The sequence below is a fragment of the Cedecea sp. P7760 genome, from assembly GCF_013386425.1.
Taxonomy (GTDB): Bacteria; Pseudomonadota; Gammaproteobacteria; order Enterobacterales; family Enterobacteriaceae; genus Cedecea; species Cedecea selenatireducens.
Window position 1 is genome coordinate 1 of sequence record NZ_JACARU010000072.1, and the last position, 57,671, is coordinate 57,671.

52 protein-coding genes, 2 tRNA genes and 1 riboswitch (1 of these 55 running past the window's edge) are annotated in these 57,671 nt (G+C 55.2%); of the genes, 32 read left to right on the plus strand and 22 right to left on the minus strand.

Annotated features, from left to right (window positions below; translation table 11 throughout):
* Window positions 1-81: 81 nt before the first annotated feature.
* Entirely contained in the window at window positions 82-1,173 is a 1,092-nt protein-coding gene (gene ychF / locus HX778_RS21665) for a redox-regulated ATPase YchF (RefSeq protein WP_038482359.1), read from the minus strand.
* Between the two features lie 139 nt (window positions 1,174-1,312).
* Window positions 1,313-1,897, minus strand: coding sequence for an aminoacyl-tRNA hydrolase (gene pth / locus HX778_RS21670; protein WP_008454164.1), 585 nt, complete (start codon window positions 1,895-1,897; stop codon window positions 1,313-1,315).
* 274 nt (window positions 1,898-2,171) lie between these two features.
* On the opposite strand from pth, the gene ychH reads away from it, so the two are divergent.
* Together ychH and HX778_RS21680 are read left to right on the plus strand one after the other, a co-directional pair.
* Window positions 2,172-2,450, plus strand: a complete 279-nt coding sequence (ychH, locus tag HX778_RS21675) for a stress-induced protein YchH (RefSeq protein WP_038482363.1) — start codon at window positions 2,172-2,174, stop codon at window positions 2,448-2,450.
* Between the two features lie 123 nt (window positions 2,451-2,573).
* Window positions 2,574-3,626 carry a MerR family transcriptional regulator gene (locus HX778_RS21680; protein WP_176983042.1) on the plus strand — a complete coding sequence of 351 codons (1,053 nt, stop codon included), beginning with the start codon at window positions 2,574-2,576 and terminating at the stop codon, window positions 3,624-3,626.
* Here HX778_RS21680 and HX778_RS21685 read toward each other — a convergent pair.
* Entirely contained in the window at window positions 3,583-4,494 is a 912-nt protein-coding gene (locus tag HX778_RS21685; RefSeq protein WP_038482369.1) for a LysR family transcriptional regulator, read from the minus strand. The two genes, HX778_RS21680 and HX778_RS21685, sit on opposite strands and share 44 nt — an antisense overlap.
* A 121-nt stretch (window positions 4,495-4,615) precedes the next feature.
* Here HX778_RS21685 and HX778_RS21690 point away from each other — a divergent pair, with 121 nt between their 5' ends.
* The gene (locus HX778_RS21690) at window positions 4,616-5,356 is read left to right on the plus strand and encodes an SDR family NAD(P)-dependent oxidoreductase (protein ID WP_176983043.1); all 741 of its coding nucleotides are present in this window, start codon (window positions 4,616-4,618) and stop codon (window positions 5,354-5,356) included.
* Between the two features lie 13 nt (window positions 5,357-5,369).
* A complete protein-coding gene (locus HX778_RS21695; RefSeq protein WP_038482375.1) occupies window positions 5,370-5,579 on the plus strand; it encodes a 4-oxalocrotonate tautomerase family protein in 210 nt (69 codons plus the stop codon).
* A gap of 15 nt (window positions 5,580-5,594) precedes the next feature.
* On the opposite strand, the gene dauA is transcribed toward HX778_RS21695, so the two are convergent.
* From dauA to lolB, 4 genes are all read right to left on the minus strand, one after another.
* Window positions 5,595-7,277, minus strand: a complete 1,683-nt coding sequence (dauA, locus tag HX778_RS21700; protein ID WP_144244080.1) for a C4-dicarboxylic acid transporter DauA — start codon at window positions 7,275-7,277, stop codon at window positions 5,595-5,597.
* A 116-nt stretch (window positions 7,278-7,393) separates the two neighbouring features.
* The gene (gene prs, locus HX778_RS21705) at window positions 7,394-8,341 is read right to left on the minus strand and encodes a ribose-phosphate diphosphokinase (RefSeq protein ID WP_008454180.1); all 948 of its coding nucleotides are present in this window, start codon (window positions 8,339-8,341) and stop codon (window positions 7,394-7,396) included.
* A gap of 125 nt (window positions 8,342-8,466) precedes the next feature.
* Window positions 8,467-9,336, minus strand: a complete 870-nt coding sequence (gene ispE / locus HX778_RS21710) for a 4-(cytidine 5'-diphospho)-2-C-methyl-D-erythritol kinase (RefSeq protein WP_176983044.1) — start codon at window positions 9,334-9,336, stop codon at window positions 8,467-8,469.
* Complete coding sequence (lolB, locus tag HX778_RS21715; protein ID WP_038482387.1) at window positions 9,336-9,959, minus strand: lipoprotein insertase outer membrane protein LolB; 624 nt, start codon at window positions 9,957-9,959, stop codon at window positions 9,336-9,338. The genes ispE and lolB overlap by 1 nt, the downstream gene beginning before the upstream one ends.
* A gap of 202 nt (window positions 9,960-10,161) precedes the next feature.
* On the opposite strand from lolB, the gene hemA reads away from it, so the two are divergent.
* Genes hemA through kdsA form a run of 6 tightly spaced genes read left to right on the plus strand, consistent with a single transcriptional unit; the run spans window position 10,162 to window position 15,468 of the window.
* Entirely contained in the window at window positions 10,162-11,418 is a 1,257-nt protein-coding gene (gene hemA / locus HX778_RS21720; protein WP_038482389.1) for a glutamyl-tRNA reductase, read from the plus strand.
* 36 nt (window positions 11,419-11,454) lie between these two features.
* Complete coding sequence (prfA, locus tag HX778_RS21725; RefSeq protein WP_038482392.1) at window positions 11,455-12,537, plus strand: peptide chain release factor 1; 1,083 nt, start codon at window positions 11,455-11,457, stop codon at window positions 12,535-12,537.
* Window positions 12,537-13,367 carry a peptide chain release factor N(5)-glutamine methyltransferase gene (gene prmC, locus HX778_RS21730; RefSeq protein WP_038482394.1) on the plus strand — a complete coding sequence of 277 codons (831 nt, stop codon included), beginning with the start codon at window positions 12,537-12,539 and terminating at the stop codon, window positions 13,365-13,367. Before prfA ends, prmC begins: the two co-directional genes overlap by 1 nt.
* Window positions 13,368-13,387: 20 nt before the next feature.
* Window positions 13,388-13,777, plus strand: coding sequence for a SirB2 family protein (locus tag HX778_RS21735; protein WP_038482397.1), 390 nt, complete (start codon window positions 13,388-13,390; stop codon window positions 13,775-13,777).
* A gap of 2 nt (window positions 13,778-13,779) precedes the next feature.
* Window positions 13,780-14,589, plus strand: a complete 810-nt coding sequence (gene sirB1 / locus HX778_RS21740; RefSeq protein ID WP_176983045.1) for an invasion regulator SirB1 — start codon at window positions 13,780-13,782, stop codon at window positions 14,587-14,589.
* Window positions 14,590-14,613: 24 nt separating this feature from the next.
* Window positions 14,614-15,468, plus strand: coding sequence for a 3-deoxy-8-phosphooctulonate synthase (kdsA, locus tag HX778_RS21745; RefSeq protein ID WP_038482402.1), 855 nt, complete (start codon window positions 14,614-14,616; stop codon window positions 15,466-15,468).
* Window positions 15,469-15,640: 172 nt separating this feature from the next.
* On the opposite strand, the gene chaA is transcribed toward kdsA, so the two are convergent.
* Window positions 15,641-16,744 carry a sodium-potassium/proton antiporter ChaA gene (chaA, locus tag HX778_RS21750; RefSeq protein ID WP_038482405.1) on the minus strand — a complete coding sequence of 368 codons (1,104 nt, stop codon included), beginning with the start codon at window positions 16,742-16,744 and terminating at the stop codon, window positions 15,641-15,643.
* Between the two features lie 571 nt (window positions 16,745-17,315).
* Here chaA and HX778_RS21755 point away from each other — a divergent pair.
* Window positions 17,316-18,011 carry a gamma-glutamylcyclotransferase gene (locus HX778_RS21755; protein ID WP_038482410.1) on the plus strand — a complete coding sequence of 232 codons (696 nt, stop codon included), beginning with the start codon at window positions 17,316-17,318 and terminating at the stop codon, window positions 18,009-18,011.
* A 35-nt stretch (window positions 18,012-18,046) separates the two neighbouring features.
* Here the strand turns inward: HX778_RS21755 and HX778_RS21760 are convergent, their stop codons facing one another.
* From HX778_RS21760 to HX778_RS21770, 3 genes are all read right to left on the minus strand, one after another.
* Window positions 18,047-18,292: a DUF1883 domain-containing protein gene (locus HX778_RS21760; protein ID WP_038482413.1), complete on the minus strand. Its 246-nt coding sequence runs from the start codon at window positions 18,290-18,292 to the stop codon at window positions 18,047-18,049.
* Window positions 18,293-18,513: 221 nt separating this feature from the next.
* On the minus strand, window positions 18,514-20,301 hold the full coding sequence (locus HX778_RS21765) for a methyl-accepting chemotaxis protein (protein ID WP_176983063.1): 1,788 nt from the start codon (window positions 20,299-20,301) through the stop codon (window positions 18,514-18,516).
* A gap of 107 nt (window positions 20,302-20,408) precedes the next feature.
* On the minus strand, window positions 20,409-20,762 hold the full coding sequence (locus HX778_RS21770) for a DsrE/DsrF/TusD sulfur relay family protein (protein ID WP_176983046.1): 354 nt from the start codon (window positions 20,760-20,762) through the stop codon (window positions 20,409-20,411).
* Window positions 20,763-20,924: 162 nt separating this feature from the next.
* On the opposite strand from HX778_RS21770, the gene HX778_RS21775 reads away from it, so the two are divergent.
* Entirely contained in the window at window positions 20,925-22,325 is a 1,401-nt protein-coding gene (locus HX778_RS21775) for a YchO/YchP family invasin (RefSeq protein ID WP_176983047.1), read from the plus strand.
* A gap of 6 nt (window positions 22,326-22,331) precedes the next feature.
* On the opposite strand, the gene narL is transcribed toward HX778_RS21775, so the two are convergent.
* Both narL and narX read right to left on the minus strand, forming a co-directional pair.
* A complete protein-coding gene (narL, locus tag HX778_RS21780) occupies window positions 22,332-22,982 on the minus strand; it encodes a two-component system response regulator NarL (RefSeq protein ID WP_038482422.1) in 651 nt (216 codons plus the stop codon).
* Window positions 22,979-24,772 carry a nitrate/nitrite two-component system sensor histidine kinase NarX gene (gene narX / locus HX778_RS21785; RefSeq protein WP_176983048.1) on the minus strand — a complete coding sequence of 598 codons (1,794 nt, stop codon included), beginning with the start codon at window positions 24,770-24,772 and terminating at the stop codon, window positions 22,979-22,981. The genes narL and narX overlap by 4 nt, the downstream gene beginning before the upstream one ends.
* Before the next feature lie 309 nt (window positions 24,773-25,081).
* On the opposite strand from narX, the gene HX778_RS21790 reads away from it, so the two are divergent.
* From HX778_RS21790 to crcB, 9 genes are all read left to right on the plus strand, one after another.
* Entirely contained in the window at window positions 25,082-26,473 is a 1,392-nt protein-coding gene (locus HX778_RS21790) for a NarK family nitrate/nitrite MFS transporter (RefSeq protein ID WP_038482429.1), read from the plus strand.
* A 345-nt stretch (window positions 26,474-26,818) separates the two neighbouring features.
* Entirely contained in the window at window positions 26,819-30,565 is a 3,747-nt protein-coding gene (locus HX778_RS21795; RefSeq protein ID WP_176983049.1) for a nitrate reductase subunit alpha, read from the plus strand.
* Entirely contained in the window at window positions 30,562-32,100 is a 1,539-nt protein-coding gene (narH, locus tag HX778_RS21800; protein ID WP_176983050.1) for a nitrate reductase subunit beta, read from the plus strand. The genes HX778_RS21795 and narH overlap by 4 nt, the downstream gene beginning before the upstream one ends.
* Window positions 32,097-32,801: a nitrate reductase molybdenum cofactor assembly chaperone gene (gene narJ, locus HX778_RS21805; protein ID WP_038482438.1), complete on the plus strand. Its 705-nt coding sequence runs from the start codon at window positions 32,097-32,099 to the stop codon at window positions 32,799-32,801. The genes narH and narJ overlap by 4 nt, the downstream gene beginning before the upstream one ends.
* Window positions 32,801-33,478, plus strand: a complete 678-nt coding sequence (narI, locus tag HX778_RS21810; protein ID WP_038482441.1) for a respiratory nitrate reductase subunit gamma — start codon at window positions 32,801-32,803, stop codon at window positions 33,476-33,478. Before narJ ends, narI begins: the two co-directional genes overlap by 1 nt.
* Window positions 33,479-33,611: 133 nt before the next feature.
* Entirely contained in the window at window positions 33,612-33,953 is a 342-nt protein-coding gene (locus HX778_RS21815) for a metalloregulator ArsR/SmtB family transcription factor (protein WP_038482444.1), read from the plus strand.
* Window positions 33,954-34,022: 69 nt separating this feature from the next.
* Window positions 34,023-35,312 carry an arsenic transporter gene (locus HX778_RS21820; protein WP_176983064.1) on the plus strand — a complete coding sequence of 430 codons (1,290 nt, stop codon included), beginning with the start codon at window positions 34,023-34,025 and terminating at the stop codon, window positions 35,310-35,312.
* 10 nt (window positions 35,313-35,322) lie between these two features.
* A complete protein-coding gene (gene arsC / locus HX778_RS21825; RefSeq protein WP_176983051.1) occupies window positions 35,323-35,751 on the plus strand; it encodes a glutaredoxin-dependent arsenate reductase in 429 nt (142 codons plus the stop codon).
* A gap of 36 nt (window positions 35,752-35,787) precedes the next feature.
* A riboswitch (Fluoride riboswitch) is annotated at window positions 35,788-35,857 on the plus strand.
* A gap of 97 nt (window positions 35,858-35,954) precedes the next feature.
* Entirely contained in the window at window positions 35,955-36,332 is a 378-nt protein-coding gene (crcB, locus tag HX778_RS21830) for a fluoride efflux transporter CrcB (protein WP_038482453.1), read from the plus strand.
* A gap of 44 nt (window positions 36,333-36,376) precedes the next feature.
* Here the strand turns inward: crcB and arsA are convergent, their stop codons facing one another.
* From arsA to HX778_RS21865, 7 genes are all read right to left on the minus strand, one after another.
* Window positions 36,377-38,146, minus strand: a complete 1,770-nt coding sequence (arsA, locus tag HX778_RS21835) for an arsenical pump-driving ATPase (RefSeq protein ID WP_304515777.1) — start codon at window positions 38,144-38,146, stop codon at window positions 36,377-36,379.
* Window positions 38,147-38,165: 19 nt separating this feature from the next.
* Complete coding sequence (locus tag HX778_RS21840; protein ID WP_176983052.1) at window positions 38,166-38,528, minus strand: arsenic metallochaperone ArsD family protein; 363 nt, start codon at window positions 38,526-38,528, stop codon at window positions 38,166-38,168.
* A gap of 74 nt (window positions 38,529-38,602) precedes the next feature.
* The gene (locus tag HX778_RS21845) at window positions 38,603-39,148 is read right to left on the minus strand and encodes a sigma-70 family RNA polymerase sigma factor (protein WP_176983053.1); all 546 of its coding nucleotides are present in this window, start codon (window positions 39,146-39,148) and stop codon (window positions 38,603-38,605) included.
* Between the two features lie 381 nt (window positions 39,149-39,529).
* A tRNA-Tyr gene (locus tag HX778_RS21850) sits at window positions 39,530-39,614 on the minus strand.
* 129 nt (window positions 39,615-39,743) lie between these two features.
* A tRNA-Tyr gene (locus tag HX778_RS21855) sits at window positions 39,744-39,828 on the minus strand.
* A gap of 157 nt (window positions 39,829-39,985) precedes the next feature.
* Window positions 39,986-40,828, minus strand: coding sequence for a formyltetrahydrofolate deformylase (purU, locus tag HX778_RS21860; RefSeq protein WP_038482465.1), 843 nt, complete (start codon window positions 40,826-40,828; stop codon window positions 39,986-39,988).
* Between the two features lie 63 nt (window positions 40,829-40,891).
* Window positions 40,892-41,347, minus strand: a complete 456-nt coding sequence (locus tag HX778_RS21865; RefSeq protein ID WP_071843002.1) for a YchJ family protein — start codon at window positions 41,345-41,347, stop codon at window positions 40,892-40,894.
* 115 nt (window positions 41,348-41,462) lie between these two features.
* Here HX778_RS21865 and rssA point away from each other — a divergent pair, with 115 nt between their 5' ends.
* The 4 genes from rssA to HX778_RS21885 all read left to right on the plus strand — a co-directional run bounded on the left by rssA (window position 41,463) and on the right by HX778_RS21885 (window position 45,942).
* A complete protein-coding gene (gene rssA / locus HX778_RS21870; protein ID WP_038482471.1) occupies window positions 41,463-42,371 on the plus strand; it encodes a patatin-like phospholipase RssA in 909 nt (302 codons plus the stop codon).
* A gap of 81 nt (window positions 42,372-42,452) precedes the next feature.
* Window positions 42,453-43,466 carry a two-component system response regulator RssB gene (gene rssB, locus HX778_RS21875; protein WP_038482473.1) on the plus strand — a complete coding sequence of 338 codons (1,014 nt, stop codon included), beginning with the start codon at window positions 42,453-42,455 and terminating at the stop codon, window positions 43,464-43,466.
* Between the two features lie 202 nt (window positions 43,467-43,668).
* Window positions 43,669-44,577 carry a UTP--glucose-1-phosphate uridylyltransferase GalU gene (gene galU / locus HX778_RS21880; RefSeq protein ID WP_038482476.1) on the plus strand — a complete coding sequence of 303 codons (909 nt, stop codon included), beginning with the start codon at window positions 43,669-43,671 and terminating at the stop codon, window positions 44,575-44,577.
* Window positions 44,578-44,601: 24 nt separating this feature from the next.
* On the plus strand, window positions 44,602-45,942 hold the full coding sequence (locus HX778_RS21885; protein WP_176983054.1) for a UDP-glucose/GDP-mannose dehydrogenase family protein: 1,341 nt from the start codon (window positions 44,602-44,604) through the stop codon (window positions 45,940-45,942).
* A gap of 760 nt (window positions 45,943-46,702) precedes the next feature.
* Here the strand turns inward: HX778_RS21885 and hns are convergent.
* Window positions 46,703-47,110, minus strand: a complete 408-nt coding sequence (gene hns, locus HX778_RS21890; RefSeq protein ID WP_008454242.1) for a histone-like nucleoid-structuring protein H-NS — start codon at window positions 47,108-47,110, stop codon at window positions 46,703-46,705.
* A gap of 556 nt (window positions 47,111-47,666) precedes the next feature.
* On the opposite strand from hns, the gene tdk reads away from it, so the two are divergent.
* Entirely contained in the window at window positions 47,667-48,272 is a 606-nt protein-coding gene (gene tdk, locus HX778_RS21895; RefSeq protein WP_176983055.1) for a thymidine kinase, read from the plus strand.
* Window positions 48,273-48,393: 121 nt separating this feature from the next.
* On the opposite strand, the gene adhE is transcribed toward tdk, so the two are convergent.
* Complete coding sequence (gene adhE, locus HX778_RS21900) at window positions 48,394-51,066, minus strand: bifunctional acetaldehyde-CoA/alcohol dehydrogenase (protein WP_176983056.1); 2,673 nt, start codon at window positions 51,064-51,066, stop codon at window positions 48,394-48,396.
* A gap of 475 nt (window positions 51,067-51,541) precedes the next feature.
* Here adhE and HX778_RS21905 point away from each other — a divergent pair, with 475 nt between their 5' ends.
* The 6 genes from HX778_RS21905 to oppF form a co-directional block, all read left to right on the plus strand.
* Window positions 51,542-52,189, plus strand: coding sequence for a YchE family NAAT transporter (locus HX778_RS21905; protein ID WP_176983057.1), 648 nt, complete (start codon window positions 51,542-51,544; stop codon window positions 52,187-52,189).
* A gap of 801 nt (window positions 52,190-52,990) precedes the next feature.
* Complete coding sequence (gene oppA, locus HX778_RS21910; protein ID WP_176983058.1) at window positions 52,991-54,622, plus strand: oligopeptide ABC transporter substrate-binding protein OppA; 1,632 nt, start codon at window positions 52,991-52,993, stop codon at window positions 54,620-54,622.
* A 109-nt stretch (window positions 54,623-54,731) separates the two neighbouring features.
* Window positions 54,732-55,652: an oligopeptide ABC transporter permease OppB gene (oppB, locus tag HX778_RS21915; protein ID WP_038482493.1), complete on the plus strand. Its 921-nt coding sequence runs from the start codon at window positions 54,732-54,734 to the stop codon at window positions 55,650-55,652.
* Between the two features lie 12 nt (window positions 55,653-55,664).
* Window positions 55,665-56,573 (plus strand): oligopeptide ABC transporter permease OppC, encoded by a 909-nt coding sequence (gene oppC, locus HX778_RS21920; RefSeq protein WP_176983066.1) that lies wholly within the window; start codon window positions 55,665-55,667, stop codon window positions 56,571-56,573.
* A gap of 11 nt (window positions 56,574-56,584) precedes the next feature.
* Window positions 56,585-57,598 carry an ABC transporter ATP-binding protein gene (locus tag HX778_RS21925; protein WP_176983059.1) on the plus strand — a complete coding sequence of 338 codons (1,014 nt, stop codon included), beginning with the start codon at window positions 56,585-56,587 and terminating at the stop codon, window positions 57,596-57,598.
* Window positions 57,595-57,671, plus strand: the 5' portion of a protein-coding gene (oppF, locus tag HX778_RS21930; RefSeq protein ID WP_038482499.1) for a murein tripeptide/oligopeptide ABC transporter ATP binding protein OppF. The gene runs 928 nt beyond the window's last position; only the first 77 of its 1,005 coding nucleotides appear in the window; the start codon lies at window positions 57,595-57,597; the stop codon falls past the right edge of the window. Before HX778_RS21925 ends, oppF begins: the two co-directional genes overlap by 4 nt.

Sequence of the window (57,671 nt, forward strand, 5' to 3'; positions counted from 1 at the left end):
ATCCACGCAATTGCGTGGATTCTATAGGATTTTGCCGTTGTTATGAGATTCAGTGAAACCTCATGAGACAGCAGATTTTATTTAGACGTTGAACAAGAAATTCATCACGTCGCCGTCTTTCACAACGTAGTCTTTACCTTCGGCGCGCATTTTGCCGGCTTCTTTCGCGCCTTGCTCGCCTTTGTAGGTAATGAAGTCTTCATAGGCGATGGTCTGCGCGCGGATGAAGCCTTTTTCGAAGTCGGTGTGGATTTTACCCGCGGCCTGTGGGGCGGTAGCACCGACAGGGATGGTCCACGCACGCACTTCTTTCACGCCAGCGGTGAAGTAAGTTTGCAGGTTCAGCAGCTCGTAGCCTGCGCGGATCACGCGGTTCAGGCCAGGCTCTTCCAGACCCAGCTCGGCCATGAACTCGTCACGGTCAGCGTCGTCCAGCTCGGCGATGTCGGATTCTACCGCAGCACACACGGCAACCACGACGGAACCTTCGCCTGCAGCAATTTCGCGAACTTTATCGAGGTACGGGTTATTTTCAAAACCGTCTTCGTTAACGTTGGCGATGTACATGGTTGGCTTCAGGGTCAGGAAGCTCAGGTATTTGATGGCGGCTTTATCTTCTTCGGTCAGGTTCAGCGCGCGCAGCATACCGGCGTTTTCCAGCTGTGGCAGGCATTTTTCCAGCGCGGCCAGCTCGGCTTTAGCGTCTTTGTCGCCGCCTTTGGCCTTCTTCTGCACGCGGTGAATAGCGCGTTCACAGGTATCCAGGTCAGACAGTGCCAGCTCGGTGTTAATAACTTCAATATCGTCAGCCGGATCCACTTTATTATTTACGTGGATGATGTTGTCGTTTTCAAAGCAGCGCACCACATGACCGATAGCTTCGGTTTCACGGATGTTGGTCAGGAACTGGTTGCCCAGGCCTTCACCTTTAGACGCGCCTTTTACCAGGCCAGCGATGTCCACGAACTCCATGGTGGTCGGCAGAATACGCTGCGGTTTAACGATTTCGGCCAGCTTGTCCAGACGCGGGTCCGGCATAGGTACAACGCCCGTGTTCGGCTCGATGGTACAGAACGGGAAGTTAGCCGCTTCAATACCCGCTTTGGTCAGCGCGTTGAACAGAGTGGATTTACCAACGTTCGGCAAGCCGACGATACCGCATTTGAATCCCATGGTTTAAATCACCTTAATTGCTTGATAATCAATGAATTTTAACGTTTTCATTGAAAAAATGTAGATAACTTTGCGCATTATACACTTAAACCGCCGTCAGCGGGCGCGGAAATCCTTTCCGGCAGGGCGGAAGAACGGATTATTGTGCTTTAAAGGCGTGCAGACGATTGGTCGCTTTTGTCAGACCTTCTTTCAGCCAGACCTCGGTGCAGCGCGCCGCTTCGTCCACGGCATCGTCAATCAGCTTCTGTTCGCTGACCGGCGGTTTTCCGAGCACGAAGCCGACAACTTTGTTTTTATCGCCCGGATGACCGATCCCAACGCGTAACCGATGAAAGTTCGGGTTATTGCCCAGTTTGCTGATGATATCTTTCAGGCCGTTATGCCCGCCGTGGCCGCCGCCAAGCTTGAATTTCGCGACGCCCGGAGGCAAATCCAGCTCGTCGTGCGCTACCAGAATTTCATCCGGCGCGATGCGGAAGAAGGTGGCCATGGCCGCGACAGCTTTCCCACTGAGGTTCATAAACGTGGTCGGAACCAGCAGCCGGACGTCTTCACCGCCGAGGTTAATCCGGGCGGTATAGCCAAAAAACTTCGCTTCTTCTTTCAGCGACTGGTTATGGCGCTCGGCCAGTAAATCCACATACCAGGCCCCGGCGTTATGGCGGGTCGCGGCGTATTCAGCGCCTGGGTTAGCCAGGCCGACAATTAATTTGATGCTCACGTTTAAATTCCTGAAAACCGTTCACAGCGGCGTAGTTTACTGCGCGACGGCGGCGTTGACAAAGCGCAATCCCCGCGCCGACACATTCTTGAATAGTTGACGATCTGAACCATTAGAATTTCAAGTAACTCAGGCGCTTATTTGTAAACTTTTGTAGAGCTTTCGTTCGTAATTGTGATCGCCCACGCACATGCTCTTTAGGGGCATTGTCTATACTTTAGTCACAAGGAAAGGGGATGTTCCCCACCGACCCGTATACTTGCGGAGGTGACATATGAAACGCAGAAACGCTTCGTTACTCGGTAATGTCCTCATGGGATTGGGACTGGTTGTGATGGTGGTCGGCGTGGGCTATTCGGTTCTGAACCAGCTCCCGCAGCTAAATTTGCCTCAATTTTTCGCCCACGGTGCCGTGATGAGCATTTTCGTCGGGGCCGTACTTTGGCTTGCCGGGGCACGTATCGGCGGGCGCGAGCAGGTTTGTGACCGTTACTGGTGGGTTCGCCACTACGACAAACGCTGCCGCCGGGATGAGCATCATCGCCACAGCTAATATTTAGCAGATTCGAAGAAACGGCTCCTTTTCAGGGGCCGTTTTTTTTATGCTTACGGGGTTGACCCTCACGTAACGTGAGGCTGCAAACTCCCCCGCAGCAGAAGCCAAAAGGAGCAGGACATGTTGTTTAAAGTAGGCGAACTGGCAAAGCGCGCCGGTATCACGGTACGCACGCTACACCATTACGAAGCGATGGGCCTGCTGCTTCCTTCTGCCCGCACCGCCGCCGGTTACCGTTTGTATAACCGGCAGGATATCACCAGGCTGCACCATATTCAGGCGCTAAGCCGAATGGGGATGAGCCTGAACGAGGTGCGCGACTGTCTTGAGCGTCAGGCGCTGTCGCTCCAGGAGATCCTGGATTCGCAGATCTCAATGCTGGACGGCCAGCTGGCGGAAATTGCCGTGCTGCGCCAGCGCCTGGTTACGCTGCGGGAAACCCTTCGCAGCGGCGCAGAACCTGACCTCGAGGAATGGCTTACTACGCTGGAGTTAATGACGATGTACGATCGCTATTTTTCAAAAGAAGAGTTACAGCGCCTGCCTTTTGCGCAGGCTGACAGCCACCGTGACGATGAATGGAAGCAGCTTGTGGGGCAAGTTGCCGCGCTTCGCCAGCAGGGCATATCGCCTGCCGACGTGCGGGCACAGCGGTTAGCAACGCAGTGGATGGAAATGCTGGAGCGCGACACGGCGGGTGAACCTGACTTTTTGGTTCGCCTGAACAAAATGCATCAGGCCGAGCCTGACATGGCCCGGCAGACGGGGATCTCAGCGGAGATGACCGACTACGTGACCCGCGCATTTGGCCACGGCAAGCTGGATATTTACCGGCGTTACCTCAACGAGGAAGAGTTTGCTTTCACCAGCAGCCACTATTTCGACCGCATGCAGGAGTGGCCGCCGCTGGTGGCGGAGGTGCGAAAGGCCAATGCACAGGGCGTGAAAGCTGACTCAGAGCAGGCGCAGCAGCTTGCTCGCCGCTGGCTGGAGCTGTTTCAGTCGTTTGCCGGGACTTCACCGCTGACACAGCAAAAATTCCGTGCCGCAATGGCTCAGGAGCCCGAACTGGCCAAAGGAACCTGGATGACGCCGGAGGTGCTGGCCTGGCTGCAGCAGGCGATTGGCGCTATGTTCCAAGCCGCTGGACTAAGAAATCAACCAGGCTCCTGACCCGCAAAGAGAGATGACGGGCATGAGGATAGAGTAAAATAAACGGTCGTGAGGTGCCGCCGTGCTCCGGCAGCACCTCAATCAGTGAACCGTCGGCCAGGTCCTGTTCCACGTTGAACCTGTAGGTCTGAATCAGGCCCGCGCCGCTTCTGGCAAGCGTCACGCTGCCCAGTACATCTTCTGCGCAGGTGAAGCTGCCGTGGGTGAAAATGTCGGTATTTTTACCGTCGAGGCTGAATGTCCAGGGTACTTTGCGCCCGGTGCTGGGCAATTCAAACTGAATGCACTCGTGCAGCGCCAATTCGTCGAGCGTTTTAGGTATGCCAGTCCGAGCCAGATAGGCCGGTGAAGCAACCGTGATCAGTTCCGCGTCTTCGAGCTTACGGGCAATTAGCGAGGAATCCGCGGGCGAACGTCCGCGAATGGCAATGTCGTAACTTTCGTCGGCAAAATCGATATTACGGTTGCTGATGTGAACCTGAACGGACACGCGCGGGTGGATCTGTCTGAATTCAGGCAGCAGCGGCAGCACGCGATGGTGGGCGTAGGGAGTGGGCAGGCTTATGCGCAGTACGCCCGCAGGTTCACTCTGCGCGCCCGTCACTTCTCGCTCGGCTTCTCTGAGCTGCTGCAGCGCCTGCTGGCACTGGCGAAAGTAACGTTCCCCGCTTTCGGTTAATCTTATCTGCCGGGTGGTGCGCACGAACAGGCGTACGCCTAATCGCTCTTCAAGCCGCGCAATAGAGCGGCTGACCGCCGCGGGCGTGATGCCCATAACATTGGCAGCTGCGCTGAAGCTCAGCTGCTCTGCGGCCTGGCAAAACAGCTCCAGCGTGCCTATCTGCATCTCTTCGAACTGGCGTTTCATGGCGAGGTTTCCCGTTTATCTATTACATGAGGTATCTTGTCATGTTACGGATGGCTAATTTATTGGTCATTATGTCATAAGTATAGTGGGCTCCACACACACTCACACACTGGAGCACATCATGAACTCAACCCCAACCGTTATTGTTACCGGCGCCTCAAGCGGTATTGGCCTGGCTATTGCGCAGGCTTACCTGGCGCGAGGCTACAATGTTGTCGGCAATGGCCGCACCCTGAAGCGCTTAGAGACGGCGGCGGCAAGCCTGGGTAATCCGCAGAATTTTCTGCCGGTGGCCGGGGACATTGCGCTGAAGGCAACCGCAGAAACGCTGTTTAAGCAGGCTATCGCCGCTTTTGGACGTGTCGATATCCTGATTAATAACGCCGGGATCTTTATCCCGAAACCGGCGAGTGAGTACAGCGAGCAGGATATTGACGCGATGATTAACACCAACCTGAAAGGGTTCCTGTTTCCGTCCCAGCTCGCCGCCAGCCATATGAGCAAAAACAAAGCGGGGCATATCGTAAACATTACGGCAAGCGTGGCGATGCAGCCCAACGTCAAGGTGCCTGCTTTATTACCGGTGATGGTGAAGGGGGGGTTAAACCAGGCAACCCGGGCGCTGGCTTTAGAGCTGGCGGCGGATAATGTGCGGGTTAACGCCGTTGCGCCGGGGATTATCGAGACGCCGCTGCATAGCGATTACTCGGGTACGGCAGGTTTTCTCAGCACGCTGTCACCGAGCGGGAAAACCGGCAGCGTGCAGGATGTGGTGAACGCCGTGCTGTATCTGACGGATTCTGAATTTGTCAGCGGGACCGTCATGGCCGTCGACGGCGGCAGCACCGCTGGCGTGTGGTAACAGGAGAACCGCCATGCCTTACGTTAATATTCGCGTTACCCGGGAAGGCGTCAGCGCAGAGCAGAAGCTTGCGCTGATTGAGGGCGTGACCGATCTGCTGGAGCATGTGCTGAATAAAAAGCCTGCCGATACGTTTGTGGTTATCGACGAGGTCGACACCGACAACTGGGGCGTGAACCGTGAAAGCGTGACCAGCAGGCGGCGACGTGAGGCCGCTCAGTAGGCGTGAAACTGGCCGCTAGTCGGCGGCCAGTGCGGCCTGAACGTCAGGGAAGAAGGCCAGGCGGCCAGGTATCGGCCGTACGCCAGCCCGTGCGAGGGTGCGCAGCGGCTGGAATTCAAGGTTCGTCACCCGCAGCTCACAGCCTTCCGGCATTTTCTCTACAAACCGCTGGAAGGCATCCAGACCGCCCGCGTCGAGTACCGGCACCGCAGCCCACTGCAAAATAACCACGCGATGGCCCGGCACCTGCTGGCCTAGCTGAGTGAATAATCCTTCGGCAGCGGCAAAGAACAGCGGCCCGGTTACGCGCAGGGCAAGAACATCTTCAGGCGTATTCACGTTATTGAGCGGTGCGAGGCGGGTCATTCGGGCAATGCGGCGCATAAACAGCAGTGATGCCAGCACAATACCCACGCTGATGGCGATTACCATGTCAAACAGCACGGTCAGCGACATACAAATCAGCATCACGATGATGTCGTCTTTCGGCGCGCGGCGCAGCAGGTTCACGACTTTGTGCGCTTCGCTCATGTTCCACGCCACCATCAACAGTAGGGCGGCCATCGCCGAGAGCGGGAGCCAGGAAAGCAGAGGGGCAAGTGCCAGCAGCGCCAGGATAACCAGCAACGAGTGAATAATGGCGGCCACCGGCGAGGTAGCCCCGGCACGCACGTTAGCGGCAGAGCGGGCAATCGCGGCGGTGGCGGTAATACCGCCGAAGAACGGAGCAATAATATTCCCCAGCCCCTGGCCAACCAGTTCGCTGTTAGCGTTATGTTTTGTGCCGGTCATGCCGTCCAGCACCACCGCGCAGAGCAACGATTCGATTGCGCCCAGCATTGCCATAGAGAATGCCGCAGGGAGCAGGGCGCTCAGCGAGTCCCAGCTCAGCGTAAAGTCCGAATTTGGCATGTTCCACGGCAGCATTAACTGAGGCAACAGCTGGGGGATGCCGTTCCCCTGGCTTCCGTCGGCAAGAACATAATGGAAGCGTGAACCAATGGTCGCCACGTCCCCGCCCAGAGAAGTCACGATAGCCATCACGGCACAGCCCGCCAGCAGCGCAGGCAGATGCCCCGGCAGGCGAATCCCCAGGCGAGGCCAGAAAATCAGCACCGCCAGGGTGACAATGCCAATGGCGGCATCCCCCATATTAACGGTGGGCATCGCCATCGCCAGCGCGGCGACTTTATTCAGGTAGTGCTCCGGCACGTGCTCCAGCGTCAGGCCGAAGAAGTCCTTCACCTGCATGGTGGCGATGGTAATGCCTATCCCGGAGGTAAAGCCCAGCGTTACCGACAGCGGGATGTACTCGATAAGTCGGCCAAAGCGCGCCAGCCCAAACAGGATCAGGAATATGCCGGACATCAGCGTGGCGACCAGCAGCCCCGCCAGCCCAAACTGCTGTGCGACCGGGTAGAGAATCACCACGAAGGCAGCGGTCGGGCCGGAGACGCTGAAGCGCGAACCGCCGCTGAGGGCAATGACAATCCCGGCGACGGCGGCCGTATACAGGCCATATTGCGGCGCGACGCCGCTGCCGATGGCCAGCGCCATTGCCAGAGGGATAGCAATTATCCCCACGGTCACGCCGGCGATAGCATCGCGGCTAAATCGGGACAGGGTGTACTTTTCGCGCCAGCAGGCGTCAATCAGGGCGCGGAAAGGCATTACGTGAGAAGAAGATACGGTTTTCACTTGTGATTCCATCCGTGAGCGCATCATCTGTCGTTCAGGCAGGTGAAGGAGGCATTGAAAAAGAGTAGTACAAAAACGAAAAAACCCGCCGCAGCGGGTTTTAAAAGCAACGTCGATCAGTGCTCGAACATTGCAGAGATAGATTCTTCGTTGCTGATACGACGAATAGCTTCCGCCAGCATCCCGGACAGGGTCAGGGTACGGACGTTTGGCAGGGCTTTGATTTCGTCAGACAGCGGGATGGTATCGCACACAATCACTTCGTCGATCACCGAGTTGCGCAGGTTGTGAACCGCGTTACCGGAGAAGATTGGGTGAGTAGCGTAGGCGAATACGCGTTTCGCGCCGCGTTCTTTCAGCGCTTCTGCTGCTTTACACAGGGTGCCGCCGGTATCGATCATGTCGTCAACCAGGACGCAGTCACGGCCGGACACGTCACCGATGATGTGCATAACCTGGGAAACGTTAGCGCGTGGGCGACGCTTGTCGATGATAGCCATATCGGTGTCGTTCAGCAGCTTGGCGATAGCACGGGCACGTACCACGCCGCCGATGTCCGGGGAAACCACGATTGGGTTTTCCAGGCCGATTTGCAGCATATCTTCCAGCAGAATTGGACTACCGAAGACGTTATCTACCGGGACGTCAAAGAAGCCCTGGATTTGTTCAGCGTGCAGGTCCACGGTGAGAACACGGTCAACCCCTACGCTTGAGAGGAAGTCAGCGACGACTTTCGCAGTGATTGGCACACGAGCGGAGCGCACGCGGCGGTCCTGACGAGCATAGCCAAAGTAAGGGATAACAGCGGTGATACGACCTGCAGAAGCGCGGCGCAGGGCATCAACCATAACAACCAGTTCCATCAGGTTGTCGTTCGTTGGGGCACAGGTGGACTGGATGATGAAAATATCACCACCGCGTACATTTTCGTTGATTTGTACGCTTACTTCACCGTCGCTAAAGCGACCGACGGCGGCGTCACCAAGGGAGGTGTACAGGCGGTTGGCAATACGTTGTGCTAGTTCCGGGGTGGCGTTACCAGCAAAAAGCTTCATATCAGGCACGAGAAGAACCTCAGGCATGCGTCCAGTGGCGGATGGTTGCTACCGCATCATGTGCGGGCGGGGTAGCCCCCATCCAGGCGGTGTATTAAAGAGCACGATGCAACGTCTGAAACGAGGTGACGTTGTCACCAATGCCCAGCTTGCCCGGATATGGCCTGATGCAGCGGAGATCTATTAACGCCTCGCGCAACAAACCCATGCAGCCATTCCGGGGCTTGCTCAAGCACCTGCCGGGCGGCCTGCTCGGTGTCAAATTCAGCAAACACACAAGCGCCGGTGCCGGTCAGGCGCGACGGCGCGTATTCTAACAGCCAGGAAAGCGCTGCATCAACCTCGCGAAAACGTTTTCTTGCGATAACCTCACAATCGTTGCCAAATTCACATTTTAGCAACGTCGTAATTGACCTTATCGGTGCTTCGCGCGGCAGCTCAGGATCGCCAAAAATAAGCGGCGTCGGAATGCTGACGCCGGGATGGGCCACCAGGTACCATTTTTCTTCGGGCTCAACCGGCGTGAGAATTTCGCCTACGCCTTCGGCAAAGGCCGCGTGGCCCCTGACAAACACCGGTACGTCGGCGCCAAGGCGAATGCCCAGCGCGGCCAGCTCGTCTTCGCTGCAGCCGGTTTTCCAGAGAGCGTTTAGCGCAACCAGCACCGTTGCAGCGTTGGAGGAACCGCCGCCGAGGCCTCCGCCCATCGGCAGCCGCTTCTCAACACCCAAATGCGCGCCAGCACCAGCGGGCAGCGTGCCTTTCGCCGCGGCGTGCTCAACCAGCAGGCGGGCAGCACGTACAATCAGGTTTTCTTCATCTGGAACGCCGTCAATCGGCGTCACCAGCCGGATCACGCCGTCTTCCCGAGGTTCTATCGTTATCGTGTCGCCGTAGTCGAGAAACTGAAACAGCGTCTGCAGGTTGTGATAGCCATCCGCGCGACGGCCGGTGATATAAAGAAAAAGATTCAGTTTTGCAGGAGAAGGCCAACGAGAGATCATTATTTCACCGCCCAGCTGTCCATTTTCAGCTTGATGCGCTGGTCGCCTTCGCGCAGTTCCATATTGGAAGGCAGAGAAGGCTGGGTTTTGCTGTCGTAGTCGCTGTACACCACTTTCCAGGTTTTGCCGTCCTGGGTGTAGTTCACTTCGCGCAGGCGATACTGGTCGTCCAGCTTATAGTCGGTGGAGTCGCCCGGCAGGCCGAGGATCCACTGGCGCAGGCTGTTAAGCGGAATCGGCATCCCGGTCAGCTTGCCAATCATCTCTTCCGCATCTTTCGCAATGTAGCGCTTGCCGTCGCGGTCGGTCAGTTGGACCTGGTCCGGCTGCGCGTTGAGCTCAAGCTCGGTGCTGCCGAGCGGGTTGGTCAACAGCAGGCGGTAGCGGTCTGGCGCAGTTTGCTGCCAGTTAAAGCGGGCATATACCTTTTGACTATCGGAGAGATAAGCAAAAGCACCGCGCGTTTGATACTGGGTGATTTTTTGCACCTGTTGCTGGTGTTCTAACCACTGCGGCGAGTCAGGGCTCTTGCCCGGGCCGCTCGGTTGGTGGACTGAACAGGCGGCCAGTACCAGGCTGGCAAGGGGCAGAAGGCGCATCAGACGGGCTTTAGGCATCAACATAGCGGCAGCAAATCCTTAAATTCATTTTTGTGGTCAACCGTTCATGCTAGCGGGCGGGCGGCAGGGCGTCTACGGTCAAGTTGTCTTAAATCATAAATCATCCACTTACTCCGCAAGGGTAAGCTCTCTTTTATTGATTCGGCTCATCCTGTATGATGCGACCAGAAATCCTTATCAACATCGGTATTACTCAGACCGCTCCATGACCCTGTTAGCGCTAGGAATTAACCACAAAACGGCTCCAGTATCGCTGCGAGAACGCGTCACGTTTTCGCCGGACACGCTCGACCAGGCGTTGGGCAGCTTGCTGGCACAGCCCATGGTCCAGGGCGGGGTCGTGCTGTCGACCTGCAACAGAACTGAGCTGTACCTGAGCGTTGAACAACAGGAAAACCTGCACGAGCGGCTGGTTCGCTGGCTGTGCGAGTACCACAACCTCAACGAAGAGGAAGTGCGTAAAAGCCTCTACTGGCACCACGACAACGACGCCGTTAGCCATCTGATGCGCGTCGCGAGCGGCCTGGATTCGCTGGTTCTCGGCGAGCCGCAAATTCTCGGCCAGGTGAAAAAAGCTTTTGCCGATTCACAAAAAGGCCATTCGCGCTCCAGCGAGCTGGAACGCATGTTCCAGAAGTCCTTCTCCGTTGCCAAGCGCGTGCGCACCGAAACCGACATCGGCGCCAGCGCCGTTTCCGTCGCGTTTGCCGCCTGTACGCTGGCGCGGCAAATCTTTGAATCTCTTTCCTCGGTTACCGTCCTGCTGGTCGGCGCCGGGGAGACTATCGAACTGGTTGCCCGCCATCTGCGCGAGCATAAAGTTGAGAAGATGATTATCGCCAACCGTACCCGAGAACGCGCCCAGGTGCTGGCCGATGAGGTCGGGGCCGAAGTTATCAGCCTGAGCGATATCGACGAGCGCCTGGCGGATGCCGATATCATCATTAGTTCGACCGCCAGCCCGCTGCCTATTATTGGCAAAGGGATGATGGAGCGAGCGCTTAAAGCGCGTCGTAATCAGCCTATGCTGCTGGTGGACATCGCCGTTCCGCGTGATGTCGAGCCGGAAGTGGGCAAACTTGCGAACGCCTATCTTTACAGCGTGGATGACCTGCAGGCCATTATTCAGAGCAACCTCGCGCAGCGTAAAGCGGCGGCGGTTGAGGCTGAAACCATCGTGGCTCAGGAATGCAGCGAGTTTATGGCCTGGCTGCGCGCGCAAAGCGCCTCCGAGACCATTCGCGAATACCGTAGCCAGGCAGAGCAGGTCAGAGACGACCTCGCTGCCAAAGCGCTGGCCGCCCTGCAGCAGGGTGGCGACGCGGAGTCCGTATTGCAGGATCTGGCCTGGAAACTGACCAATCGCCTGATCCATGCTCCAACCAAATCGCTCACGCAGGCCGCCCGTGACGGGGACGATGAACGCCTGCAAATCTTGCGTAACAGCCTCGGGCTGGATTAGCACACACAACTCTTATTACAAGGTGAACCACCGCCCATGAAGCCTTCTATTGTTGCCAAACTGGAAGCCTTGCAGGAGCGCCATGAAGAAGTTCAGGCCCTGCTTGGCGATGCATCGACCATTGCCGATCAGGACCGCTTTCGCGCTCTGTCTCGTGAATATGCCCAGTTAAGCGATGTATCGCGCTGTTTCCTGCAATGGCGCCAGGTACAGGAAGACATTGAAACCGCAGAAAGCATGCTTAGCGACCCGGAGATGCGCGAAATGGCGCAGGAAGAGCTGGCCGAAGCGAAAGCCAGCAGTGAAGAGCTGGAGCAGCAGCTTCAGGTGCTGCTGCTGCCAAAAGATCCCGATGATGAGCGCAATGCGTTTGTCGAAGTTCGTGCAGGCACAGGTGGGGACGAAGCCGCGCTGTTTGCCGGTGATTTGTTCCGTATGTACAGCCGTTATGCCGAGGCCCGCCGCTGGCGTGTCGAAATTATCAGCGCTAACGAAGGTGAACACGGCGGCTTTAAAGAGGTTATCGCTAAAATCAGCGGTGACGGCGTTTATGGTCGCCTGAAGTTTGAGTCCGGCGGCCATCGCGTGCAGCGCGTGCCGGCCACGGAATCCCAGGGGCGTATTCACACCTCCGCCTGTACCGTGGCGGTGATGCCTGAAATTCCTGAAGCGGAGCTGCCGGATATTAACCCGTCGGATCTGCGTATCGATACCTTCCGCTCCTCGGGCGCGGGCGGTCAGCACGTTAACACCACCGACTCTGCAATCCGTATTACCCACTTGCCTACCGGCATTGTGGTGGAGTGCCAGGACGAACGTTCCCAGCATAAAAACAAAGCGAAAGCGCTTTCTGTACTGGGCGCGCGTATTCGCGCTGCGGAAGTAGCAAAACGCCAGCTGGAAGAGGCGTCTACCCGTCGTAACCTGCTGGGCTCCGGCGACCGTTCTGACCGCAACCGTACCTACAACTTCCCGCAGGGCCGTGTGACCGACCACCGCATCAACCTGACGCTTTACCGTCTGGACGAAGTGATGGAAGGTAAAATCGATGCCCTGATCGAGCCGATTGTCCAGGAGTTCCAGGCCGATCAGCTCGCGGCGTTGTCCGAGCAGGATTAATGGAGTTTCAGCTATGGCTTCGCCAGGCCGTACAGCGCCTGGCGCAGAGCGAAAGCCCAAAGCGGGATGCGGAGATCCTGCTTGGGTTTGTCACCGGCAAAGCCCGCACGTTTATCCTCGCGTTTGGCGAAACAACGCTGACGCCCGTCCAGCAAAGCGAGCTTGAGGCTCTGCTGGTACGGCGCGAGCGCGGTGAACCGGTGGCACATCTTGTGGGCGAGCGCGAGTTCTGGTCGCTGCCGCTGCGCGTCTCCCCGGTTACGCTTATTCCTCGTCCCGATACCGAATGCCTGGTCGAACACGCGTTAACCAGGCTGCCGGATACGCCATGCGCAATATTGGATCTTGGCACCGGTACAGGGGCGATTGCCCTGGCGCTGGCAAGCGAGCGTCCGGACTGCGAGGTAACGGCGCTGGATGTCGTGCCGGAGGCCGTGGCGTTGGCGCAATGGAACGCTGAAAATCTTGGCATAGCCAACGTCAGGGTGCTGCAAAGTCACTGGTTTAACGCCCTCGATGCTCAGCGTTTTGCGCTGATTGTCAGCAATCCGCCGTACATCGACGAAGCCGACCCGCACCTCAGTGAAGGCGATGTTCGCTTCGAGCCGAAAAGCGCGCTGGTGGCAGGCAATCATGGCCTGGCTGATTTAGATACGCTGGTTAACGATTCGCGCCGCTTTCTCGAACCCGGCGGCTGGCTGGTGCTGGAACATGGCTGGAAGCAGGGTGAAAGCGTGCGGCTGCTGCTGCGGGACGCGGGTTTTACCGAGGTTGCAACCTACAAAGATTATGGCGACAACGATCGCCTGACGTCAGGACGCTATCTTTGACTCATTAAGGAACAGACATTTTGGCGACTTATTTCTCACTTAAATATCTGCATATTTTCACCGTCGTTATTTCAATCAGCCTGTTTGTTTTACGCTACTGGTGGCAATATCGCGGGTCAGCGATGTCCGGCAAGCGCTGGGTGCGCATCGTACCTCATGTTAATGATACTCTGCTGTTGGTCAGCGGTTTTGCGCTGGTTGCTCTCACGCATTTCTATCCTTTTACGCCGCAGGGAACGTGGCTGACTGAAAAGCTGTTTGGCGTTATCATCTATATCGCTTTAGGTTTTATCGCGCTGGGTAAACGCCCGCGCAGCCAGCAGGTTCGTTGGTTTGCCTTCCTGCTGGGGCTGGTGGTGCTCTACATCATCATAAAACTCGCCACCACTAAAATACCGATATTGGGGTAAGTATGAAGTCGTTAGCCGATTTCGAATTTAATCAGGCACCGCTCTGCGAAGGCATGATTTTAGTCTCGCAGCTGATCCGGGATGATTTCCCGACCGCAGAAGTTGAAGCGCAGCTTAAGGAGCTGGTCAGCCTGGCAAAAGAAGAAATTTGCCAGGGGACACATCCCGACCTGCAGCTGGAAAAACTGCTGGAACTCTTTTACGGCGAATGGGGTTTTAAGGATTCAGGGGGCGTTTACCGCCTGTCCGATGCCCTGTGGCTGGATAACGTTTTAAAAAGCCGGCAGGGGAGCGCCGTCTCGCTTGGGGCGATACTGCTGTGGATCGCCGGGCAGCTCGATATTCCGCTGATGCCGGTTATCTTCCCGACGCAGCTTATCCTGCGCGCCGACTGGATGGATGGCGAAATGTGGCTCATCAATCCGTTTAACGGCGACACGCTGGACGAGCACACGCTGGAAGTGTGGATCAAGGGCAATATTAACCCTACGGCCGAGCTGTTCGACGAAGATCTTGACGAGTCCGACAATGCGGAAGTTATCCGCAAGCTGCTCGACACGCTCAAGTCTGCGCTGATGGAAGAGCGGCAGATGGAGATGGCGCTGCGCGCCAGCGAAGTGCTGCTGCAGTTCAATCCGGAAGACCCCTACGAGATCCGTGACCGCGGCCTGATTTATGCGCAGCTGGACTGTGAACACGTGGCGCTCAGCGACCTAAGCTACTTTGTTGAGCAGTGCCCGGAAGACCCGATTAGCGAAATGATTAAGGCGCAAATCAACTCGATTGCGCACAAGCAGATTACCCTGCATTAAGTTCACACCTGATAAGGCGAACATATGAAACAAAAAGTGGTTAACATTGGTGATATCAACGTCGCAAACGACCTGCCGTTTGTGCTTTTTGGCGGCATGAACGTGCTTGAGTCTCGTGACCTGGCGATGCGCATCTGCGAGCATTACGTCACCGTGACCCAGAAGTTGGGTATCCCGTACGTGTTCAAAGCCTCTTTTGATAAAGCCAACCGTTCATCCATTCACTCTTACCGTGGCCCGGGCCTGGAAGAGGGGATGAAGATTTTCCAGGAGCTGAAGCAGACCTTTGGCGTGAAAGTCATCACCGACGTTCACGAAGCCAGCCAGGCCCAGCCGGTTGCCGAGGTGGTTGACGTTATTCAGCTGCCTGCATTCCTGGCGCGTCAGACTGACCTGGTTGAAGCGATGGCAAAAACCGGCGCGGTGATCAACGTGAAGAAGCCACAGTTCGTCAGCCCTGGCCAGATGGGCAATATCGTGGATAAGTTCGCGGAAGGCGGCAACGACAAAATTATTCTTTGCGATCGCGGCACGCAGTTCGGCTACGACAACCTGGTGGTCGACATGCTGGGCTTCAGCGTCATGAAGCAGGTTTCTAACGGTGCGCCGGTGATTTTCGACGTGACTCACGCCCTGCAATGCCGCGACCCGTTTGGCGCAGCGTCAAGCGGTCGTCGTGCTCAGGTCACCGAACTGGCTCGCGCCGGGATGGCGACCGGCCTGGCCGGCCTGTTCATTGAAGCGCACCCGGACCCGGACAACGCGCGCTGCGACGGGCCTTCCGCGCTGCCGCTGGCGAAGCTCGAAGCTTTCCTGAGCCAGATTAAAGCGATTGATGACCTGGTGAAGAACTTCGCGCCGCTGGATACCAGCCACTAATTGCTGAAAAAAACAAAACCCGCTGCGGCGGGTTTTTTTATATTTGTTTCCCTCTCTTGAGGAATAGAGGGAAATGAGTGTGTAGTGGCCTGATGCCCTCACCCCGACCCTCTCCCACGTGGAGAGGGCGCAAACACTAAAGACTGCCCTTACAGGCAGTCTTGCTGTTTACTTAGGCAAAAATTGTCATCAGATAGGCGGCGAACAGCGCCAGATGCGCGGTGCCGTTAAGCACGTTGGTGCGGCCGGTCGAGAATGAAATCTGGCAAAGCACCAGCGCCGCCAGCATCACCACCATCTGCGGCATGCCCAGCGCAAAGACCAGGTCGTTACCGGTGAACCAGGCAATCAGCGTCACCGCAGGTACCGTTAGCGAGATGGTGGCCAGCACCGAACCGAAGAACAGGTTCATCGCGCGCTGTACCTGGTTGCTCAATACCGCTCTTAGCGCGCCAAGGCCTTCCGGAGACAGAATCAGCAGGGCGACCAGGAAGCCGGTGAACTGCGCCGGAGCGTTTACGGCGTCCAGCAGGTGCTCAAGCGGGTTAGCGTTCATCTTGGTGACCGCGATAACCGCAATCAGGTGAACGATAAGCCAGACCGTGTGCCATGCGGAGCTGTGCGCCGAAGGCTTGCCGTGATGCGGGTCATCGCCGTCGCCTTCGTCTTCATGCTCGTACACAAACAGGCTCTGGTGCGTTTTCGTTTGAATAAGCAGGAACACGCCGTACATCGCAGCGGAAATCAAGGCCACCAGCAGGGACTGGCCCAGTGAGAAGTTGCCGCCCGGCAGCGCCATTGGGAACACCAGCACGATCACCGCCAGCGGGAATAGGGCAATCAGGTACTGCTTGATACCAAACAGGTTCATGTACTGCGTGGCAAATTTACGGCCGCCCATCAGCAGGGAGAAGCCAACAAGGCCGCCGGTGACAATCATGATGATGGAATAGAGCGTGTCGCGCATCAGGGTTGGCGCGGCGTCGCCGGTGGCCATTAGCGCGGAAATCAGGCTGACTTCAAGAATCACGACCGACAGGCTCAGAATAAGTGAGCCGTACGGTTCACCCAGACGGTGCGCCAGCACGTCCGCGTGGCGTACAACGCTAAAGGCGCTGCTGAGTATGGCTACCAGAGCCAAAATATTGATGCCGACAACCGCCGGCAGGGACTGGCTTGACCCCCACATCGCCAGTACCGCCAGCGCGAGTACCGGGAAAATGAGAGAACTCTCCTTGTGGCGGGTTTTTACCGCCTCATGTTGTGTTTTTGTCATTCAACTTCTCCATCTCTGCAGGCGATAACCTGTTTTGATCATTATAGTCAGGTTTTTGAACCCGTATAAGTTAGCAAAAAATCGTTACTTTTGCTTAAAATTTACTTAGTTTTACGGCATTCTCGCGTAAAAAGTTCTAATGCACTAAAATGGTGAGTATTCTGAATTTAACTCATATAAAACATGTTGATATAAATAATATAAAAGCAAATAAACTTGTGGAATAATGCCTTTTTATCTCCTTTATTCGCGCCAAAATATCACCCCAGCGGGAAATTCACCTGTGAGTTAAAAGTGGTTGAACAGAGCAATCTCCTTTATCTGAGGATGCTGAACAAAATAACCCTCCATTATGTGCGTCTTATTTATATGATTCCCGGCACCACGCGCCAGTCTGGCAAGAAAAAATGACAATTTATCTGTTTTGTGATCGTCATCAAGCTTGCCAGCGCGCGGCGAATTGCTTATGGTCTTGATATGTTGCTCTATTAGTAAGCAAAAGTTGTCAATAAAAGCCGGGAAGGCGCAGCTTGTGTAGTCGCACGGAAGCAAGCAGTGGCGGAGGTGTATCGTGTTAACGCGTGATTTCTTAATGAAAGCGGATTGTAAGACGGCTTTTGGTGCCATTGAGGAATCGTTATTGTGGACCCCTGAGCAGCGCTCGGCTTCTCTTGCCGCGACGCTTGCTTGTCGCCCAGACCAAAGTCCGGTGTGGCTCTTTGGTTACGGTTCATTAATGTGGAACCCGGCTTTTGAATTTGAAGAGTCAGCCCCCGGCATGCTGGTGGGCTGGCATCGTGCATTTTGCCTGAGATTGACGGCGGGGCGAGGGACGGCTTGCCGACCGGGGCGTATGCTCGCGCTGAAAGAGGGTGGAAGAACCACCGGCCTTGCTTATCGGCTGCCGGAAGAGATTCTGGAAGATGAACTGACGCTTGTCTGGAAGCGAGAGATGATAACCGGGTGTTATTTGCCGACCTGGTGCAAGCTCGCGCTGGATGACGGCCGCACGGTCAACGCGCTGGTGTTCATCATGGACCCGCGTCATCCGCTTTATGAGGCGGATACCAGGGCAGAAACCATCGCGCCGTTAATCGCTGCCGCGAGCGGCCCGCTGGGCACCAATGCGCAGTATCTCTTTTCTCTCGAGCAGGAGATGAAAAAGCACGGTATGCAGGACGATCGTATGTCCGAGCTGGCAAACCAGGTTCGCGCCTGGCTTAGCGGGCATGAGGACGAAAGCGGGCTGCAGCCCGGTTTTGCATAGTCAGAAAATGGCCACCGGGAGGTGGCCTTAGTGTTTTATGCCGGAACGTAGCTGATGGAATGCTCAAGCGACTGAGTATGGCTGTCGATCAGCACTTTCCAGGTGCCGCTGTAGGGGACGGCAATATAGGCAGACTGGCGGTTTTGCAGGCTTAAAACGTCCGCCTCCGAGCCGCCGTGTTTGTCTGAGTCACACATCAAATGGATATGGCAGTTATTCGAACAGCGAACCACCACGGTATCGCCCCCAAAAAGTTTAAGACTGGCTTTTACAACTGGCATTTTTCACTCCACTCCCGCATTAAACATGGCCTGAGGCCCCCAAAGGTGCTGCACCGGTAAGTGATATTGTTCACAAATCACCCGAAGCATCACACCAGAGCGGCGGGCAGCAAATGCTGACGCTGATCAAAAAATGCCGCAACGATTCAACAATAATGACATTGTGCCTGAAACCTTTCAGCTAGCGGGCGTTTCGTTGGCAAACGCCCGTCGGCTCATCATTAAATCCGGAAATGCCCGGCGGTTTCCGCGAGTTCCCCAGCCTGACTTTGTAGCGCCCCGGCGGCGGCCGCAGATTCCACAACCAGCTCGGCATTCTGCTGCACCATGCCGTCGAGGTGGGTCACGGCGTGGTTAATTTCCTGAATGCCTTTCATCTGTTCATCGGTGGAGACGGTTATCTCACGCATGATGACCAGCACGCTCCCGACGCTCTGCTCAATCTCGTCCATGGCTTCTCCGGCCTGACGAACGTATACCGAACCGTCGGCTACGCTAGCGGTAGTGGAGTCGATCAGGCTTTTAATTTCCTTCGCCGCCTGGGCACTGCGGCTGGCAAGATTGCGTACTTCTCCGGCAACGACGGCAAAACCGCGACCCTGCTCGCCGGCCCGGGCGGCCTCAACCGCGGCATTCAGCGCCAGGATGTTGGTCTGGAAGGCGATGCTGTCAATGACGCTGGTGATGTCGCCAATCTTGCCGGAGGCAAGCTCAATGGCCTGCATTGTGGTAATGACTTTTGAGACGACTTCGCCCCCGCGTTCAGCGGCTTCACTGGCGCTGTGGGCCTGGGTATTCGCCTGGGCGGCCGAAGCCGTAGAGTTTGCGACGGACGCGGTAATTTGTTCTACCGCGCTGGCGGTTTCCCGCAGGCTTGAGGCGGCCTGTTCGGTACGGGTGGAGAGATCCTGGTTACCCGCGGCTATTTCGTTTGCCGCCACCTTAACCGACGCGCTGGAATCTCTGATCTGCATCATCACCACGCCCAGCTTGTCGCTGAACGCGTTGAAGGCGTGGGCGATTTCCGTGACCTCATCGTGGCCGGTTTCAGGTAAGCGCTGCGACAGATCGTTCGTGCCGTTGCTGATGGCTCGCATCCCATCCCGAATCGTGCCGAGGCGGCTCATCACTTTACCAATCAGAAGATGCACCACCGCGCCAGATATCAGCACCAGCACCAACAGGGCGAGGGCCGAAGCCTTCAGCAGCGAACGCATGCCGGAGGTGGCATCGCCTTCATCCAGAGTGACGACGACATACCAATGTGTGCCGGCAATAGGCGTTGCCATCAGCTGCTTGGTTTGTTCGCCAATCGTGCCGGTGGCGCGATGGCTGACGCCAAGCAACTGAGTTAAATCAGCCTGTTTAACCGCCTCAGAAAAGGGCTTCAGCGTCAACGCGGGATCCTGACCGGCAATCAGCGTGCCGTCGCTATTGATCAACAATCCGCTGCTGTTTGGGGTTGGATGAATACTGCGGACGTTAGCGATCACGCTGTCCATAGCGACATCACCGGCGACCACGGCTTTCAGGCTACCATCCTGTTTAATGGGCACGGCGAAGGTCACGACGAGCTTCCCGGTCCCGGCGTCCACGTACGGGGCGGTAACGACCGGAGCATCATCTTTTACGACCTGTTGATACCACGGGCGAACCGTAGGGTCGAAATCGGCCGGAACGCCGGTAGGGTCTGAGAATTTTGCGGTTTTATTGGCATAGCCAACGTAGATGTTGGTGAAGCCTCCGGCTTTTGCCATTTGGCTGAAGACGGGGATCGGGTCTTCGCTCAGCGCGGCGCTTTCCAGGGCGCTAATCATAGACATTTTTCCGCTGACCCAGTCGCTGATGGCAACGGAATGGCTAAGGCTGGTGCTGGTTAAGGTGTCGCTGATGGACTGCTGGTTATCGCGGCTGGTGACGGCGTAGTTAATAAAAGTGTTAAGACATAAGGCGGAGACCAGGCAAACTGCCGTGACTAAAAGAATGCGTGTACGAAGAGATCTAACCATCATTATTATCCTGCTGTGTTGTCCTAAGTAAAATATCGGCAACGTCTGCAGGTAACTTGATGGCGCGGGAGGGGATATAAGCAAATAATATTCCCGCGCCGAAATAATTAGAAGGTGAGGGTCTTATCCGAGGCTAAAGTCCATTCGGCGAGTTCAACCAGCGTGCCGATGGCGACGCCCTCGATGAGCGGCAGTTCGGTGATGCCGCGTCCGTCGGTGCAGGTTTTGCAGAGCTTAACGGGCACGCCCTGCGCGGTGAGGATCTCGAGCATCTGCTGGATGTTGTAGCCTTCGGCGGGCTTCTGACCACGCAGGCCGGCGGTCACCGCGTCGGACATCAGGAATAGCTTCACTTCCGGCTGTGGTTCCTGGTCGCGCAGGGCAATGGCCAGCCGCAAACTGTTGAAAAGCGATTCGCTGCCGTAGGCCGCGCCGTTGGCGATAATGACTATCTTCTGCACTTGCTTCTCCTGGGTAATGACGATGAGCGAGGCGTCCAGTGTATCTCCCTGCGCCCTGAGTGGGTATGATTTATGCCCAGAAAAGCCGGATTACTCCTGGAGTCGCGTTCAGGCTATGTATGGGCCGGGTAAAGAGCAAAACCATTATGTTATAATTTACAAATGCGTAGATTTGCCGTTCCGCTTTTGACTTTGTGCTGCCTGCTCCCTCGTCCGGGAGGGGCAATGAGTACCTCAAATAACTTTGTTCAGGCTGCCCAAAACCCTTTCTCTTCCCCTTCAAATGACCTGCCGAACATGGGCCTTGCGCCAGAAACCGATGCCGCCGCGCGTAGAATTGCCGCGATGGCTAAGAAGTTTGGTGAAGACAGTATGGTGGATAACGGACTGGATGCCGGCGAGCAGGCGCAGCTTTTCGCTTTTACCAGCCTGCGGGATTTGTTAACCGACAAAGTCACCGACGAAGCCCAGGCTTTGCTTTCGCCCTGGGGGAAGGCCAGCTTCAATTTGCAGGTCGATCAGCATGGGAGCTGGAAGGGCAGCAGCGGCTCACTTTTCACGCCCTGGCAGGATAACAATCGCTACCTGACCTGGAGCCAGCTCGGGTTTAGCCAGCAGGAGAAGGGCGCGACAGGTAACCTGGGCGTAGGGCAGCGCTGGGTAGCCGGACGCTGGCTATTAGGGTACAACACCTTCTACGACAACCAGCTCACTACCCAACTGCAGCGCGCGGGTTTTGGGGCCGAAGCCTGGGGCGAATACCTGCGGCTTTCGGCCAATTATTATCAACCGCTGAGCGGCTGGCGCGGGCAAACTGAAACGCTCGAGCAGCGCCTGGCCCGGGGCTATGACGTCACGGCGCAGGCCTGGCTACCGTTTTACCGGCATATCAATACCAGCCTGAGCTTCGAACAGTATCTTGGTGACAACGTCACGCTTTTCGACAGCGATACCGGCTACCGCAATCCGCTGGCGGTGACGATGGGCATTAACTACACGCCGGTGCCGCTGATTACGTTAACGGCCCAGCATAAACAGGGGGAAAGCGGCACCGCGCAGGAGAATCTGGGGCTTAAGCTTAACTACCGCTTCGGTGTCCCGCTGCAAAAACAGCTCTCGGCAGATGAGGTGGCAACCACCAGCTCGCTGCGCGGCAGCCGCTACGATAACGTTGAGCGTGAGTCCGTGCCGGTGATGCAGTTCCGCCAGCGCAAAACGCTGTCCGTGTTCCTGGCCACGCCGCCGTGGCAGCCGCAGCCGGGAGAAACGGTATTGCTTAAGCTGCAGGTTAAAGCGACCTATGGTATCAGAAGCCTTTCATGGCAGGGCGATACGAAGGCGCTGAGCCTGACGCCGCCGGCTCAGGCGCGAAGCGCAGACGGCTGGAGCATTATTTTGCCAGCCTGGCAGGAAGGGGCCGCCAACGAATATCACCTTGCGGTCACCCTTGAGGACGAAAAGGGGCAGCGGGTAACCTCGAACGAGATCGTCCTCAAACCTGCCGCACCGCTGCTGATCAACCCGGAAAGCGACAAACGTTATTCTTTGCTGCCTGGCGAGTAGGCCGGGTTAGAAAATGCGTTCCTGATGAACCCAAACGGCGGCTTCAACCCGGGATTTGAGCTTCATCTTCTTCAGCAGGTGTTTGACGTGCACCTTCACCGTGCTTTCGGTGATGTCCAGACGTCGGGCAATCATCTTGTTAGGCAACCCCTGGGCAATCAGCTTCAGAATGTCGCGTTCGCGCGGCGTAAGCTGATTCACGTCGCGGTCAGACGTTGAGCGGTTGGCCCGAAGGCTCGCCGCCAGGACGGGCGTTAGCGCTTCGCTGAGCACCATTTCTCCCGCCGCCGCCTGCTGCAAGGCCTTGAGCAGGTCTTCCGGCTCCATATCTTTCAGCAAATAGCCGTCCGCGCCGCGCTTAAGGGCGGTCACTACATCTTCTTCATGGTTAGAAACGCTGAACACCACAATCCGCCCTGAAAGCGCTTTTTCGCGCAGGCAGTCGAGCGTCTCAAGCCCGTTCATGCCCGGCATATTGAGATCGAGCAGGATCAGATCCGGGTCGAGAGATTCGGCAAGCTGCACGCCCTGCTCGCCGCTGCCGGCTTCACCGACCACGGCCAGCTCTGGCGCCATGCTTATCAGCTGCTTAACGCCGGTACGCATCATGGGATGATCGTCTATCAGCAAAATGGTTGCTGCTTCCTGATGGCTCATTCTTCGCTCCTTGTTACGGAAGAAAGCGGTGCTTCGGGGATAAAATTGACGACCACTTCGGTGCCACCGCAGGCGCGGGGGCGAACCTGGCAGTCACCCTGCAAGGTTTGTGCGCGGTCGCGCATGATAATAAGGCCGTAATGATTACTGCGCTCGCCGCTGCCGGAGATCCCCCGGCCGTTGTCCCACACTACCAGACGAACCTGATTCCCCTGGCGGGTGACGTTGATGCCGCAGGCGCTGGCGTCAGCGTGCTTTAAGCTGTTGTTCAACGCCTCGCGGGCAATCTGCACTAAATGGATCGCCTGATGGGAAGGGACGAGGCGCGGCGGGAGCTGGTAATCCAGCGTGACCGGGAAGCCAAGCTTGTCGCTGAACTCCTGGCAACTGGCTTCCAGCGCAGGCCGCAGGCCGGGCTCGGTCAGCTGCAGGCGGAACGTCGTCAGCAGCTCTCGCAGCTGCCGCCAGGAGGTATTCAGCTCGCCGCGAATTTGTTCCAGCAGCGTGCGGCTCTCTTCCGGCAGCGCTTCGCCCTGCATTTGCAGGCAGCTGACCTGCATTTTCATACAGGAGAGCGACTGGGCGATGGAGTCGTGCAGTTCCCTGGCGATGGCGGAACGCTCCTCCATCACCACCAGCTGCTGCTGATGCTCGTACTGGCGCTCCATGGCGAGCGTGGAGGTCAGCTGTTCCATCAGGGTGGCGATAAGCTGCTGCTGGTCTTCGGTCAGTACCTTGCCAAAAGGCAGTTGGGCCAGCACCAGGCCGTAATGAATATGGTTGTCCGTGAGCCGCCATTTCAGCGTTGTGGTTTCCTGCGGCAGCGCCGCACCGGCATCCGGGCAAAGCTGGCAGCCCTGGGCATCGCAGTGCGCATCCGGCTGGAAGGTATATTCCTGGTAATTCTCTTCATCTTCGTACTCATAAACCCGCAGCACGATGCCCAGCAGCGGCGTTAATACCTGTAGCTCGCTCAGCACGGGGGAGATTCGCTGGCACAGCGGGGCCTGAGCGTGGAGGCGGCGATTCGCCTCGTAGAGGAAAGAGAGCATCTGATTTTTTTGCTCAAGACCGGCGGTTTTCTCTCTGACCCGGCGTTCGAGCACGGCGTAGCTCTGGGCCAGCTCGCTGGACATGCTGTTCAGCGCGATCCCTAGGGTGGCCATTTCGTCGCGGCCACGAACGTTCACGCGCCGGGTGAAGTCCCGCTGGCCAATGGCCGTGGCCATCGCCAGCAGCTGACGCCACGGACGGAGTAACCTTTTGCGTAACCAAATCAGGGTAAAGACGATCAATAACCCGAGTAATACCGCCATACCCTGCTGCAGCAAAATAACGTGATGCAGGCGCATCTCCGTGGTGCGGTCAAAGGAGCTGACGAGTTCATCAATGCTGGCCACGAAATGGGCGACGGCGGGTTTTACCTGCTGCGGAGTTTGGGCGGCAATCAGCGCTGGCTCCAGCGTACTTCGCCAGTATTCCTGCAGCTGCCGGAGCCGTGCCTGCTGCCCGTCGCGCTCGGCGGCAAGGTGCAGATCGTTGCTCCACGTGGTTTCCTCCATTTCGCGAAGCAGCACCTTATCCTGCTCCGTCAGCGGAATTGCCGCCAGCAGGCGATAGCTCTGCATGCGCATCGAGCCCGTTTTATTGATCGCGTGGGCATTGCCCGAAATCCCCTGAGCCAGCCAGCCGGCAGCCGCCATTCCCGCCACGCTGATAATCGCCAGCAGCACGACGACCAGCGCCAGCTGATTGACCAGCGAAAGGGGAGAAAGCAGGCGTTTTAGCATTGGCGAACGGGCTCCTGGAGCGGTAAAGGTGACGAGTGGCGTTATTTTCAGTCAACACCTGGAGTATACCCATACCCACTAAGGATTACCCCTAAATTGCCAAAGGGGGCAGAGGGTTGGATTAACCCCGCCGCTGGCTCACTCAGGGATGTGATTAATCACGGTATTTTTACGCCAGAAGATTACTCACAAAGAATGAGGGGGCATTTTTGCGCGCCGGAGAGATAGATTATCCCTTGATTTACATCAACTAATCTCCACGCAGGAACCCTAAGGTTGCGGCATTTACTCACACGAAATGAGGTGTTTATGTCACAGTCTCCCGTTACCGAGAAGTCTTCGGGCGCACTGATTACCGACTGGCGGCCGGAAGATCCGCAGTTCTGGCAGCAAAAGGGCCATCGCATCGCCCGCCGCAACCTGTGGATTTCCGTTCCCAGCCTGCTGCTGGCCTTCTGCGTCTGGATGCTGTTCAGCGCGGTGGCGGTGAATCTGAATAAAGTCGGCTTTGCTTTTACCACCGACCAGCTGTTTATGCTCACGGCGTTACCTTCTGTTTCTGGGGCGCTGCTGCGCGTGCCGTATTCCTTCATGGTGCCGGTGTTTGGTGGTCGTCGCTGGACGGCGTTCAGCACGGGGATTTTGATTATTCCTTGCGTGTGGCTGGGCTTTGCCGTGCAGGACACCAGCACTTCGTTTAACACCTTCATTTGCATCTCGCTGCTGTGCGGCTTTGCCGGGGCGAACTTTGCTTCCAGCATGGCCAACATCAGCTTCTTCTTCCCGAAGGCAAAGCAGGGCGGCGCGCTGGGAATTAACGGCGGGCTGGGCAATATGGGCGTCAGCGTGATGCAGCTGGTGGCCCCGCTGGTCATCTCCCTGTCGATGTTTGCCGTTTTCGGCGGCAAAGGCGTTGAGCAGGGCGACGGCACCATGCTGTTCCTTGAAAATGCCGCGTGGATTTGGGTGCCGTTCCTGGCCGTTTTCACCCTGGCGGCCTGGTTCGGGATGAACGACCTTTCGGCGTCAAAAGCTTCCCTGCGTGAACAGCTGCCGGTGCTTAAGCGTGGGCATCTTTGGGTTCTCGGCCTGCTGTATCTGGCGACCTTTGGCTCGTTTATCGGCTTTTCCGCCGGGTTCGCGATGCTGTCTAAAACCCAATTCCCGGACGTGAACATTCTGCACTTTGCCTTCTTTGGCCCACTGCTTGGCGCGCTGGCGCGTTCTGCCGGCGGGGCAATTTCTGACCGCCTGGGCGGCACGCGGGTCTCGCTGTATAACTTTATCCTGATGGCGATTTTCAGCGCGCTGCTGTTCACCACGCTGCCGACCAATGGCCAGGGCGGCAACTTTATCGCCTTCTTCGGCGTGTTCCTGATGCTGTTCCTGACGGCCGGGCTGGGCAGCGGCTCCACCTTCCAGATGATCTCGGTGATTTTCCGCAAGTTGACGATGGACAGAGTGAAAGCCGCCGGCGGCAGCGATGAAGTCGCCATGCGCGAGGCCGCGACGGATACTGCCGCAGCGCTGGGCTTTATCTCGGCTATTGGCGCGATTGGCGGATTCTTTATTCCTAAAGCCTTCGGCACCTCCCTGGCGCTCACCGGCTCTCCGGCCGGGGCGATGAAGCTTTTCCTCGTCTTTTATATTGTGTGTGTGGTTATCACCTGGGCCGTCTACGGCCGTAAATCCACACGCTAACGCTTTAACCTTTGGGTTATCCCTTTGCGCGGCTTCGGTCGCGCTTTTTTTTGCCCGCAGCCATTTTAGGGTCGGGAGCTCGTGGTCTACCCCTTAATACCCTAACCGCGCATTTCTATAACCCCTCTCCGGCAAGTACTGCCATTTTCATATTTATATTCAGTAAGTTATGTAAATCTCAAGGATTACACTTTGGGGGTAGATGCCTGGGGCTGCCAGAAAACCACACCAGGAGCAGTTGATCGTCATCAAAAATCCCACCCTTTCTAAGGGTTAACGTTTCGGGCATCAAGCAATGTCGATTTCACCAGAAGAGCCACCAGGCTCCACATCAGGAGTATCCCGATGAGCAAGTTCCTCGACCGGTTTCGTTACTTCAAGCAGAAGGGAGAAACCTTTGCCAATGGACATGGCCAACTACTCGATACCAACCGTGACTGGGAAGAAGGGTATCGCCAGCGTTGGCAGCATGACAAGGTTGTGCGTTCCACCCACGGTGTGAACTGCACCGGTTCCTGCAGCTGGAAGATTTATGTCAAAAGCGGCCTGGTAACCTGGGAAACCCAGCAAACTGACTACCCGCGTACCCGCCCGGATATGCCTAACCACGAGCCTCGCGGCTGCCCGCGCGGCGCAAGCTATTCCTGGTATCTCTACAGCGCCAACCGCCTGAAATACCCGCAGATGCGTAAACGCCTGATCAAGCTGTGGCGTGAAGCGAAAACGCAGCATAACGATCCGGTCGACGCCTGGGCATCTATCATTAACGATCCTGAAAAAGCAAAAAGCTACAAACAGGCCCGTGGGCGCGGAGGATTTGTTCGTTCAAGCTGGGAAGAGGTTAACGAGCTGATTGCTGCCGCGAACGTCTACACCGCAAAAACCTACGGCCCGGACCGCATCACAGGCTTCTCGCCGATCCCTGCTATGTCGATGGTTTCTTACGCCGCGGGCACCCGTTACCTGTCGCTTATCGGCGGCACCTGCATGAGCTTCTACGACTGGTACTGCGACCTGCCGCCTGCGTCTCCGCAGACCTGGGGCGAACAGACTGACGTGCCTGAGTCTGCTGACTGGTACAACGCTGGCTACATCATTGCCTGGGGCTCTAACGTCCCGCAGACGCGTACCCCGGACGCCCACTTCTTCACCGAAGTTCGCTACAAAGGCACCAAGACCGTTGCCGTGACGCCGGACTATGCGGAAATCTCCAAGCTGTGCGACCAGTGGCTGGCGCCGAAGCAGGGGACGGATGCCGCGATGGCGATGGCGATGGGCCACGTCATGCTGCGCGAGTTCCACCTCGACAACCCTAGCCAGTACTTCACCGACTACGTTCGTCGCTATACCGATATGCCGATGCTGGTGACGCTGGAAGCGCGTGACGGATTCTATGCGCCAGCCAATTTGCTGCGTGCGGCAGACCTGGTCGACAGTCTTGGCCAGGAAAATAATCCGCAGTGGAAAACCGTTGCGCTGGCCGACCAGAGCGGTGAGCTGGTTGCGCCAAACGGATCCATCGGCTTCCGCTGGGGCGAAAAAGGCAAGTGGAACCTCGAGCAGCGCGACGGCAGCACCGGGGAAGAAACCGCGCTGCGCCTGAGCCTGCTGGGCAGCCACGATGAAGTGGCCGAGGTAGGCTTCCCGTACTTTGGCGGTGAAAGCACCGAGCATTTCGACAACGTCAAACTTAAAGACGTGCTGCTGCATAAACTGCCGGTTAAACGCCTGCAGCTGGCGGACGGCTCAAGCGTGCTGGTGGCAACGGTTTACGATCTCACCCTGGCGAACTACGGCCTGGATCGCGGCCTGAACGATGAAAACTGCGCCAGCAGCTACGACGAAATGAAGGCCTACACGCCGGCATGGGCCGAGCAGATTACCGGCGTACCTCGCCAGGATATCGTGCGGATTGCCCGTGAGTTTGCTGATAACGCAGACAAAACCCACGGCCGCTCGATGATTATCGTCGGTGCAGGGGTGAACCACTGGTTCCACATGGATATGGCCTATCGTGGGCTTATCAACATGCTTATCTTCTGCGGCAGCATCGGGCAGAGCGGCGGCGGCTGGGGCCACTACGTTGGTCAGGAAAAGCTGCGCCCGCAGACCGGCTGGATGCCGCTGGCATTCGCCCTCGACTGGCAGCGCCCGCCGCGCCACATGAACAGCACATCCTACTTCTATAACCACTCCAGCCAGTGGCGCTACGAGACGGTCACAGCGGACGAATTCCTGTCGCCGCTGGCGGATAAATCCCGCTATACCGGCCACCTGATTGACTTCAACGTGCGCGCCGAACGTATGGGCTGGCTGCCGTCTGCGCCGCAGCTTGGGACCAATCCGCTGCGCATTGCTGACCGGGCGAAAGAGGCCGGGATGTCGCCGGTAGATTACACCGTCGATCAGCTTAAATCTGGCGGCATTCGTTTTGCGGCAGAGCAGCCGGACTCCGGCTATAACCACCCGCGCAATATGTTTATCTGGCGCTCCAACCTGCTGGGTTCTTCCGGGAAGGGGCATGAGTTCATGCTCAAATACCTGCTGGGCACCGAGCACGGTATTCAGGGCAAAGACCTGGGCCAGGAAGGCGGGCTGATGCCGGAAGAGGTCGAATGGGTCGATAACGGCCTGGACGGCAAGCTGGATCTGGTGGTTACACTGGACTTCCGCCTGTCGAGCACCTGTTTGTATTCCGACATCGTGCTGCCGACCGCCACCTGGTATGAGAAAGAGGATCTGAATACCTCGGATATGCATCCGTTTATTCACCCGTTCTCCGCCGCCGTGGATCCTTGCTGGGAGTCGAAGAGCGACTGGGAAATCTACAAAGGGATCGCGAAGAAATTCTCTGAAGTTTGCGTCGGCCACCTCGGGAAAGAAACCGATGTTGTGACGCTGCCGATACAGCATGATTCCGCCGCCGAACTGGCTCAGCCGTACGGCGTCATGGACTGGAAGAAAGGCGAATGCGACCTGATCCCAGGCAAAACCGCGCCGCACATTATTGCCGTTGAGCGTGACTATCCGTCGACGTATGAACGCTTTACCTCCGTGGGGCCGCTGCTGGAAAAAATGGGCAACGGCGGGAAAGGCATCAGCTGGAACACCGAGAAAGAAGTCGAGTTCCTGCGCAAGCTCAATTACGTGAAGACCGACGGCCCGGCCAAAGGCCAGCCGATGATCAACACGGCGATTGACGCTGCCGAAATGGTGCTTAGCCTTGCGCCTGAAACCAACGGCCAGGTGGCGGTGAAAGCCTGGGCCGCGCTCGGGGAATTTACCGGCCGCGACCACACGCACCTCGCGCGACCAAAAGAAGAAGAGAAGATTCGCTTCCGCGATATTCAGGTTCAGCCGCGCAAAATCATCTCAAGCCCGACCTGGTCCGGCCTGGAAGATGAGCATGTGTCCTACAACGCCGGGTATACCAACGTTCATGAGCTGATCCCGTGGCGTACCCTGTCCGGCCGCCAGCAGCTGTATCAGGATCACCAGTGGATGCGCGACTTTGGCGAGAGCCTGGTGGTGTACCGCCCGCCAATTGATACCCGTTCCGTGGACGGCATGATGGGCCACAAGTCCAACGGCAACCCGGAAAAAGCGCTTAACTTCCTGACGCCGCACCAGAAGTGGGGCATCCACTCCACCTACAGCGACAACCTGTTGATGCTGACGCTGGGGCGCGGGGGGCCGATCATCTGGCTGTGCGAAGCCGATGCGAAAGAGATAGGTATTGCCGATAACGACTGGGTTGAAGTGTTTAACAAAAACGGCGCGCTGACGGCGCGGGCGGTGGTGAGCCAGCGCGTCCCGGCCGGGATGACCATGATGTACCACGCGCAGGAACGCATCATGAACCTGCCGGGCTCTGAAATTACCGGCCAGCGCGGCGGTATTCATAACTCGGTCACCCGTATCACGCTGAAGCCGACCCATATGATTGGGGGCTACGCGCAGCTGGCTTACAGCTTTAACTATTACGGTACGGTCGGTTCTAACCGCGATGAATTCGTGGTGGTTCGGAAGATGAAAGACATTAACTGGTTAGACGGCGAAGGCAATGACCAGGTACAGGAGAGCGTAAAATGAAAATTCGTTCACAAATTGGCATGGTGCTGAATCTGGATAAATGCATCGGCTGCCATACCTGCTCGGTGACCTGCAAAAACGTCTGGACCAGCCGCGAAGGAACGGAATACGCGTGGTTTAACAACGTGGAAACCAAACCGGGCCTCGGCTACCCGAACGACTGGGAAAACCAGGAAAAATGGAAGGGCGGCTGGATCCGCAAAATTAACGGCAAGCTGCAGCCTCGCATGGGGAACCGCGCGATGCTGCTGGGTAAAATCTTTGCTAACCCGCATTTACCGGGCATTGATGATTATTACGAGCCGTTCGACTACGACTACCAGAACCTCCACACCGCGCCGGAAGGCAGCAAAGCGCAGCCGGTGGCTCGCCCTCGCTCGCTGATTACCGGCAAGCGAATGAACAAAATCGAAGCAGGCCCTAACTGGGAAGAGCTGCTTGGCGGAGAATTTGAAAAACGCGCGCAGGACCAGAACTTCGTCAACATGCAAAAGGCGATGTACGGCCAGTTCGAAAACACCTTCATGATGTACCTGCCGCGCCTGTGCGAGCACTGCCTGAACCCGGCCTGCGTGGCGACCTGCCCGAGCGGGGCTATCTACAAGCGTGAGGAAGACGGGATTGTCCTGATTGACCAGGATAAATGCCGTGGCTGGCGGATGTGCATCACCGGCTGCCCGTACAAAAAAATCTACTTCAACTGGAAAAGCGGCAAGTCAGAGAAGTGCATCTTCTGCTACCCGCGCATTGAAGCCGGGATGCCAACGGTGTGTTCCGAAACCTGCGTAGGGCGTATTCGCTACCTCGGCGTGCTGCTGTACGACGCGGATGCGATTGAGCAGGCGGCAAGTACGGAAAACGAGAAAGACCTGTATCAGCGTCAGCTGGACGTGTTCCTCGATCCGAACGATCCGGCGGTCATTGAGCAGGCGCTGAAAGACGGCATTCCTCAGGGCGTGATCGCCGCTGCGCAGCAGTCTCCGGTTTACAAAATGGCGATGGACTGGAAGCTGGCGCTGCCGCTGCACCCGGAATATCGCACGTTGCCGATGGTCTGGTATGTGCCGCCGCTGTCGCCGATTCAGTCCGCAAGCGACGCGGGCCAGCTGCCGCATACCGGTATTTTGCCTGACGTCGAAAGCCTGCGTATTCCGGTTGAGTACTTAGCCAACCTGCTGACCGCAGGGGACACGGCACCGGTACTGCTGGCGCTGAAACGCATGATGGCGATGCGTCACTACAAACGTGCCGAAACGGTTGAAGGCGTTGTGGATACCCGCGCGCTGGAAGAAGTGGGATTAACCGAAGCTCAGGCTCAGGAGATGTACCGTTACCTGGCTATCGCGAACTACGAAGATCGCTTTGTGGTGCCGACCAGCCACCGCGAGCTTGCGGCAGAGACCTTCCCTGAGCACAGCGGCTGCGGCTTTAGCTTCGGCGACGGCTGCCACGGGAGCGACACTAAATTCAATCTGTTCAACAGCCGCCGGATTGACGCTATCGACGTCTCAAGCAAAACGGAGCCGCACCCATGATTGAATTGCTGATTATCTCCCGCCTGCTGGAGTATCCGGACTCTGCCCTGTGGCAGCATCACCAGGAACTTCATGAAGCCCTTGCGCAGAGCGAAACATTGACGGGCGAGCAGCGTGTCGCCCTGAAAGGATTCATCGATTCGCTGTGCCGCCGTGAGCTGCTGGATGCGCAATCAAGCTACAGCGAACTGTTCGATCGCGGCCGGGCAACGTCGCTGCTGCTGTTCGAACACGTTCACGGTGAATCGCGCGATCGTGGTCAGGCGATGGTTAACCTGATGAACCAGTATCAGCAGGCGGGGCTGGAAATAGACAGCCACGAGCTGCCGGACCATCTGCCGCTGTACCTGGAATATCTGTCCCAGCGCACGCGGGCAGAAGCACAGGGCGGGCTGCAGGACATCGCGCCAATCCTTGCCCTGCTCAGCGCCCGTCTGAAGCAGCGTGAAAGCGACTATGCGCTGCTGTTCGACCTGCTGATTGCCCTTTCTGAAAGCAGCGTCAGCGTGGAGACCGTCCGCCAGCAGATTGCTAATGAAGCACGTGATGACACCCCGCAGGCGCTGGACGCGGTGTGGGAAGAGGAGCAGGTGAAATTTATGGCCGATGACAGCTGTGGAGAGACTGAAATTACCGCGCACCAGCGTCGTTTTGCCGGGGCGGTGGCTCCGCAGTACCTGAATATAGCAGGAGGGAAATAATGCATTTTCTCAACGTCTTCTTCTTTGATATCTATCCGTACCTTTGCGGCGCCGTTTTCCTCATTGGCAGCTGGCTTCGCTATGACTACGGGCAGTACACCTGGCGGGCAGCTTCCAGCCAGATGCTGGATCGCAAAGGCATGAATCTGGCTTCAAACCTGTTTCACCTTGGGATTCTCGGCATTTTTGCCGGGCACTTCCTCGGTATGCTGACGCCGCACTGGATGTACGAGTCGTTTTTACCGCTGGAAATTAAACAGAAAATGGCCATGTTTGCTGGCGGTGCCAGCGGCGTGATGACGCTGGTGGGCGGCCTGCTGCTGCTGAAGCGCCGCCTGTTCAGCCCGCGCATTCGTGCCACCACCACCGGAGCCGATATTCTGATCCTGAGCCTGCTGATGGTCCAGTGCGCGCTGGGTCTGGGTACCATTCCGTTCTCCGCTCAGCATATGGACGGCAGCGAAATGATGAAACTGGTGAACTGGGCGCAGCACGTGGTGACCTTCCGCGGCGGTGCTTCGGAGTACCTGGACGGCGTGGCGTTTATCTTCCGTGTGCACCTGGTGCTGGGAATGACGCTGTTCCTGCTGTTCCCGTTCTCCCGCCTGGTGCATATCTGGAGCGCGCCGGTAGAGTACCTGACGCGCAAATACCAGATTGTTCGTGCCCGCCGCTAGTCCTTCTGCATCATCATAAGCCCGGTTCATGCCGGGCTTTTTTTACAGAAAACAAATTCGTTTTTTCGAATATGTATATTGACTTTATCGGCCTGAGTTTTACTATGGCGGAGTTCATTCACAGGACTCAATCATGACTGCGTTAACGCCATTACAGCTTTTTAAACACCTTTCTGAAGAGACCCGGCTTTCAATCACCCTGCTGCTTAGGGCGAAAAGCGAGCTTTGCGTCTGTGAGCTGACCGCCGTGCTGGATCAGCCGCAGCCTAAAGTTTCCCGACATCTGGCTATGCTGCGCGAGGGCGGTTTGCTGCAGGACAGAAGAGAGGGGAAATGGATTTACTACCGACTCTCGCCCCATATGCCTGCGTGGGCGGCGGCGGTCATTGAGCAAGCCTGGCAAAGCCAGGGGCATGAAATGCTGGAACGTTTGAAACGCATAGAAGCGAGCGGGTCGATGACGCTTTGTCAGTAAAAAAATTTAACTAAACACATTCGTTTTTTCGCATATGAATTTTGCAATGTTAATGGAGACTGAGTGCATATGTTTTTAGCAGGGGCAATATTTCTTCTCACCATTGTGCTGGTTATCTGGCAGCCGCGCGGGCTGGGAATAGGCTGGAGCGCGATGCTGGGGGCCGGGCTGGCGTTAGCCACCGGCGTGGTTCAGGTGGCCGATATTTCCGTCGTGTGGGCGATCGTCTGGAACGCTACCGCGACGTTTATCGCGGTGATTATTATCAGTCTGCTGCTGGACGAGTCGGGCTTTTTTGAATGGGCGGCGCTGCACGTTGCCCGCTGGGGAAAAGGGCATGGGCGGCTGCTGTTTACCTGGATTGTGCTGCTTGGCGCAACCGTGGCGGCGCTGTTTGCAAATGACGGCGCGGCGCTTATTCTGACGCCGATTGTTATCGCCATGCTGCTGGCGCTGGGTTTCAGCCCTGGCGCTACGCTGGCGTTTGTTATGGCCGCGGGTTTTATCGCCGACACCGCAAGCCTGCCGCTTATCGTCTCAAACCTGGTCAACATCGTCTCCGCCGACTTCTTCCAGATTGGGTTCAGCGAATACGCATCGGTGATGGTGCCGGTCAATCTCGCGGCGATAGCGGCGACGCTTGCCATGCTGCATCTGTTTTTCCGCAAAGATATTCCACGGGTCTACGACCTTGGGCTGCTGAAAACGCCGGCCAGCGTCATCAAAGATCCGGCTACGTTTAAGGCGGGTTGGATCGTACTTGTGCTGTTGCTGGTGGGTTTTTTTGCCCTGGAGCCGCTGGGGATCCCGGTCAGCGCGATTGCCGCAGTAGGGGCTCTGATTTTGCTGGCGGTGGCGAAAAAAGGGCATGCGATTAATACCGGTAAGGTTCTGCGCGGAGCGCCCTGGCAGATTGTTGTTTTCTCGCTGGGGATGTACCTGGTGGTTTATGGCCTGCGTAATGCAGGTTTGACGGGGCAGCTTTCCGGCGTCCTGAGCACCCTGGCCGGGCAGGGACTGTGGACGGCGACGCTGGGCACGGGTTTTATCACGGCGTTCCTGTCGTCCGTGATGAACAATATGCCCACGGTGCTGGTCGGGGCCTTATCCATTGAGGGCAGCAGCGCGGGCGGCGTTATCAAAGAGGCGATGATTTACGCCAACGTTATCGGCTGCGATCTTGGCCCTAAAATCACGCCGATCGGCAGTCTGGCTACGCTGCTGTGGCTGCACGTTCTTGCCCGGAAAAAGCTGACTATCGGCTGGGGCTACTACTTCCGCACCGGTATTGTGATGACCATTCCAGTGCTGCTGGTGACGCTGGCCGCGCTTGCCCTGCGTCTCTCTTTCTCTCACTGAGCCACCGACGATGAGCAAAATTACCCTTTACCACAATCCTGACTGCGGCACTTCCCGTAACACGCTGGCCATGATCCGCAACAGCGGCACGGAGCCCACGATTATCTATTACCTGGAAACGCCTCCGTCCCGCGAGGAACTTGCCGGGCTGCTTGCCGACATGGCGATTAGCGCCCGCGATCTACTGCGTAAAAATGTTGAGCCATATGAGAAGTTAGGGCTTGAGGAAGAGAAATTCAGCGACGAGCAGCTGATCGACTTTATGGTGCAGTACCCGCTGTTAATTAACCGGCCGATTGTGGTGACTGAGCGGGGGACGAGACTTTGCCGCCCTTCGGAACGCGTGCTGGATATTCTGCCTGAAGTGCAGCAGGGCGCGTTCAGCAAAGAGGACGGCGAGCAGGTAGTGGATGTGCGCGGCCAGCGGCTGAAACCATAAAACCCGCTTGAAACCGAAAAAGGAAAGGGTAGAATGCCTTCGCAAGGTGATGGCGTTCCACCTTCCCCAACCGCCTCGTTCGGAGGCTGATGACGCCTGGTATGACTCTTTTAATCCAAGAGGCATGTCAGGCTGGTCAACGTTTACCCCCCCGGCTCTGCATGCTTCCCTGACCGTATCGATAAGATAGTTTTGAGGAAAATATGGTTAAACCACTTTTTGCAGTTATTGTTGGTGGCTCGGCGGGGTGCGTTATTCGCTGGCTGCTTGCGTTACGTCTTAACGGCCTTTTTCCTCAGTTGCCTCTCGGCACGCTGACGGTCAACCTGCTGGCCGGGTTGATCATTGGCGGCGCGCTGGCTTTCTTTCTGCGCCAGCCGCAGCTTGATCCCACCTGGAAGCTGCTGATAACCACCGGCCTGTGCGGCGGAATGAGCACCTTCTCAACCTTTTCCGTTGAGCTATTTTCGCTGCTGCAGGGCGGAAATTATGTCTGGGCGATGGCGTCCGTCTTTGCCCACGTGTTTGGCTCGCTTCTGATGACGGCGGTGGGCTTTTTTGTGATAAATGCCGTGATGTAAAAAATACGGACTCAGTCTGCCTGAGTCCGTTCTTCCTTATCAGGTTAGTTCTGGCCGGTTAGCTTCTTCAGCCGTTCAATGCCGACAGGCTCCTCATGCTGAAGCGGCGTAAGGGCGATGCGCCTCGCATGAACGTTTTGGATTTCCTGAATAATCGGCCTTTCCCTTTCGGCCCGGGCCTCGAGCAGCGGCGAAGTAGGCTGCGCGGCGGCAATACTGTTATTAATCACCCATGCCCAGGGTTCAATCTCCGCTCGCCGCAGATCGTCCTGCAGGCTAGCGGCCTCCAGCATCGGCGTGGTTTCCGCCAGCGTGACTATAATCACCTTCGTTTGCTCAGGATCTCGCAGTTGCATCATCGGGGTGAGATATCGCTCTTCGGTGCTGCCCATCTGACGAACCATCTCTTTGTGATAGTTACCTGAGGCGTCCAGCAGCAAAAGCGTGTGCCCGGTCGGAGCGGTATCCATAATAACGAACCGATCGTTCGCCTCTTTAATGACGCGCGAGAAAGCCTGGAATACCGCAATTTCCTCGGTACACGGGGAGCGAAGGTCCTCTTCTAACACGGCGCGTCCTGCTTCATCGAGATCTTTGCCCTGGTTGTCCATCACAAAGCGGCGATAGCGCTCGGTTTCTGCTTTAGGATCGATTCTGCTGACCGTGAGGCCGGGCATCGCATCCGCAAGGGTATAAGAAAGATGCGCGGCTGGATCGGAGGTCGTCAGATGTACGCTGTGCCCCCGGCTTGCCAGCGAGACGGCAAGCGCGGCGGCAAGAGTGGTTTTTCCTACGCCGCCTTTACCCATCGTCATTACCAGGCCTTTCCCGGCGAGGCTTAATTCGTCTACTAAAGTAGACAGCGGAGGCAGGGCGAGATCGTTCGGGAGAACCACCGCGTTAAAACCGGCGATCTTCTCTTCCTCTGGATTCAGTAATGCCCTTAGCGCACCCACCCCAACCAGGTTAAACGACTTCAGCGGCAGCTTAGTTTGTGGCAGAGACATCAGGTTTGCAGGCATTTCGCTCAGGGCTTTTTCTTCTCGCGCCAGAATGCTTTGCGCCAGCGGGTCGTGCTCAGATGATCGAGGCGTGAGAACGCCGTTGATGGCGAGATGCTGGTGCTTTAAGCCCAGGTGATAAAGCTCGTCGTGGGTATGTGAAACTTCTTTTAACGTGGAGGTCTGTGCGCGGGCGACTAACACCAGACGAGTCAAATTTTCATCCGCCAGGGCGGTGACAGCATCTGCATACTGATGCTGCTGTTTTTCAAGGCCCACCAGCGGGCCAAGGTTTGCCGCCGCGTCCGGGTTGGCCTCCAGATAACCGCTCCATGCGCCCGGCAGTTCGAGCATGCGGATTGTGTGCCCGGTTGGCGCCGTGTCGAAAACAATGTGCTGGTATTTCTCGCGCAATATTTCGCTGGTCAATAGCGCGGTGAACTCGTCAAAAGCGGCAATTTCGGTCGTGCAGGAGCCTGAAAGCTGCTCTTCTATGCTGCGCACAACCTCTGCCGGCATCTGGTCTCGTACCGGATTAAGGACCCTGTCGCGATAGGCCTGTGCGGCCGCGAGTGGGTCGACTTCCATCGCATCAAGGCCCGGCGCTTGTGCCACGGCAACGATTCGATGTCCGATCTGCTGATTGAACACCTGACCCACGTTTGAAGCCGGATCGGTACTTACCAGCAGCGTGCGTTTGCCGCTGTCGGCAAGCCGGACGGCGGTAGCGCAGGCCAGCGAAGTTTTGCCCACGCCACCTTTGCCGGTAAAGAAAATAAACTGGGGTATGTCGATTAAGAAAGACATTGGCATGATTTGCTCCTGAAATAAATTATGGCAGACGGGGAATTGTGCAACAGCCGGGCTCCGTGCCGTGCTGCTCCCAGTCCTGAGAAAAAGGAACGTCTGCCCAGCGGGCCAGATCCGCTCGCGCGGGACGCTTACCTGACATCGCCAGGACGCCATCCACCAGGACAACGGGCAGCGCGTTCGAACCCACGTCATTCAGGATGTTTTTCACGATGGGATTGTTGATAAAACTGGCGGGATTTTTGGCCAGATTATAACGCTGGAGAGCAATTCCGTTTTGCTTCGCCCAGTCGAGGTCGGCGCTCCACTGCAGGTCTGTTTGCTGCACGTTCACGCTGCTGGTCGCGCAGCACCCGGCAGCTTCATAAATTTCAATTCTGGACATGTTGTTTGCCTCAAGAGTAAGCCACAAAGCGTGGTACTGAGGTAAACGAACGAAGAGAGGAAAGGATGCAAAAATTAATGCATTTTTTTATGACAGCAGACGGGGGAGGTTTCATCCGCTTCAATGCCACACAACTCGACCAACTTTTCCTTCAGGCTGAGTCTCGCCCGCAGTAGCCTGGATTTAAGCGCGCTAAGCGTCAGGTTCAGTTCATCGGCAATTTCCTGCTGAGGGCGGCGAGAAATATCGCACTGTTCAATCAGCCATGCCGTATCAGCCGGGAGAGCCTGGAGCGTTTCCGGCAGGCATGGTGCTAATAACGACACCGGCTCATCTCCGGTATCTTCGCGAGTGAGCTCTGCGGGAATTTCAACGAACGTTTTTCCCAGACGATGCTCGTCAATCAGCAGATTTCGGGCCGCACGGTAGAGCCAGGAGAGCGGGTAATCCATCTCACAAAATGTTTCTGCGTTTGCCCGTGCTTTTAAAAACAGCTCCTGCAGCAGGTCTGCGGCTTTGTCCGGATCGGCGGTTTTTGCCAGCAGGAAGTGATAAAGCTCTGCCTGATGCTGAAGCCAGAACGGCGTCATGCAAGTGTTGAAGGCTTTTATCGCAGGCATGTTTTTTCCTCTCAACAAAGACGGAAATAGCATAACGCAGTTTGGAACGAGGCTGAAAGCAAACTGGAAGATTGTGCCAATTTAAAGGTTTGGATTTTGTTCTGGAAGATGGTGGCGGGGGAAGGATGATCGCGCGGCGCGCGTTCTCACTGGCGTGAGTCGAACCTTAATCGAAGCTTCTCGTCCTTCCCCAACGGGAATCTGGAAGATTGTGTAAGCTTTTGGCTTTGGATTTGTTCTGAAGATGGTGGCGGGGGAAGGATGATCGCGCGGCGCGCGTTCTCACTGGCGTGAGTCGAACCTTAATCGAAGCTTTTCGTCCTTCCCCGACGGGAATCTGGAAGATTGTGTAAGCTTTTGGCTTTGGATTTGTTCTGAAGATGGTGGCGGGGGAAGGATTCGAACCTTCGAAGTCGATGACGGCAGATTTACAGTCTGCTCCCTTTGGCCGCTCGGGAACCCCGCCAGGGGTAGTGCTTTGAATTGTCAGATGGTGCTGGTGGAAGGATTATTCGTCGCTTCACTTCTCACCCTTCCCGATAAGTGAAAACATTGCTTCATCTCATCGGTATTACCACATCGCTGTGGTGAATAATGGTGGTGGGGGAAGGATTCGAACCTTCGAAGTCGATGACGGCAGATTTACAGTCTGCTCCCTTTGGCCGCTCGGGAACCCCACCACGGGGTAATGCTTTTAACTGGCCTGCTTCGCTGCGGAAGCGGGGCGCATCATATCAAATGAAGCGCCGCTGTAAAGCACTCACTTTAAGAAAATGAATCGTTTGCCGATTTTTTACGCGCAGCGCCTTAAAGCTAACCAATTCATTTTCCGTGTGATTACAGAATGATCGTGCGGTTGCCATAGACGAAGACGCGCTGCGCCAGCACTTCGTACAGGGCTCGGCTCAGTACGTTTTTCTCTACGTCACGCCCGGCACGCATCATGTCATCGGCGGTGTAGGTGTGATCGACGTGAATCACGTCCTGCATGATGATCGGACCTTCGTCCAAATTATCATTAACGTAATGCGCGGTAGCGCCGATAATCTTCACGCCGCGTTCATAGGCCTGGTGATAGGGACGTGCGCCAATAAATGCCGGCAGGAACGAGTGGTGGATATTGATAATCTGGTTCGGGAAACGGGCGACAAATTCAGGCGTTAGTACCCGCATGTATTTTGCCAGCACCACGTAGTCCGGTTTGTGCGCGTCAATCGCGTCGGCCATTTGCATATCATGTTCTTCGCGGGTCATGCCTTCATGGCTGACTAGCTGGAACGGGATATCAAAACGTTCCACTAAGGTACGTAGCGTTTCGTGGTTGCCGATGACGGCGGCAATTTCTACGTCCAGGCCGCCGTAGGTGGCTTTCATCAGCAGATCGCCAAGGCAGTGGGCCTCTTTGGTGACCAGAATGACAATGCGGCGGCGGCCTGCAGGCGTGAGTTCACGAATCGAACCTTCCGGCAGTGCGCTGTCCAGGTCCGCCATCAGCGTGTTGTCGTTGAAAATGCCTTCAAGCTCGGTACGCATAAAGAAGCGGCCGGTACGATGATCGACAAATTCATTGTTCTGAACGATATTGAGTTCGTGTTTGTAGCAAATATTGGTGATTCGCGCGATGAGACCCTTTTGATCGGGGCAGATTGTGCGGAGAACTTTACGTTGTAATGCCTGCATGAAGAGAGAAATCCTGTTGAACGGTGTTTGCGAAACAATAATGCTGTTATGCAGTGAAGGCTATCACCCGCAGCATTTTTTATATTTTTTACCTGAACCGCAAGGGCAGGGGTCATTACGACCGAACTGCGGGCGGAGGCCGTCGATATAATACCATTGGCCGCTTTCCCTGACGAAACGGGAACGTTCAATGATGGCGCTTTGCTTGCCGTTCTCACGAAAACGAGCAACGAAACTGACGTATCCTTCGTGGGCATCTTTGCCTTCGGCCTCTTCGTATATCGTCAGGCCGAGCCATTCCGTCTCGCCAAAACCGTTGGATATTTCTGAATTTAAGGACGGACGGCGGCAGCTTTCATGCCAGCTCGATACCAGATAGTCGGCATCTTGTTTCACAAAAGCGGTATAACGAGAGCGCATAAGCTGTGATGGGCGTTGCGGATGCTGGCCGGCGCTTAGGTAAGGCTGACAACATAAGCTATACTCCAAACCGCTGCCACAGGGACAAAGTTGCAACATTACATCTCCAGGAAAAAAATAAACGGCGTCAATAACACTACGGCAGCGCTTATGTTAACTGAGCAGTGGCGTTGGCGTCACGGAGTGATTACCGGGGAAGATTGACCGAGGCGTGATGAGACAGGTAAAGATCGGCCTGGCATTAGGGTCGGGTGCTGCAAAAGGATGGGCGCACATTGGCGTTATCAATGCGTTAAAAAAAGCAGGGATCCAGATTGATGTCGTGGCAGGGTGTTCCGTCGGCGCGCTGGTCGGTGCCGCCTATGCCAGCCAGCGGTTGCCGGTAATGGAACGCTGGGTACGATCGTTTAGCTACTGGGACGTTCTGCGTCTGATGGACCTGTCCTGGAGCCGCGGAGGCCTGCTTCGCGGTGAGCGCGTATTCAACAACGTTCGTAAAATCATCCCGGAAACGGCTATTGAAGGCTGCGGCCTGAGATTTGGCGCCGTGGCGACCAACCTTAGCACCGGGCGAGAGCTGTGGTTTACCGACGGCGATTTACATCAGGCTATTCGCGCCTCTTGCAGCATGCCGGGGCTTTTGTCGCCGGTTGCACATAATGGTTACTGGCTGGTGGACGGAGCGATAGTTAATCCTGTGCCGATTTCCCTGACTCGTGCCCTGGGCGCGGATATCGTTATTGCGGTAGATTTGCAGCATGACGCGCACCTGATGCAGCAAGATTTGCTGTCGGTGAACATGACGCCATCGGCCGATGAGCCGTTGGCGCAGGCTACTTCCTGGCGCGGCCGCCTGCGCGAGCGTCTGGGGAAAATGACGCATCGCCGGGCTAACGTGACGCCGACCGCGATGGAAATCATGACGACCTCTATTCAGGTGCTGGAAAATCGTCTTAAGCGCAACCGAATGGCTGGCGATCCTCCTGATATTCTTCTGCAACCGTTTTGCCCGCAAATCTCTACGCTTGACTTTCACCGCGCCTCAGAAGCTATTGCGGCGGGCAGTCTGGCGGTTGAGAAAAAAATGGATGAGCTATTACCTCTGGTTCGTACACATGTTTAAGTTTGTACTTAAACGATTTCTGACAGGCGCTCGTTGCGATACCGTGCCACTATTGAATTATTGCCAGGCAGAGGAAAACGCATGAGTTACCCGCTGGAAGGAAAACAAATCCTCATTGTTGAAGACGAGCCCGTTTTCCGCTCCCTGCTGGACAGTTATCTGACTTCCCTTGGGGCGGGAACGCTGCTTGCCTGGGATGGTAAAGACGCGCTCGAAAAGCTGGGGCAGGCGGTGCCGGACCTTCTGATTTGCGATCTGGCGATGCCGAGAATGAACGGCCTTGAGCTGGTAGAGCACCTGCGTAATGAAGGTAACCAGACGCCCATTTTAGTCATTTCCGCGACAGAAAATATGTCCGATATCGCCCAGGCTTTACGGCTTGGCGTGCAGGACGTTTTGCTGAAACCAATTAAAGATCTTAATCGATTAAAAGAGACGGTGTTGTCCTGTATCTATCCGACGATGTTTAATTCGCGGGTCGAAGAGGAGGAGCGCCTGTTTCAGGACTGGGATGCGCTGGCGCGGGATCCTCAGGCAGCCTCAAAGCTGTTGCAGGAACTTCAGCCGCCGGTGCAGCAGGTTATATCCCGTTGTCGAATAAATTATCGCCAATTAATATCGGTCGATCAGCCAGGCCTGGTGCTCGATATTGCACCACTTTCAGATAATGACCTGGCATTTTATTGTCTCGACGTTACCCGCGCCGGAGATAACGGTGTATTAGCCGCGCTGTTGTTACGAGCGTTATTCAACGGGCTGCTACAGGAACAACTTTCCCATCATGGGCAGCGTTTGCCGGAATTGGGTAATTTACTTAAACAGGTCAATCAGCTATTGCGACAGGCAAACCTGAGCGGGCAATTTCCGCTGATAGTTGGTTATTATCACAGCGGTTTAAAAAACCTCATTCTTGTTTCTGCCGGACTTAACGCCACGTTAAATACCGGCGAGCACCAAATTCAGGTCAGCAACGGCGTTCCGCTGGGGACGCTCGGCAACGCGTACCTCAATCAAATCAGCCAGCGGTGCGAGGCGTGGCAGTGCCAGGTCTGGGGCTCTGGTGGGCGTTTACGGCTGATGTTGTCTGCAGAATAAACAACGGAACAACTGATTACATTTAGCTTTTTTCCTGGCTCTCGGGCGGTGGTAATATCGCGACCAACTTAATCGTATTTGTCTTAAATTAGCCGCTGCCGGGGTAAACGGGGGGCGGTTTTTGTTTTTAAGCTGATATACTCAACCGCGTTTTTAAATTGACGACAAGTGTGAAACTTGAACAGTCCTGGAGGTTTTTTCAATGGCTGCCATTAATTCTAAAGTAACTAAAGCTGTTATCCCGGTTGCGGGATTGGGAACGCGCATGTTGCCGGCAACAAAGGCAATTCCAAAAGAGATGCTGCCGCTGGTTGATAAGCCGCTGATTCAGTATGTCGTTAATGAGTGTATCGCCGCCGGTATTACTGAAATCGTCCTGGTGACCCACTCTTCGAAGAACTCCATCGAAAACCACTTCGATACCAGTTTTGAACTGGAAGCGATGCTTGAGAAGCGCGTTAAGCGTCAGCTTCTGGAAGAAGTTCAGTCTATCTGCCCTCCGCACGTCACCATTATGCAGGTACGTCAGGGTCTGGCGAAAGGCCTGGGCCATGCCGTGATGTGTGCACACCCGGTTGTGGGCGATGAGCCTGTCGCCGTTATCCTGCCGGACGTTATTCTGGACGAATTTGAGTCCGATCTTTCCCAGGACAACCTGGCGGAAATGATTCGCCGCTTCGATGTGACCGGAAACAGCCAAATCATGGTTGAACCTGTTGCCGATGTGACCGCCTACGGCGTGGTTGACTGCCAGGGTGCATCGCTCTCTGCCGGTGACAGCGTGCCGATGGTCGGCATCGTTGAGAAGCCAAAAGCGGACGTTGCGCCGTCAAACCTGGCCGTTGTAGGACGCTATGTGCTGAGCGCGGACATCTGGCCGCTGTTGGCTAAAACCCCTCCAGGCGCAGGTGATGAAATTCAGCTCACCGACTCTATTGCCATGCTGATGGATAAAGAGACCGTTGAGGCTTACCACATGAAGGGCGTGAGCCACGATTGCGGCAACAAGCTGGGCTATATGCAGGCGTTTGTTGAGTACGGTATTCGTCATAAAACGCTGGGTGAAGATTTTAAAACCTGGCTTGAAGCCACCGTTGGCGCGAAGAAATAAGTCAATTCAACGCAGGATGGTAAGATGAAAGTTACCGTATTTGGTATTGGCTACGTTGGCCTGGTCCAGGCCGCCGTGCTCGCGGATGTAGGGCACGATGTCATGTGCATCGACGTAGACGCAAAGAAAGTGGAAAACCTTAAAAAAGGTGAAATCCCTATCTTTGAGCCAGGCCTTGCGCCATTGGTAAAGAAGAATTATGAAGAAGGGCGCCTGCAGTTCAGCACCAACGCTGAAGAAGGCGTTAACCATGGCGAAATGCACTATATTGCCGTGGGGACACCTCCTGATGAAGACGGATCCGCTGACCTGAAATATGTGACTGCCGTTGCGCGCACCATCGCGCAGTATATGGATTCGCATAAAGTCGTTATCGACAAATCAACGGTACCTGTTGGCACGGCGGATAAAGTGCGTGCGGTGATGGAAGAAACCCTCAAATCTCGCGGGCTGGAGATTAACTTTGATGTGGTTTCTAACCCGGAGTTCCTGAAAGAAGGTGCGGCGGTTGCCGACTGTATGCGTCCTGAACGCATCGTCATCGGGATGGATAACGAAGAGGTTGTTGACCTGCTCCGTGAGCTGTACGAGCCGTTTAACCGCAATCACGATCGTATGATTCTGATGGATATCCGCAGCGCAGAGCTGACCAAATATGCGGCCAACTGCATGCTGGCAACCAAAATCAGCTTCATGAACGAAATTGCTAACCTGGCCGAGCGGCTTGGGGCTGACGTTGAAAAAGTGCGCATGGGGATCGGCTCCGACTCCCGTATCGGCTACAGCTTTATCTACCCAGGCTGCGGCTATGGCGGTTCATGCTTCCCTAAAGACGTCCAGGCGCTGATTCGCACCGCTGAGCAGATTGGCTACACGCCACGTATTCTGCAGGCTGTGGAAGAGGTTAACTACGCCCAGAAGCAGAAACTGCCAGAGTTTGTGATTCGCCACTTCGGTGAAGATTTGAAAGGTAAGACCTTCGCACTTTGGGGACTTTCCTTCAAGCCGAACACGGACGATATGCGAGAAGCGTCCAGCCGGGTGCTGATCGAAGCGCTTTGGGAACGTGGGGCCGAAGTACAGGCCTACGATCCTGAAGCGATGGACGAAACGCAGCGCATTTATGGCCACCGCGGCGATTTAAGGCTGATGGGGACCAAAGAGGCTGCCCTACAGGGCGCTGACGCGTTAATTGTCTGTACCGAATGGCAGAGCTTCAAGGCGCCGGATTTCGATCTGATGAAGAAGTCGCTGAAGCAGCCGGTTATCTTTGATGGTCGTAACCTTTATGATCCTGAAAGACTCAACAAGCGCGGTTTTGTCTATTACGCCATCGGTCGCGGTGCATCTATTAATATCGTCTAAATAACCCCCCTGGTTATTTAAGGTGACCGGCACGGTAGCGCTTTCAGCAAGCCTGTACGCTGCCGGTCACGTTTCCTCTCTGGTATTCTCCCTGACTCCTTAAATCCGCTCAGCTGCGTTTCTGCGCGGTATTTTAGCCTGCCTCGAGGTATGTTTTTGCTGGAGACGGCCAGCCGCTGTCTTTAATGCAGCCGGGAACGAATATGTGGCGTTCATTATTTGACCATTGGGCGTGTTGGTCGGTAAACGCAGGATGATATGGTGATTAAAATGACCCAGGGGTTGTTTACGTCGATATTGGGATGGCGGCGGCAGTAATAAAACGCCTTAGTGGAGTCGATAAGTAAATGTGTCGTGCGTTACTTAAGGGAGGATAAAACGAACATAAGGCAGGCTCAATAATCACCCTGAGTGAGGGTTGTATACCGGGTTAACCATTATGCCAGGCGTGGATTCAACTCTTTGCGTAATGTCTCATTTTTTGTTGATAACGCTAATGGAGTATATACATCCAGGAAAAGGATTATCTCAAAGTCAGATAAATCCATTGCAGGGTTAACCCGATGATTAGCGAGCGAAATTAACTGTACTTAAGGACAGGTATTGTATCTAAAATATTTAGTCGATTCGTTAATAAAGAAAAATAAGCTGTTTTATGATTGTTTTGCTGAGGCAAGGGTATGGCGGGACAGAAAAGTGAAGATCGTCAGAAATAAAAAATCCCGCCGGAGCGGGATCTTAATAAGCAGCACTGAGAGGATTACAGCAGGAAGTCTTCCAGCTTCTTACCTTGCTCATCCATTGCTTTCTTGATAACTGCTGGCGTACGACCCTGGCCGGTCCAGGTTTTAGTTTCGCCGTTTTCGTCGATGTACTGGTATTTAGCAGGACGCGCTGCGCGTTTTGCTTTACCTGCAGATTTAACAGCAGCAATGCTGTTCAGCAGTTCATTAGGGTCAATACCGTCAGCAATCAGCATTTCACGGTACTGCTGCAGTTTACGAGTGCGCTCTTCAACTTCAGCGGCTGCCGCGTTTTCTTCTTCACGACGTTCGTTAACTACAACTTCTAATTTTTCCAGCATCTCTTCCAGAGTTTCCAGGGTGCATTCTCTTGCCTGGGCACGAAGAGTACGGATGTTGTTCAGAATTTTAAGTGCTTCGCTCATTGTAGTAATCTCAAACTTATTATTGGGGGGGTGACGTTTGAGCTAATAATAGAGCGTTATATTAAGTTCTGCAATAGCCGTGAATGTAAGGAATTCAAAATTTGCTGATATATATGCGGCGGTTTAAATACCGTTAACTTAATTTCTGGCTCCCAGGGCACGCGAAATGGCACTTTAAGACTCAAATTTTAGACAACAACCCTGGCATCAAAAGGGTTTGTTGCAGGCAGAAAAAGAGAGAAATTTTGCATTAATCATCAAATATCGGGCGATGGTATTAATGTTTATGACCACTGCAGGCTGTTTACAATTTATAATAATTGAGCTGCTAAATAATTTCATGAGAGCGCGTTAAACGTGCGGGAAGGCTTCTGCCGTGGCGGTTCCATATCTTCACGTATACAACTATTACCCGCTGTATAAGCAGGATTTATTAATATATCTGATGCCATTAACCCGGATGTTTAGCAAGGTAATCGGCAATCCACCGACGCCGTACAGTGTGGTACAATCCGCCGAAACATAATTTACACTTTTGATTCAGGCTACAGGTGCAATGGCTCAACTCTATTTTTACTACTCAGCAATGAATGCGGGAAAATCGACCGCGCTGCTTCAATCCTCGTGGAATTACCAGGAAAGAGGGATGCGCACGTTGGTGTATACAGCAGAGATAGATAATCGTTTTGGTGTGGGAAAAGTCAGTTCGCGTATTGGGCTGTCGTCTCCTGCAAAGCTTTATAACGCGACAACAGACCTGTATGCCGACATTCGTGCAGAGCAGCAATCTGCGCCCGTGCACTGCGTGCTGGTGGATGAAAGCCAGTTCTTATCTAAAGAACAGGTTTATGCTTTATCTGACGTTGTCGATGAGCTTGATATCCCCGTCTTATGCTACGGCCTGCGTACGGATTTCCGCGGTGAGTTATTCAGCGGCAGCCAGTATCTGCTGGCGCTGTCAGATAAGCTGGTTGAGCTGAAAACGATTTGTTTTTGCGGGCGTAAAGCAAGCATGGTGCTTCGTCTCGATCGGGAAGGGCGTCCTTATAATGAAGGCGAGCAGGTGGTGATCGGCGGCAATGAACGTTACGTCTCGGTTTGCCGTAAACATTATAAAGAAGCGTTAATTAAAGGCTCTCTGCAAGAGATGCAGGGCAGTTAATTTAAAAGAGGGGTAACTCCATTGCCCCTGCATTAAGCGTGCTATAGCGGCTTGTACAAAGCGTCCACGCATAAAAAAACCCGCCAGAATGAGGCGGGTTTTGTGTTTTAAGAGCTAATGATTAAGCGGTTTTCTTCGCTTTTTTGTCAGCTTTTGCTGCAGGTGCGGCTTCTTTAGCCGCTGCACCTTCTACGTACTCACGGCCGTAGTAGGTATCCAGCAGAATCTGTTTCAGCTCAGAAATCAGCGGATAGCGTGGGTTAGCCCCGGTACACTGGTCATCAAACGCATCTTCAGACAGTTTGTCGACGTGTGCCAGGAAGTCTGCTTCCTGTACGCCTGCTTCGCGGATGGACTTAGGAATACCCAGTTCAGCCTTGATAGAATCCAGCCATGCCAGCAGTTTCTCGATCTTAGCCGCGGTACGGTCACCCGCTGCGGTCAGACCCAGATGGTCAGCGATTTCAGCGTAGCGGCGACGCGCCTGTGGGCGGTCGTACTGGCTGAAAGCAGTCTGCTTGGTTGGGTTGTCATTCGCGTTATAGCGGATAACGTTGGAGATAAGCAGGGCGTTTGCCAGACCGTGAGGAATGTGGAACTGAGAACCCAGCTTGTGCGCCATTGAGTGACACACGCCCAGGAAGGCGTTTGCAAACGCGATGCCGGCGATGGTCGCTGCGTTGTGAACGCGCTCGCGGGCAACCGGATTTTTAGAGCCTTCATTATAGGAAGCTGGCAGGTTTTCTTTCAGCAGTTTCAGCGCTTGCAGAGCCTGGCCGTCAGAGAATTCGCTCGCCAGCACGGAAACGTAAGCTTCCAGCGCGTGGGTCACCGCATCCAGACCGCCGAAGGCGCAGAGCGACTTAGGCATATCCATCACCAGGTTGGCATCAACAATCGCCATATCTGGGGTCAGCGCATAGTCAGCCAGCGGGTATTTCTGGCCGGTAGCATCGTCGGTAACAACCGCAAACGGTGTGACTTCAGAACCGGTACCGGACGTGGTGGTCACCGCAATCATCTTCGCTTTTACGCCCATTTTCGGGAACTTGTAGATACGTTTACGGATGTCCATAAAGCGCAGCGCCAGTTCTTCGAAGTGGGTTTCCGGGTGTTCGTACATCACCCACATGATTTTGGCTGCATCCATCGGGGAGCCGCCGCCCAGCGCGATGATAACGTCTGGTTTGAAGGAGTTTGCCAGCTCTGCGCCTTTGCGAACTACGGTCAGCGTTGGGTCAGCTTCAACCTCAAAGAAGACTTCGGTTTCGACACCAGAGGCTTTCAGCACGGAAGTTATCTGGTCCGCATAGCCGTTGTTGAACAGGAAGCGGTCGGTCACGATCAGCGCACGTTTGTGGCCATCAGTAATCACTTCGTCCAGCGCAATTGGCAGGGAGCCACGGCGGAAGTAGATAGATTTCGGAAGTTTATGCCACAACATGTTCTCAGCTCGCTTAGCAACGGTTTTCTTGTTGATCAGGTGCTTAGGACCCACGTTTTCAGAGATGGAGTTACCACCCCATGAACCACAACCCAGCGTCAGGGAAGGGGCCAGCTTGAAGTTATACAGGTCGCCGATACCCCCCTGAGAAGCCGGGGTGTTAATCAGAATACGTGCGGTCTTCATTTTGTCGCCGAAGAACTTAACGCGCTCAGGCTGGTTGTCCTGGTCAGTGTACAGGCAAGAGGTATGGCCGATGCCGCCCATCTCAACCAGTTTTTCCGCTTTGATGACGGCGTCTTCGAAGTTCTTGGCACGGTACATGGCCAGCGTCGGAGACAGTTTTTCGTGAGCGAAAGGTTCAGACTCGTCGACAACGGACACTTCGCCGATGAGGATTTTGGTGTCTGCTGGTACGGTGAACCCGGCCAGTTCAGCAATTTTGGTGGCTGGCTGACCGACGATAGCAGCGTTCAGCGCGCCATTTTTCAGGATGATGTCCTGCACGGCTTTCAGCTCTTTACCCTGCAGCAGGTAGCCGCCGTGGGTAGCGAAACGTTCACGCACTGCGTTATAAGCAGAGTCAACAACGATGACGGACTGCTCGGAAGCACATATAACGCCGTTATCGAAGGTTTTGGACATCAGAATGGAAGCAACAACACGTTTGATGTCTGCGGTTTCGTCAACCACAACCGGGGTGTTACCGGCGCCAACGCCGATAGCAGGTTTACCGGAGCTGTAAGCTGCTTTAACCATGCCTGGGCCACCGGTCGCCAGGATCATATTGATATCCGGGTGGTGCATCAGGGCGTTAGACAGTTCTACGGAAGGCTGGTCGATCCAACCGATCAGATCTTTTGGTGCACCGGCAGCGATAGCAGCCTGCAGCACGATGTCTGCTGCTTTGTTGGTCGCATCTTTAGCGCGTGGGTGTGGCGAGAAGATGATGGCGTTACGGGTCTTCAGGCTGATCAAAGATTTGAAGATAGCGGTAGACGTTGGGTTAGTGGTTGGCACGATACCGCAGATGATGCCGATAGGTTCAGCGATAGTGATGGTACCGAAGGTATGATCTTCAGACAGCACACCACAGGTTTTCTCATCTTTATAAGCGTTATAGATATATTCGGAAGCGAAGTGGTTTTTAATCACTTTATCTTCGACGATACCCATACCGGATTCGGCGACGGCTAATTTAGCCAGGGGGATTCGAGCGTCGGCAGCGGCCAGGGCGGCAGCACGGAAGATCTTATCGACTTGCTCTTGAGTAAAGTTGGCATATTCACGCTGGGCTTTCTTTACGCGCTCGACGAGGGCGTTCAGTTCCGCGACATTAGTTACAGCCATAATGCTCTCCTGATAATGTTAAACTCTTTTAGTAAATAAGCTGCGCGAGTCGACAGTATAGTCAGCAGCCACAGAATGCGTGTTTAAGACGAAACGGCACCGTACTAAATACCTGGATTCATGCGCTGATTTACTAAAAGAGCCTCATCTGAATAAGCCGTGTTAGTGGAAAACCTGCTCTTCAGATGTGTCCAAGAGTACCCACTTCTGAGTAGCTTTTTCGTGATCCAAATCACAACTATCTCATGCTGACACCATTCAGCAGGCGCTATCCAGGTGGTTGATAAATCTTTAAAAAGTTAGTCACAGCAACGTCGAAACAAAGTACCACAAATTCAACATTCGGGTAACAGTTCGTCATTGCGCTAAAATTACTTGCTGCAGACGTCGATTGCGCAGGGAAATAGCGTAGCGGTGGGGGTGTTTTTCCATTACATTACGCCTGATTTTGCTTTGTTCATTTGCGGAGTTTTGCGTGGCTCAATCCATTTTCGACCTGCCAACCTATATTAAGTTCTTTATCGGGATGTTTGCCCTGGTCAACCCGGTAGGGATTATTCCCGTTTTTATTAGTATGACCAGTTACCAGACTGCGGCGGCGAGAAATAAAACCAACCTCACGGCCAATCTGTCCGTGGCAATTATTCTCTGGACTTCACTCTTTTTGGGTGACGGCATTCTGCAAGTCTTTGGTATCTCTATAGACTCATTCCGTATCGCCGGCGGTATTCTGGTGGTCACTATTGCGATGTCGATGATAAGCGGCAAGCTGGGTGAAGATAAGCAGAATAAGCAAGAAAAGTCTGAGAGCGCCATTCGTGAAAGCGTCGGCGTTGTGCCGCTGGCTTTGCCGCTGATGGCGGGGCCGGGGGCCATCAGTTCGACCATCGTTTGGGGGAGCCGCTACCATAACTGGGGGCATTTGCTGGGCTTCTCTCTCGCGATTGCGCTGTTTGCCTTCTGCTGCTGGTTGCTGTTCCGAATTGCGCCGTGGCTCGTTCGTATGCTGGGGCAAACGGGCATCAACGTGATCACCCGTATCATGGGGCTTTTGCTGATGGCGCTCGGTATCGAATTTATTGTCACCGGAATGAAAGCTATCTTCCCTGGATTGTTAAGTTAATTCCGCTGCCACTTTCAAATGAAAAAGCAGAATCTCTTTTCTGCTTTTTTTCTTTCTGTAGAGAAAAACGCCTCCTCGTCTTGCCCTCATTTTCGCAAAAGCAAATGCGAATCTTTCATAAGAAAATGCTTTGGAAAACCGTACATTAGCGGTTGACCTTGTAACATGTTGTACAGAAAAGTGGCGATCGAAATGATATTTAGCTGCCGTTACGCAATCAGGCTTGCTGCGGGTTTATTGAGATGATATTAGTAATTCATGCCTTCCCGCAGAGGAATGTGCTAAAAAATAATCAATTGTTAATTTTTTGTGAGTGATGAAGCGGGTAAGAGACTGACCTCCCTTCCAGTGCGGTGATATCAGGTTAACTCCATGATTATCAAGATCATGATTGAGTTTTCTCTGGGCCCTGTCACGCATCGCTTTCCCCACATTCTCTCCATAAAGGAGAAATGGTTAACAAATTTGCAAATTGTATTGGCGGGTATCTGACGCTTTTGATACTTTCCGGGCAAAACAATTCGCTGAAAAACGTTTATTTTGCAGATGAGTTTGATTACGCCGCGTCATCATTACCAGCGGAATAAAAAGATTAATGGCCGTCGAACACGCAATCGGCGGTAGTACAGAATCGACGTAATGAGGCCGTCATTAGAGAACGGCCCGAAAATAAAGTCGGTGATAGCGAGAAGTAAAAGCAGTATCCCGTACGGACGCTTAACGCTCCTGCGCTGTAAGGGACCCCTAGGGGAAGAGGCTGGCTTTCGGGCCGGTAATTATAATGAGTGGAGTACCAACACAATGACAAATATCACTAAAAAAAGCCTGATTGCAGCAGGCATTTTAACTGCGCTTATTGCCGGCAATGTCGCTATGGCGGCGGACGTCCCGGCCGGTGTGCAATTGGCAGAGAAACAAGATCTGGTTCGTAACAACGGCTCAGAACCACAATCTCTTGATCCGCACAAAATCGAAGGCGTGCCAGAGTCAAACATCAGCCGTGACCTGTTTGAAGGTCTGCTGGTAAGCGACCTGCAGGGCCACCCGTCTCCGGGCGTGGCAGAATCATGGGATAACAAAGACTTTAAAGTCTGGACTTTCCATCTGCGTAAAGACGCCAAATGGTCCAACGGCGACCCTGTGACCGCACAGGACTTCGTATACAGCTGGCAGCGCCTGGCTGACCCGAAAACCGCTTCGCCTTACTCCAGCTATCTGCAGTACGGCCACCTTGCGAATATCGACGATATTATTGGCGGTAAGAAGCCGACCAGCGATCTGGGCGTGAAAGCCATCGATGACCACACTCTGGAAGTCACGCTGAGCGAGCCGGTTCCTTACTTCTATAAGCTGCTGGTTCACCCATCCGTATCTCCAGTGCCGAAAGCCACCGTTGAGAAATTCGGCGACAAGTGGACCCAGCCTGCTAACATCGTGACCAACGGTGCATACAAATTAAAAGATTGGGTGGTGAACGAACGTATCGTTCTGGTGCGTAACACCAACTACTGGAATAACGCCAAAACCGTGATTAACCAGGTCACCTACCTGCCAATCTCTTCTGAAGTAACAGACGTAAACCGCTACCGCAGCGGTGAAATCGACATGACGTACAACAACCTGCCGATTGAGCTGTTCCAGAAACTGAAAAAAGAAATCCCAACTGAAGTTCACGCCGATCCGTACCTGTGCACCTACTACTACGAGATCAACAACCAGAAAGCACCGTTTACCGATCCTCGCGTACGTGCTGCTCTGAAGCTGGGCCTGGATCGTGACATCATCGTGAACAAAGTGAAAAACCAGGGCGATCTGCCTGCTTATGGTTACACCCCACCTTACACCGATGGCGCGAAACTGACCCCGCCAGAGTGGTTCACCTGGTCTCAGGACAAGCGTAACGAAGAAGCCAAAAAACTGCTGGCCGAAGCGGGTTACACCAAAGACAAGCCGCTGACCTTCAACCTGCTGTACAACACCTCAGATCTGCACAAGAAGCTGGCTATCGCCGTGGCGTCTATCTGGCAGAAAAACCTGGGCGTGAACGTCAAGCTGGAAAACCAGGAGTGGAAAACCTTCCTGGATACCCGTCATCAGGGTACCTTCGACGTGGCGCGTGCTGGCTGGTGTGCGGACTACAACGAACCGACTTCCTTCCTGAACACCATGCTGTCCGACAGCTCTAACAACACCGCGCACTATAAGAGCCCGGCGTTCGATAAAATCATTGCCGACACCCTGAAAGTGACCGACGAAGCACAGCGTACCGCGCTGTATGAGAAAGCTGAGCAACAGCTTGATAAAGACTCAGCCATCGTGCCGGTTTACTACTACGTTAACGCCCGTCTGGTTAAGCCGTGGGTGGGTGGTTACACCGGTAAAGACCCGATGGATAATGTCTACGTACGTGACTTGTACATTATCAAACATTAATGGCAATTCGTGGGGCAGGGCTCACCGGCTTTTGGCCGGTGGCTAAGTTCTGCCCCATCGTGTCTTATTTACATCGCACTGCAAAGGCACAGGCCAGAAGGTACGGGCAATGTTGAAATTTATTCTACGTCGTTGTCTGGAAGCAATTCCGACACTCTTTATTCTTATAACGATCTCCTTCTTTATGATGCGTCTCGCACCGGGGAGCCCTTTTACCGGCGAACGTACGCTGCCGCCAGAAGTAATGGCGAACATCGAAGCGAAGTATCACCTGAACGATCCGATAACCACCCAATACTTCAGCTATTTAAAACAGCTGGCGCACGGGGATTTTGGCCCGTCATTTAAATACAAAGACTATTCAGTCAATGACCTGGTTGCTTCAAGCTTCCCGGTTTCCGCTAAATTAGGCGCAGCCGCCTTCATCTTTGCCATTGTGCTGGGCGTAACGGCGGGCGTGGTTGCGGCGCTGAATCAAAACACCAAATGGGATTACACGGTAATGGGCTTTGCCATGACGGGGGTGGTCATTCCCAGCTTCGTGGTGGCTCCGTTGCTGGTTCTGGTCTTCGCGATTACCCTCAAATGGCTGCCCGGTGGCGGCTGGAACGGGGGCGCGCCGAAGTACATGATACTGCCGATGATCGCGCTGTCTCTGGCTTACATTGCCAGCATCGCGCGTATTACCCGCGGTTCAATGATTGAAGTCCTGCACTCTAACTTTATCCGCACCGCGCGCGCTAAAGGCCTGCCGATGCGTCGTATTGTGCTGCGTCATGCCCTGAAGCCTGCACTGCTGCCGGTACTGTCGTACCTCGGGCCTGCATTCGTTGGGATCATCACTGGCTCCATGGTTATTGAAACGATTTATGGCTTGCCGGGTATCGGACAGCTGTTTGTTAACGGGGCGCTGAACCGTGACTATTCACTGGTTCTCAGCCTGACCATTCTGGTCGGTGCGCTGACGATTCTGTTCAACGCGGTGGTCGACGTGCTGTATGCCGTCATCGACCCGAAAATCCGTTACTAAGCTGGAGTGGCCATAATGTTGACTAAGAAAAACAGCGAGGCGCTGGAAAACTTCAGTGAAAAACTGGAAGTTGAAGGCCGTAGCCTTTGGCAGGATGCGCGTCGCCGTTTTATCCATAACCGCGCGGCGATCACCAGCCTGTTCGTACTGACGGTGATTGCTTTGTTCGTGGCGTTTGCGCCGCTCCTGTCGCAGTTTAGCTACTTTGATACCGACTGGGGCATGATGTCGGCCGCACCCGATCTGGCGTCCGGGCACTACTTCGGTACTGACTCTTCGGGCCGTGATTTGCTGGTGCGCGTGGCTATCGGGGGGCGTATCTCCCTGATGGTCGGTATTTCTGCTGCGCTGGTTGCGGTAATCGTTGGGACGCTTTACGGCTGCCTGGCCGGTTATCTCGGCGGTAAAATCGACTCCGTCATGATGCGCCTGCTGGAGATCCTGAACTCCTTCCCGTTCATGTTCTTCGTGATTCTGCTGGTGACTTTCTTCGGGCAAAACATCCTGCTTATCTTCGTGGCTATCGGTATGGTGTCCTGGCTGGATATGGCGCGTATCGTGCGCGGCCAGACCCTGAGCCTGAAACGCAAAGAGTTTATCGAAGCGGCTCACGTGGGCGGTGTTTCTACGATTAACATCGTTCTGCGTCACATCGTGCCGAACGTACTGGGCGTGGTGGTGGTTTACGCCTCGCTGCTGGTACCAAGTATGATCCTGTTCGAATCTTTCCTGAGCTTCCTGGGCCTCGGCACGCAGGAGCCTTTGAGCAGCTGGGGCGCATTGCTGAGTGATGGTGCGAACTCCATGGAGGTATCACCGTGGCTGCTGCTGTTCCCGGCAGGCTTCCTGGTGATTACGCTGTTCTGTTTTAACTTTATCGGCGATGGCCTGCGTGATGCCCTCGACCCGAAAGATCGTTAAGGAGTTGCTCCATGAGTACGATTGAAACCTCTCCGGTGGCCGCTCCACTGAACAAATCTGAGGCATTGCTTGACGTTAAAGATCTGCGCGTGACCTTTGGCACGCCAGACGGTGACGTCACGGCGGTAAACGACCTCAACTTTAGCCTGCGTGCGGGTGAAACCCTCGGTATCGTGGGTGAGTCCGGCTCCGGCAAGTCGCAGACTGCCTTTGCTCTGATGGGCCTGCTGGCGGCCAACGGTCGCATTGGCGGCTCCGCTAAATTCAATGGCAAAGAGATCCTGAACCTGCCGGAATCGCAGCTTAACCGCCTGCGTGCCGAGCAAATCTCGATGATTTTCCAGGATCCAATGACCTCGCTGAACCCGTACATGCGCGTGGGCGAACAGCTGATGGAAGTGCTGATGCTGCACAAGAAACTCGGTAAAGCGGAAGCGTTTGAAGAGTCTGTGCGGATGCTGGATGCGGTAAAAATGCCGGAAGCGCGTAAGCGTATGCGCATGTTCCCGCATGAATTCTCCGGCGGGATGCGTCAGCGCGTGATGATTGCGATGGCGCTGCTGTGCCGGCCAAAATTGCTGATTGCTGACGAACCTACCACGGCGCTGGACGTTACCGTTCAGGCGCAGATCATGACGCTGCTGAACGAGCTGAAGCGCGAGTTCAACACGGCGATCATCATGATCACCCACGACCTGGGCGTGGTGGCCGGTATCTGCGACAAAGTGCTGGTGATGTATGCCGGGCGTACAATGGAATACGGCAACGCGCGTGACGTGTTCTACAAGCCGGTTCACCCTTACTCCATTGGCCTGCTGAACGCGGTGCCGCGCCTGGATGCGGAAGGTGAGGCTCTGCTCACCATCCCGGGTAACCCACCGAACCTGCTGCGTTTGCCGCAGGGATGTCCGTTCCAGCCTCGCTGCCAGTTTGCGATGGAAGCGTGTAATAGTGCTCCGCCACTGGAGCAGTTTGGTGATGGCCGCCTGCGTGCCTGCTTTAGACCGGTGGAGGAATTAGCATGAGCACCGTTGCGGAAGAGAGAAAAGTTCTGTTAGAAATCGCTGACCTGAAGGTGCACTTTGACATCAAAGACGG

Coding starts and splice junctions, on each gene's coding strand:
- lolB (WP_038482387.1), bottom strand. CDS start 9,959: ATGTTGATGCCTAAAGCCCGTCTGATGCGCCTTCTGCCCCTTGCCAGC.
- narJ (WP_038482438.1), top strand. CDS start 32,097: ATGATTGAATTGCTGATTATCTCCCGCCTGCTGGAGTATCCGGACTCT.
- rssA (WP_038482471.1), top strand. CDS start 41,463: ATGAGACAGGTAAAGATCGGCCTGGCATTAGGGTCGGGTGCTGCAAAA.
- adhE (WP_176983056.1), bottom strand. CDS start 51,066: ATGGCTGTAACTAATGTCGCGGAACTGAACGCCCTCGTCGAGCGCGTA.
- narH (WP_176983050.1), top strand. CDS start 30,562: ATGAAAATTCGTTCACAAATTGGCATGGTGCTGAATCTGGATAAATGC.
- prmC (WP_038482394.1), top strand. CDS start 12,537: ATGGAGTTTCAGCTATGGCTTCGCCAGGCCGTACAGCGCCTGGCGCAG.
- narL (WP_038482422.1), bottom strand. CDS start 22,982: ATGAGCCATCAGGAAGCAGCAACCATTTTGCTGATAGACGATCATCCC.
- galU (WP_038482476.1), top strand. CDS start 43,669: ATGGCTGCCATTAATTCTAAAGTAACTAAAGCTGTTATCCCGGTTGCG.
- HX778_RS21820 (WP_176983064.1), top strand. CDS start 34,023: ATGTTTTTAGCAGGGGCAATATTTCTTCTCACCATTGTGCTGGTTATC.
- arsC (WP_176983051.1), top strand. CDS start 35,323: ATGAGCAAAATTACCCTTTACCACAATCCTGACTGCGGCACTTCCCGT.
- HX778_RS21680 (WP_176983042.1), top strand. CDS start 2,574: ATGTTGTTTAAAGTAGGCGAACTGGCAAAGCGCGCCGGTATCACGGTA.
- HX778_RS21925 (WP_176983059.1), top strand. CDS start 56,585: ATGAGTACGATTGAAACCTCTCCGGTGGCCGCTCCACTGAACAAATCT.
- HX778_RS21795 (WP_176983049.1), top strand. CDS start 26,819: ATGAGCAAGTTCCTCGACCGGTTTCGTTACTTCAAGCAGAAGGGAGAA.
- HX778_RS21845 (WP_176983053.1), bottom strand. CDS start 39,148: ATGCCTGCGATAAAAGCCTTCAACACTTGCATGACGCCGTTCTGGCTT.
- rssB (WP_038482473.1), top strand. CDS start 42,453: ATGAGTTACCCGCTGGAAGGAAAACAAATCCTCATTGTTGAAGACGAG.
- ychH (WP_038482363.1), top strand. CDS start 2,172: ATGAAACGCAGAAACGCTTCGTTACTCGGTAATGTCCTCATGGGATTG.
- prfA (WP_038482392.1), top strand. CDS start 11,455: ATGAAGCCTTCTATTGTTGCCAAACTGGAAGCCTTGCAGGAGCGCCAT.
- HX778_RS21760 (WP_038482413.1), bottom strand. CDS start 18,292: ATGCCAGTTGTAAAAGCCAGTCTTAAACTTTTTGGGGGCGATACCGTG.
- narX (WP_176983048.1), bottom strand. CDS start 24,772: ATGCTAAAACGCCTGCTTTCTCCCCTTTCGCTGGTCAATCAGCTGGCG.
- HX778_RS21885 (WP_176983054.1), top strand. CDS start 44,602: ATGAAAGTTACCGTATTTGGTATTGGCTACGTTGGCCTGGTCCAGGCC.
- hns (WP_008454242.1), bottom strand. CDS start 47,110: ATGAGCGAAGCACTTAAAATTCTGAACAACATCCGTACTCTTCGTGCC.
- HX778_RS21865 (WP_071843002.1), bottom strand. CDS start 41,347: ATGTTGCAACTTTGTCCCTGTGGCAGCGGTTTGGAGTATAGCTTATGT.
- kdsA (WP_038482402.1), top strand. CDS start 14,614: ATGAAACAAAAAGTGGTTAACATTGGTGATATCAACGTCGCAAACGAC.
- oppB (WP_038482493.1), top strand. CDS start 54,732: ATGTTGAAATTTATTCTACGTCGTTGTCTGGAAGCAATTCCGACACTC.
- HX778_RS21815 (WP_038482444.1), top strand. CDS start 33,612: ATGACTGCGTTAACGCCATTACAGCTTTTTAAACACCTTTCTGAAGAG.
- arsA (WP_304515777.1), bottom strand. CDS start 38,146: ATGCCAATGTCTTTCTTAATCGACATACCCCAGTTTATTTTCTTTACC.
- hemA (WP_038482389.1), top strand. CDS start 10,162: ATGACCCTGTTAGCGCTAGGAATTAACCACAAAACGGCTCCAGTATCG.
- sirB1 (WP_176983045.1), top strand. CDS start 13,780: ATGAAGTCGTTAGCCGATTTCGAATTTAATCAGGCACCGCTCTGCGAA.
- HX778_RS21765 (WP_176983063.1), bottom strand. CDS start 20,301: ATGGTTAGATCTCTTCGTACACGCATTCTTTTAGTCACGGCAGTTTGC.
- chaA (WP_038482405.1), bottom strand. CDS start 16,744: ATGACAAAAACACAACATGAGGCGGTAAAAACCCGCCACAAGGAGAGT.
- purU (WP_038482465.1), bottom strand. CDS start 40,828: ATGCAGGCATTACAACGTAAAGTTCTCCGCACAATCTGCCCCGATCAA.
- HX778_RS21775 (WP_176983047.1), top strand. CDS start 20,925: ATGCGTAGATTTGCCGTTCCGCTTTTGACTTTGTGCTGCCTGCTCCCT.
- tdk (WP_176983055.1), top strand. CDS start 47,667: ATGGCTCAACTCTATTTTTACTACTCAGCAATGAATGCGGGAAAATCG.
- HX778_RS21695 (WP_038482375.1), top strand. CDS start 5,370: ATGCCTTACGTTAATATTCGCGTTACCCGGGAAGGCGTCAGCGCAGAG.
- oppA (WP_176983058.1), top strand. CDS start 52,991: ATGACAAATATCACTAAAAAAAGCCTGATTGCAGCAGGCATTTTAACT.
- ispE (WP_176983044.1), bottom strand. CDS start 9,336: ATGATCTCTCGTTGGCCTTCTCCTGCAAAACTGAATCTTTTTCTTTAT.
- HX778_RS21685 (WP_038482369.1), bottom strand. CDS start 4,494: ATGAAACGCCAGTTCGAAGAGATGCAGATAGGCACGCTGGAGCTGTTT.
- narI (WP_038482441.1), top strand. CDS start 32,801: ATGCATTTTCTCAACGTCTTCTTCTTTGATATCTATCCGTACCTTTGC.
- HX778_RS21690 (WP_176983043.1), top strand. CDS start 4,616: ATGAACTCAACCCCAACCGTTATTGTTACCGGCGCCTCAAGCGGTATT.
- HX778_RS21790 (WP_038482429.1), top strand. CDS start 25,082: ATGTCACAGTCTCCCGTTACCGAGAAGTCTTCGGGCGCACTGATTACC.
- crcB (WP_038482453.1), top strand. CDS start 35,955: ATGGTTAAACCACTTTTTGCAGTTATTGTTGGTGGCTCGGCGGGGTGC.
- ychF (WP_038482359.1), bottom strand. CDS start 1,173: ATGGGATTCAAATGCGGTATCGTCGGCTTGCCGAACGTTGGTAAATCC.
- HX778_RS21840 (WP_176983052.1), bottom strand. CDS start 38,528: ATGTCCAGAATTGAAATTTATGAAGCTGCCGGGTGCTGCGCGACCAGC.